54 protein-coding genes and 1 pseudogene (1 of these 55 only partly in view) are annotated in these 56,076 nt (G+C 67.2%); 23 read left to right on the top strand and 32 right to left on the bottom strand.

Going from position 1 to position 56,076, the window contains the following annotated elements; genetic code table 11:
- Nucleotides 1-888: the 5' portion of an MFS transporter gene (locus Rhe02_RS13665; RefSeq protein WP_203908559.1), read on the bottom strand. Its footprint begins 327 nt before the window's first position; 888 of the gene's 1,215 nt are visible here — the first part of the coding sequence; the start codon lies at nucleotides 886-888; its stop codon lies beyond the left edge, outside the window.
- Between the two features lie 65 nt (nucleotides 889-953).
- On the opposite strand from Rhe02_RS13665, the gene Rhe02_RS13660 reads away from it, so the two are divergent.
- Complete coding sequence (locus tag Rhe02_RS13660; protein ID WP_203908558.1) at nucleotides 954-1,934, top strand: DUF5937 family protein; 981 nt, start codon at nucleotides 954-956, stop codon at nucleotides 1,932-1,934.
- On the opposite strand, the gene Rhe02_RS13655 is transcribed toward Rhe02_RS13660, so the two are convergent.
- Nucleotides 1,906-2,460 carry an AAA family ATPase gene (locus tag Rhe02_RS13655; protein ID WP_203908557.1) on the bottom strand — a complete coding sequence of 185 codons (555 nt, stop codon included), beginning with the start codon at nucleotides 2,458-2,460 and terminating at the stop codon, nucleotides 1,906-1,908. The two genes, Rhe02_RS13660 and Rhe02_RS13655, sit on opposite strands and share 29 nt — an antisense overlap.
- Nucleotides 2,409-2,876, bottom strand: coding sequence for a carboxymuconolactone decarboxylase family protein (locus tag Rhe02_RS13650; RefSeq protein ID WP_203908556.1), 468 nt, complete (start codon nucleotides 2,874-2,876; stop codon nucleotides 2,409-2,411). Before Rhe02_RS13650 ends, Rhe02_RS13655 begins: the two co-directional genes overlap by 52 nt.
- A gap of 30 nt (nucleotides 2,877-2,906) precedes the next feature.
- Here Rhe02_RS13650 and Rhe02_RS13645 point away from each other — a divergent pair, with 30 nt between their 5' ends.
- Entirely contained in the window at nucleotides 2,907-3,473 is a 567-nt protein-coding gene (locus Rhe02_RS13645; RefSeq protein WP_203908555.1) for a GrpB family protein, read from the top strand.
- Here the strand turns inward: Rhe02_RS13645 and Rhe02_RS13640 are convergent.
- Both Rhe02_RS13640 and Rhe02_RS13635 read right to left on the bottom strand, forming a co-directional pair.
- The gene (locus tag Rhe02_RS13640; RefSeq protein WP_203908659.1) at nucleotides 3,412-4,041 is read right to left on the bottom strand and encodes a DsbA family protein; all 630 of its coding nucleotides are present in this window, start codon (nucleotides 4,039-4,041) and stop codon (nucleotides 3,412-3,414) included. The genes Rhe02_RS13645 and Rhe02_RS13640 overlap by 62 nt on opposite strands.
- 44 nt (nucleotides 4,042-4,085) lie before the next feature.
- Nucleotides 4,086-6,443, bottom strand: coding sequence for a beta-glucosidase H (locus tag Rhe02_RS13635; protein WP_239123775.1), 2,358 nt, complete (start codon nucleotides 6,441-6,443; stop codon nucleotides 4,086-4,088).
- Between the two features lie 15 nt (nucleotides 6,444-6,458).
- Between Rhe02_RS13635 and Rhe02_RS13630 the strand changes: the two genes are divergently transcribed.
- Nucleotides 6,459-7,202 (top strand): methylenetetrahydrofolate reductase, encoded by a 744-nt coding sequence (locus tag Rhe02_RS13630; protein ID WP_203908553.1) that lies wholly within the window; start codon nucleotides 6,459-6,461, stop codon nucleotides 7,200-7,202.
- A gap of 5 nt (nucleotides 7,203-7,207) precedes the next feature.
- Nucleotides 7,208-7,804 (top strand): GNAT family N-acetyltransferase, encoded by a 597-nt coding sequence (locus tag Rhe02_RS13625; RefSeq protein WP_203908552.1) that lies wholly within the window; start codon nucleotides 7,208-7,210, stop codon nucleotides 7,802-7,804.
- Here Rhe02_RS13625 and Rhe02_RS13620 read toward each other — a convergent pair.
- Nucleotides 7,777-8,430, bottom strand: a complete 654-nt coding sequence (locus Rhe02_RS13620; protein ID WP_239123773.1) for a ribonuclease FAU-1 family protein — start codon at nucleotides 8,428-8,430, stop codon at nucleotides 7,777-7,779. The two genes, Rhe02_RS13625 and Rhe02_RS13620, sit on opposite strands and share 28 nt — an antisense overlap.
- Nucleotides 8,431-8,524: 94 nt before the next feature.
- Here Rhe02_RS13620 and Rhe02_RS13615 point away from each other — a divergent pair, with 94 nt between their 5' ends.
- The 5 genes from Rhe02_RS13615 to Rhe02_RS13595 all read left to right on the top strand — a co-directional run bounded on the left by Rhe02_RS13615 (nucleotide 8,525) and on the right by Rhe02_RS13595 (nucleotide 12,247).
- The gene (locus tag Rhe02_RS13615; RefSeq protein WP_203908551.1) at nucleotides 8,525-10,027 is read left to right on the top strand and encodes an outer membrane protein assembly factor BamB family protein; all 1,503 of its coding nucleotides are present in this window, start codon (nucleotides 8,525-8,527) and stop codon (nucleotides 10,025-10,027) included.
- A 46-nt stretch (nucleotides 10,028-10,073) separates the two neighbouring features.
- Nucleotides 10,074-10,655, top strand: coding sequence for a dTDP-4-dehydrorhamnose 3,5-epimerase family protein (locus Rhe02_RS13610; RefSeq protein ID WP_203908550.1), 582 nt, complete (start codon nucleotides 10,074-10,076; stop codon nucleotides 10,653-10,655).
- Nucleotides 10,656-10,681: 26 nt separating this feature from the next.
- Nucleotides 10,682-11,086, top strand: a complete 405-nt coding sequence (locus Rhe02_RS13605) for a ribosomal maturation YjgA family protein (RefSeq protein WP_203908549.1) — start codon at nucleotides 10,682-10,684, stop codon at nucleotides 11,084-11,086.
- A 67-nt stretch (nucleotides 11,087-11,153) separates the two neighbouring features.
- Nucleotides 11,154-11,804: an NADPH-dependent F420 reductase gene (locus Rhe02_RS13600; RefSeq protein ID WP_203908548.1), complete on the top strand. Its 651-nt coding sequence runs from the start codon at nucleotides 11,154-11,156 to the stop codon at nucleotides 11,802-11,804.
- Complete coding sequence (locus tag Rhe02_RS13595; RefSeq protein WP_203908547.1) at nucleotides 11,801-12,247, top strand: GNAT family N-acetyltransferase; 447 nt, start codon at nucleotides 11,801-11,803, stop codon at nucleotides 12,245-12,247. The genes Rhe02_RS13600 and Rhe02_RS13595 overlap by 4 nt, the downstream gene beginning before the upstream one ends.
- Here Rhe02_RS13595 and Rhe02_RS13590 read toward each other — a convergent pair.
- The 12 genes from Rhe02_RS13590 to Rhe02_RS13535 form a co-directional block, all read right to left on the bottom strand.
- Nucleotides 12,214-13,203 (bottom strand): LacI family DNA-binding transcriptional regulator, encoded by a 990-nt coding sequence (locus Rhe02_RS13590; protein WP_203908546.1) that lies wholly within the window; start codon nucleotides 13,201-13,203, stop codon nucleotides 12,214-12,216. The two genes, Rhe02_RS13595 and Rhe02_RS13590, sit on opposite strands and share 34 nt — an antisense overlap.
- A gap of 9 nt (nucleotides 13,204-13,212) precedes the next feature.
- Nucleotides 13,213-14,880, bottom strand: a complete 1,668-nt coding sequence (locus tag Rhe02_RS13585) for a right-handed parallel beta-helix repeat-containing protein (protein WP_203908545.1) — start codon at nucleotides 14,878-14,880, stop codon at nucleotides 13,213-13,215.
- 3 nt (nucleotides 14,881-14,883) lie between these two features.
- Entirely contained in the window at nucleotides 14,884-15,624 is a 741-nt protein-coding gene (locus Rhe02_RS13580; protein WP_203908544.1) for an alpha/beta hydrolase, read from the bottom strand.
- 143 nt (nucleotides 15,625-15,767) lie between these two features.
- Nucleotides 15,768-19,151, bottom strand: coding sequence for a discoidin domain-containing protein (locus Rhe02_RS13575; RefSeq protein ID WP_239123771.1), 3,384 nt, complete (start codon nucleotides 19,149-19,151; stop codon nucleotides 15,768-15,770).
- Between the two features lie 47 nt (nucleotides 19,152-19,198).
- Nucleotides 19,199-20,758: a glycoside hydrolase family 13 protein gene (locus Rhe02_RS13570; RefSeq protein WP_203908543.1), complete on the bottom strand. Its 1,560-nt coding sequence runs from the start codon at nucleotides 20,756-20,758 to the stop codon at nucleotides 19,199-19,201.
- Between the two features lie 2 nt (nucleotides 20,759-20,760).
- A complete protein-coding gene (locus Rhe02_RS13565; protein ID WP_203908542.1) occupies nucleotides 20,761-21,651 on the bottom strand; it encodes a carbohydrate ABC transporter permease in 891 nt (296 codons plus the stop codon).
- Complete coding sequence (locus Rhe02_RS13560; RefSeq protein ID WP_203908541.1) at nucleotides 21,651-22,529, bottom strand: carbohydrate ABC transporter permease; 879 nt, start codon at nucleotides 22,527-22,529, stop codon at nucleotides 21,651-21,653. Before Rhe02_RS13560 ends, Rhe02_RS13565 begins: the two co-directional genes overlap by 1 nt.
- A gap of 56 nt (nucleotides 22,530-22,585) precedes the next feature.
- Nucleotides 22,586-23,932, bottom strand: coding sequence for an ABC transporter substrate-binding protein (locus Rhe02_RS13555; RefSeq protein ID WP_203908540.1), 1,347 nt, complete (start codon nucleotides 23,930-23,932; stop codon nucleotides 22,586-22,588).
- A 112-nt stretch (nucleotides 23,933-24,044) separates the two neighbouring features.
- Nucleotides 24,045-25,022, bottom strand: a complete 978-nt coding sequence (locus Rhe02_RS13550; protein ID WP_203908539.1) for a LacI family DNA-binding transcriptional regulator — start codon at nucleotides 25,020-25,022, stop codon at nucleotides 24,045-24,047.
- A gap of 49 nt (nucleotides 25,023-25,071) precedes the next feature.
- Nucleotides 25,072-25,776: a hydrogen peroxide-dependent heme synthase gene (gene hemQ, locus Rhe02_RS13545; protein WP_203908538.1), complete on the bottom strand. Its 705-nt coding sequence runs from the start codon at nucleotides 25,774-25,776 to the stop codon at nucleotides 25,072-25,074.
- Nucleotides 25,773-27,068: a protoporphyrinogen oxidase gene (gene hemG / locus Rhe02_RS13540; RefSeq protein WP_203908537.1), complete on the bottom strand. Its 1,296-nt coding sequence runs from the start codon at nucleotides 27,066-27,068 to the stop codon at nucleotides 25,773-25,775. Before hemG ends, hemQ begins: the two co-directional genes overlap by 4 nt.
- Before the next feature lie 214 nt (nucleotides 27,069-27,282).
- The gene (locus Rhe02_RS13535; RefSeq protein WP_203908536.1) at nucleotides 27,283-27,735 is read right to left on the bottom strand and encodes a MarR family winged helix-turn-helix transcriptional regulator; all 453 of its coding nucleotides are present in this window, start codon (nucleotides 27,733-27,735) and stop codon (nucleotides 27,283-27,285) included.
- A gap of 64 nt (nucleotides 27,736-27,799) precedes the next feature.
- Here Rhe02_RS13535 and Rhe02_RS13530 point away from each other — a divergent pair, with 64 nt between their 5' ends.
- From Rhe02_RS13530 to Rhe02_RS13520, 3 genes are all read left to right on the top strand, one after another.
- On the top strand, nucleotides 27,800-28,174 hold the full coding sequence (locus Rhe02_RS13530) for a VOC family protein (protein ID WP_203908535.1): 375 nt from the start codon (nucleotides 27,800-27,802) through the stop codon (nucleotides 28,172-28,174).
- Between the two features lie 62 nt (nucleotides 28,175-28,236).
- Nucleotides 28,237-28,779 carry a YbaK/EbsC family protein gene (locus Rhe02_RS13525; RefSeq protein ID WP_203908534.1) on the top strand — a complete coding sequence of 181 codons (543 nt, stop codon included), beginning with the start codon at nucleotides 28,237-28,239 and terminating at the stop codon, nucleotides 28,777-28,779.
- A gap of 1 nt (nucleotide 28,780) precedes the next feature.
- Nucleotides 28,781-29,479 carry an HAD family hydrolase gene (locus Rhe02_RS13520; protein WP_203908533.1) on the top strand — a complete coding sequence of 233 codons (699 nt, stop codon included), beginning with the start codon at nucleotides 28,781-28,783 and terminating at the stop codon, nucleotides 29,477-29,479.
- Here Rhe02_RS13520 and Rhe02_RS13515 read toward each other — a convergent pair.
- Both Rhe02_RS13515 and Rhe02_RS13510 read right to left on the bottom strand, forming a co-directional pair.
- Nucleotides 29,438-29,605, bottom strand: coding sequence for a hypothetical protein (locus tag Rhe02_RS13515; protein WP_203908532.1), 168 nt, complete (start codon nucleotides 29,603-29,605; stop codon nucleotides 29,438-29,440). The genes Rhe02_RS13520 and Rhe02_RS13515 overlap by 42 nt on opposite strands.
- A 58-nt stretch (nucleotides 29,606-29,663) precedes the next feature.
- Entirely contained in the window at nucleotides 29,664-33,227 is a 3,564-nt protein-coding gene (locus tag Rhe02_RS13510; protein WP_239123769.1) for a S8 family serine peptidase, read from the bottom strand.
- Between the two features lie 88 nt (nucleotides 33,228-33,315).
- Here Rhe02_RS13510 and Rhe02_RS50885 point away from each other — a divergent pair.
- From Rhe02_RS50885 to Rhe02_RS13500, 3 genes and pseudogenes are all read left to right on the top strand, one after another.
- Nucleotides 33,316-33,480 (top strand): annotated as a pseudogene (locus tag Rhe02_RS50885) (helix-turn-helix domain-containing protein); the annotation flags it as partial.
- Nucleotides 33,481-33,498: 18 nt separating this feature from the next.
- On the top strand, nucleotides 33,499-34,197 hold the full coding sequence (locus Rhe02_RS13505; protein WP_239123767.1) for a helix-turn-helix domain-containing protein: 699 nt from the start codon (nucleotides 33,499-33,501) through the stop codon (nucleotides 34,195-34,197).
- 9 nt (nucleotides 34,198-34,206) lie between these two features.
- Nucleotides 34,207-35,262, top strand: coding sequence for a hypothetical protein (locus Rhe02_RS13500; protein ID WP_203908530.1), 1,056 nt, complete (start codon nucleotides 34,207-34,209; stop codon nucleotides 35,260-35,262).
- On the opposite strand, the gene hemE is transcribed toward Rhe02_RS13500, so the two are convergent.
- Nucleotides 35,263-36,255 carry a uroporphyrinogen decarboxylase gene (gene hemE / locus Rhe02_RS13495; RefSeq protein WP_239123766.1) on the bottom strand — a complete coding sequence of 331 codons (993 nt, stop codon included), beginning with the start codon at nucleotides 36,253-36,255 and terminating at the stop codon, nucleotides 35,263-35,265.
- Between the two features lie 77 nt (nucleotides 36,256-36,332).
- Here hemE and Rhe02_RS13490 point away from each other — a divergent pair, with 77 nt between their 5' ends.
- From Rhe02_RS13490 to Rhe02_RS13480, 3 genes are read left to right on the top strand one after another with little or no spacing between them, the layout of a single operon-like run.
- On the top strand, nucleotides 36,333-36,890 hold the full coding sequence (locus Rhe02_RS13490) for a DUF3000 domain-containing protein (protein WP_203908528.1): 558 nt from the start codon (nucleotides 36,333-36,335) through the stop codon (nucleotides 36,888-36,890).
- Between the two features lie 27 nt (nucleotides 36,891-36,917).
- Nucleotides 36,918-38,135: a ribonuclease D gene (locus tag Rhe02_RS13485; RefSeq protein WP_203908527.1), complete on the top strand. Its 1,218-nt coding sequence runs from the start codon at nucleotides 36,918-36,920 to the stop codon at nucleotides 38,133-38,135.
- On the top strand, nucleotides 38,132-38,584 hold the full coding sequence (locus tag Rhe02_RS13480) for a cupin domain-containing protein (protein WP_203908526.1): 453 nt from the start codon (nucleotides 38,132-38,134) through the stop codon (nucleotides 38,582-38,584). Before Rhe02_RS13485 ends, Rhe02_RS13480 begins: the two co-directional genes overlap by 4 nt.
- On the opposite strand, the gene Rhe02_RS13475 is transcribed toward Rhe02_RS13480, so the two are convergent.
- Genes Rhe02_RS13475 through Rhe02_RS13425 form a run of 11 tightly spaced genes read right to left on the bottom strand, consistent with a single transcriptional unit; the run spans nucleotide 38,581 to nucleotide 48,833 of the window.
- Nucleotides 38,581-39,069, bottom strand: coding sequence for a hypothetical protein (locus Rhe02_RS13475; protein ID WP_203908525.1), 489 nt, complete (start codon nucleotides 39,067-39,069; stop codon nucleotides 38,581-38,583). The genes Rhe02_RS13480 and Rhe02_RS13475 overlap by 4 nt on opposite strands.
- On the bottom strand, nucleotides 39,036-39,509 hold the full coding sequence (locus Rhe02_RS13470; RefSeq protein ID WP_203908524.1) for an Rv1363c family protein: 474 nt from the start codon (nucleotides 39,507-39,509) through the stop codon (nucleotides 39,036-39,038). The genes Rhe02_RS13475 and Rhe02_RS13470 overlap by 34 nt, the downstream gene beginning before the upstream one ends.
- The gene (locus Rhe02_RS13465; RefSeq protein WP_203908523.1) at nucleotides 39,506-40,774 is read right to left on the bottom strand and encodes an MCE family protein; all 1,269 of its coding nucleotides are present in this window, start codon (nucleotides 40,772-40,774) and stop codon (nucleotides 39,506-39,508) included. The genes Rhe02_RS13470 and Rhe02_RS13465 overlap by 4 nt, the downstream gene beginning before the upstream one ends.
- A complete protein-coding gene (locus Rhe02_RS13460; protein ID WP_203908522.1) occupies nucleotides 40,771-41,988 on the bottom strand; it encodes an MCE family protein in 1,218 nt (405 codons plus the stop codon). The genes Rhe02_RS13465 and Rhe02_RS13460 overlap by 4 nt, the downstream gene beginning before the upstream one ends.
- Complete coding sequence (locus Rhe02_RS13455; RefSeq protein ID WP_203908521.1) at nucleotides 41,985-43,190, bottom strand: MCE family protein; 1,206 nt, start codon at nucleotides 43,188-43,190, stop codon at nucleotides 41,985-41,987. Before Rhe02_RS13455 ends, Rhe02_RS13460 begins: the two co-directional genes overlap by 4 nt.
- On the bottom strand, nucleotides 43,190-44,155 hold the full coding sequence (locus Rhe02_RS13450; protein WP_203908520.1) for an MCE family protein: 966 nt from the start codon (nucleotides 44,153-44,155) through the stop codon (nucleotides 43,190-43,192). The genes Rhe02_RS13455 and Rhe02_RS13450 overlap by 1 nt, the downstream gene beginning before the upstream one ends.
- Entirely contained in the window at nucleotides 44,152-45,156 is a 1,005-nt protein-coding gene (locus tag Rhe02_RS13445; RefSeq protein ID WP_203908519.1) for an MCE family protein, read from the bottom strand. Before Rhe02_RS13445 ends, Rhe02_RS13450 begins: the two co-directional genes overlap by 4 nt.
- Nucleotides 45,153-46,340: an MCE family protein gene (locus Rhe02_RS13440; protein ID WP_203908518.1), complete on the bottom strand. Its 1,188-nt coding sequence runs from the start codon at nucleotides 46,338-46,340 to the stop codon at nucleotides 45,153-45,155. The genes Rhe02_RS13445 and Rhe02_RS13440 overlap by 4 nt, the downstream gene beginning before the upstream one ends.
- A complete protein-coding gene (locus tag Rhe02_RS13435; RefSeq protein WP_203908517.1) occupies nucleotides 46,337-47,131 on the bottom strand; it encodes an MlaE family ABC transporter permease in 795 nt (264 codons plus the stop codon). The genes Rhe02_RS13440 and Rhe02_RS13435 overlap by 4 nt, the downstream gene beginning before the upstream one ends.
- Complete coding sequence (locus Rhe02_RS13430) at nucleotides 47,131-47,880, bottom strand: MlaE family ABC transporter permease (protein WP_203908516.1); 750 nt, start codon at nucleotides 47,878-47,880, stop codon at nucleotides 47,131-47,133. Before Rhe02_RS13430 ends, Rhe02_RS13435 begins: the two co-directional genes overlap by 1 nt.
- A complete protein-coding gene (locus Rhe02_RS13425) occupies nucleotides 47,877-48,833 on the bottom strand; it encodes an ABC transporter ATP-binding protein (RefSeq protein ID WP_275412614.1) in 957 nt (318 codons plus the stop codon). The genes Rhe02_RS13430 and Rhe02_RS13425 overlap by 4 nt, the downstream gene beginning before the upstream one ends.
- Before the next feature lie 38 nt (nucleotides 48,834-48,871).
- Between Rhe02_RS13425 and shbA the strand changes: the two genes are divergently transcribed.
- The 5 genes from shbA (at nucleotide 48,872) to Rhe02_RS13400 (ending at nucleotide 56,054) form a co-directional block, all read left to right on the top strand.
- A complete protein-coding gene (gene shbA / locus Rhe02_RS13420; protein WP_239123764.1) occupies nucleotides 48,872-49,456 on the top strand; it encodes an RNA polymerase sigma factor ShbA in 585 nt (194 codons plus the stop codon).
- Nucleotides 49,453-50,337, top strand: coding sequence for a serine/threonine-protein kinase (locus Rhe02_RS13415; RefSeq protein ID WP_203908515.1), 885 nt, complete (start codon nucleotides 49,453-49,455; stop codon nucleotides 50,335-50,337). The genes shbA and Rhe02_RS13415 overlap by 4 nt, the downstream gene beginning before the upstream one ends.
- Before the next feature lie 18 nt (nucleotides 50,338-50,355).
- Nucleotides 50,356-53,337, top strand: a complete 2,982-nt coding sequence (locus Rhe02_RS13410; protein WP_203908514.1) for an AfsR/SARP family transcriptional regulator — start codon at nucleotides 50,356-50,358, stop codon at nucleotides 53,335-53,337.
- A 70-nt stretch (nucleotides 53,338-53,407) separates the two neighbouring features.
- Complete coding sequence (locus Rhe02_RS13405; protein ID WP_203908513.1) at nucleotides 53,408-55,252, top strand: choice-of-anchor B family protein; 1,845 nt, start codon at nucleotides 53,408-53,410, stop codon at nucleotides 55,250-55,252.
- On the top strand, nucleotides 55,230-56,054 hold the full coding sequence (locus tag Rhe02_RS13400) for a DUF8832 domain-containing protein (RefSeq protein WP_203908512.1): 825 nt from the start codon (nucleotides 55,230-55,232) through the stop codon (nucleotides 56,052-56,054). The genes Rhe02_RS13405 and Rhe02_RS13400 overlap by 23 nt, the downstream gene beginning before the upstream one ends.
- Nucleotides 56,055-56,076: the final 22 nt, after the last annotated feature.

Genomic DNA, 56,076 nt, shown 5'->3' with positions numbered 1-56,076 from the left:
GCCAAGCAGCGCAATGAGTGGCGCCACCAGGCGGGTCCGCACCGTGGGCCGCACCAGCCGCCCGACCACGAGGTCTCCCGCGAGCATCCCGGCCGGGGCCGCGGCAAGCATCGCGCCGGTCATGCCCGGCGTGAAACCGCGGTGCGCGCAATAGGCGACGATCAGCGCCTGACCGCCCACGACGAAGGCGGGCGGCAGCCATTGCACCATCAGCAGCCGCCGGATCCCCCGGTCGCCGAACAGCTCGACGTTGGTGGACCAGCTCTGCGCGACAGCCGAACGCTTGTCAGCGCTGGGCGGCCGCTCGAAATTCGGCAACCGGATGGCGACGATGGACGCCGACACCAGCAGGCAAAGCGCGCTCAGCAGCAGGGCTCGGCGTGGGCCGGCGGCGGCAACGGCAAGCCCGCCCACGGCCATCCCGGCGATCTGCGCGGCCCCGGCGCTGATGGTGGCAAGCGACCGGCCGAGCACATAGGTGTCGCCCGTCAGCACCTCGGAGATCACTCGGTTGGCCGCTCCGGAGAAGATCGGCGCGAAGGCGGCGGCCAGCGCCACCAGGCCGAGCGTGAGCCAGATCGGCATGGCGAAAGCGGCAAGCAGCACCGCGACCGCGGCCTCGACAAGGAAACCGGTGACTATGAGCGGCCGGGGACGCCACCGGTCGGCCAGCGATCCGAGCAGCAGACCCCCGGCCACCTGCGGCATGAACCCGATACCGAAGGCGATGGCCGAGAGCAGGGTGGACTTGGTGGCCGCGAAGACCAGCAGGGAGAGCGCCACGATCCGCAAGGTGTTGGCGGCGATGGCAAGCGAGCGGCTCGCGAAAAGCACCCGGAACGCGGGCACCGCGAACACCTCTCGATAGGTGGCGGGTTTGTCGGCCATGGATACACCCTGCATCGGCTCGGCTGGGCACACCATTCCTACGGCTATAGCCGTAAGGTCAGGTCATGCTCCGGTTTGAGGTTGGCGCGGATGACCTGCTGCACAGCAGGTTCGCCCTCTCGCCGCTGTTTGAACTCGAGAATCTTTTGCGGGTACTGAGCGGGATGAGCTCGCATCGGCCGCCCTGGGCCGCCCGCCTCAAACCCGCCTTCGCCCGCCTGAGCCGCGACACCGATCTCGACGCGCTGCTGGCCCTGTTCTCCCCTCGCTATGGCCCCAATTTCGTGGTGCCACCGCCTCAGGGCCTGGCCCAGTCGATCGAAGACGATCTGGCCACGATGCGTGCCACTCCGCTCAAGGTAGCCCGCGCCGAGATCGCCGAGGCGCTCCGTCACCGGCCGGCCTCCGACGAGAAAGTGCTGCGCCTGCTGCGGGGACGGGACATCGTGGCCCGTCTCGCGGAGGTGCTTGAGCGGGCGTGGCACGAGTTGCTGGCCCCGGACTGGCCGCAGCTGCGGGCCATCTGCGAACGCGACGTCATCTACCGTTCCGGCGAGCTGAGCCGGGCCGGTTGGGCCGCCGCGCTTTCCGGGCTGCATCCGCAGGTTCGCTGGCGCGACGACGGCATCGAGATCTCCCGTTTTCAGCACGCCGAGCCGGTCCAGCTCGGTGGGGCCGGGTTGCTGTTCATCCCGTCGGTCTTCATCTGGCCGAAGCTGGCCGTGCACGCGGAGGACCCGTGGCCCAAGGCCATCGTCTACCCGGCGCGAGGCACGGCCTCGCTGTGGGAGCCAAGCTCGGCCGCGCCGGGTGCGCTCGCCGATCTGGTCGGCCGCTCCCGGGCCGCGCTGCTGCTGATGCTGGATGAGCCGGCGAGCACGACACAGCTGGCCCGCTCGGCCAACCTCGCCGTCGGCTCGGTCGGCGATCATCTGCGGGTGCTGGAACGCGCGGGTTTGCTGACCAGCGCTCGTTCCGGGCGCTCGGTGCTCTACCGGCGCACGGCACTGGGCGATGTCATCGCGGGGATTGAAGGTCCCGCATGATGCGCGCCACCGATTCCTCCATTGTGGACGATTCCGGGATGACCGCCTCCTGCGCGAAGGTAACCCGGTCGTCCTCCCTGTACCACGAACGCATCTTCGCCACGTCGAAGTGAGCCGACTCGGGGCGCGTCGCGTGCCGTCGCGCGGTCTCGGCGAATCCGATCTGGAAGTAGTAAAGGTGGGTGTCCCACAAGCGCGATCGCCACAGCGGCTCAAGCATCTCGCTGTAGCGGCCCCTGTCCAGGATGCCTTCAAGCACGACGTGATAACCGCTGTCCAAACAGTAGCGAGCCATTTGCGCAAGCAGTCCGGCCGTGGCCCGGTTGTCGCCGCCGCCGTCTTCGCGCAACACGGTCCGCCGCACGAAGTCCTGCTGCACCAAGGCCGCATTGGCGCCAAGCCGTTCCCTGAGCGCCACGGCGACCGTGCTCTTACCGGAGCCCGAGTTTCCCCGCAGCACAATGAGATGCGCGGTCACGGCCGGTGGGGCGGCATCGCGCCCGAGGCCACCCCGAGCCGGTTCCACGCGTTGATCACGGCGATCGCCATGACCAGAGCCGCGATCTGTTCGTGGGTAAAGACCTGCGCCACCCGGTTGTACAGATCGTCGGGCACGCCCGCCTCGGGGAGCCGGGTCATCGCCTCGGTCAGCTCGAGCGCGGCCCGCTCGCGCCGCGAGAACAGCTCGCCGCATTCGTGCCAGGCCGCCACCACGTCGAGGCGCGCCTGCCGCTCACCCAGCTCACGCGCCTCGTGCACGTGCATGTCGAGGCAGAAGGCGCAGCGGTTCAGCTGGGAGGCACGGACTTTGACCAACTCCACCAGCAGTGGCTCCAGACCGGCCTCGGCGCCGGTGCGGGACACCACGATGTGCCAGTCCGAAAGTGCCTGATAGGCCAGCGGCATCAGCTTTTTCATGCGCAGTCGCGGGGCGGACGTCATGGCCTGCGAGCATACGGCACCATGAAGGGCATGGAGGGAGCCCCCGATCGCCAAGATCCAATTAAGATCGTCGCTTACGACCCGCAGTGGCCGAGCCTTTTCGATCGGGAGCGGCACCGGGTGGAGGGGGTGCTGCTGCCCTGGCTCACCGCGCCGGTGGAGCACATCGGGAGCACGGCGGTGCCGGGGCTGGCCGCCAAACCGATCATCGACATGCTGGCCGTGGTGAGTGACTACGACGCGGTGAGCGCGGCCGTGCCGACCATGGTCGCGATCGGGTGGGCCCATGCCCCGGAGCCGAGCGACCCCGAAACGCGGACGCATTCCTTCTGCCATCCCGACCCGGCCTGGCGCACCCATCACCTGCATGTCGTCGAGCACAGCTCGGCCGGGTGGCGCACCTGGCTGGCCTTCCGTGACCACCTGCGCGCCAACCCGGCCGACGCCGAGGAATACGCCCGCCTCAAGCAGGAGCTGGCCGCCCGCGACGACCACGACCGCCCGGCTTACCGCGCCGGCAAGGCGCCCTTCATCACTAGCCGAATACAGCGGGTGGAAGTGCCTGCAATGCGGGAGCCGCCTGGAGCGGAGAGCTGAAGACGGGCTCGCGGGTGCGGCTGCGCTTGAGCTCGAAGAAGTCTTCCGTGCCGGCGACGAGAAGGACGCCGTCCCACAGCCTTCCGGCATCCTCGCCACGCGGCGCACGCGCGATGACCGGGCCGAAGAAGGCGATCTTCCGACCGTTGGGGCCGGGCACGTGGATGACGGGAGTGCCCACCTCCTGGCCGACCGGCTCCATCCCGCGGTCGTGGCTGACCCGCAGCGCCTCGTCGTAGTGGGTCGACTCCGCCGCGTCGGCCAGCTCGCCAGGCAGGCCGGCGTCGGCGAGCGCCGCTACGTAAAGGTCGTGGCCACGTGGCTGCTTGTCGTGGTGGATCCTCGTGCCCAGCGCGGTGTAGAGGTGGCGCAGCACGCCGGTGCCGTACTGCTGCTCGGCCGCGATCGCCACCCGAACCGGACCCCAGCTGGTGGCGGTCAAGGGCTGGGAATTGAGGATGGCAAGGCTCATCACATGAAAGCGAACCTCCACATCACGAGCCCGCTCCACCTCGAGCAGCCAGCGTGAGGTCAGCCAAGCCCAGGGGCAGAGCGGGTCAAACCACATGTCAGCAACAGTCACGCAGCCACCCTAAAAGGCTGATCATGTGATCACGGTGTGATGCTCACTACTCCATCGAGCCTGACCTCGGTCACAGATCGTCCTATGTGGACGCCGTAGTCGCCTTCGATGGTCTGCCATCCCTCATCTGACCAGCGCTGGAAGGACCGCTTTGGCAGCTGCACGGCCACATCCGCCGCCTCGCCGGGCTCCAGCGAGACACTGGCGAACCCGCCCAGCCAGCGCTGCCCCTTCCGGCTCAGGTAAACCTGGACCACCTCACGGCCGACCCGGTTACCGGTGTTGCGCAAGGTGACCGTCACCTGACGGCCTGAAACCGCAAGGTTCGAATACTCCCAAGACGTGTAGCCCAGACCATGGCCGAACGGGAAAAGCGCTTCAAACCCGGCGCGGTAGCCGATCGCCAGCTCCTCGCTGTAACGCAGAATCCCGTTCACCGGCTCCACCGGCAGCGCCTGATCGCCGTGGCGAGGCCAGGTGGTGGGCAGCCTGCCGCCCGGCTCCTGCTCGCCGAGCAGCACCGAGGCCAGGGCCGCGCCGCCTTCCTGGCCGGGGAACCAGCCCAGCAGCACCGCCGGCACGCTGTCGGCCCACGGCAACAGCACGGGCGAGCCGGAGTTCACCACCACCACCGTGCGCGGGTTGACCTGCAGCACCCGCTCGACCAGCTCGTTCTGCCGGCCCGGCAGGGTGAGGTTGGGACGATCGAAGCCCTCCGACTCCACATGCTCGGTGGTGCCCACCACCACGATCGCGACGTCGGCCTGCGCCGCGGCCGCCACCGCCGCCTCGAGCAGTTCATCGTCGCCGGGCCTGGGCTCCATGTGGCCCAGCTGGAACGAGGTCGCCGGGATGGGCAGCCCCTCGATCGTGTCGTGTACCAACCGCACCGTGACCGGCGAAGTGCCCAGGGTGACCCCGACCCGCTCCTCGGGCGGGAAGAGGAAGCTCGCCGGATCGCTCATGTCCGGCCAGATGGTGCCCGTCCACACCTGCTCGCCGTTGACCTCAAGCCGGAACGGGCCGGTGCCCCGCACCGAAAACGTATGCTCCCCAGCGCTTTGCGGGCGGAACAGGCCCTCGATGGTCACCACGGCGATGTCGGGCGCCGGAATGTCGCCGATCCAGCGCACGCTCGCGCTGACCAGCGGCTCGGTGAAAACCTGCGCGCCGTCGCGGTCGTGGCAGGTCACCTTCAGAGCGGACCAGCTCGCACCACCGGCCTTGGGCAGGGTGGCGCGCGCGTCGACGCCGATCGCGTAACTGATCTTCTGCCCGAGACGTTCCTGCAGCCCTTCCAGAAGCGAGACCACGCGCTTGGGCACCACCTCAGCGCTGCCCCCGCCCATGGCCCGGGTCTCGTCGGCGGCGATGCCCAGCACCGCTACCGACCCCAACTCGTTTCCGCGCAAGGGAAGCAGGCCGCCTTCGTTGCGGGCCAGCACAAACGAGCGCACGGCCACCTCATGGGCCACCTGGGCGCCGTCAAGCTCCACCGCCGATTGCGGCCGCTGACCTCCGAGCAGGCCCACCCGAGCGGCGAGGCGCAGCACCCGGCGTGCTTTTTCTTCAATCACTTTTTCGGGTACCAAACCAGCCTGCACCGCCTCCAAGAGCTGCCCCTCGGTCCACGGGTTGAGGGTGGCGGGCATGGCGATGTCCAGGCCCCCCAACGCGGCTGGCGCGGTCGACCGGGTGCCCAGCCAGTCGGAGACCACCACCCCGTCGAAGCCCCACTCCGCCTTGAGCAGACCGTTGATCAAACGATCGTGCTCGCTCATGGTGGTGCCGTTGACCGAGTTGTAGGCGGCCATCACCAGCCAGACCCCGGCCTGCACCGCCATCTCGAAGGGAAGCAGATACAGCTCCCGCAGCACGCGCTCGCTGACCTGAACGTTGACCGTCATCCGCTCGGTCTCGGAGTCGTTGGCCACAAAGTGTTTGGCGGTGGCGGCCACCCCCTGCTCCTGCACGCCGGTGAGGAAGCCGACCGCCATCACCCCGGTCAGCAGAGGATCTTCCGAGTAGCACTCGAAGTGGCGGCCGCCGCGCGGGCTGCGGTGCAGGTTTATCGTCGGCGCGAGCAGCACGTGCACGCCCTTGCGCCGCGCTTCCTGACCGAGCATCAGGCCGGCCTTGCGCGCCAGCTCCGGGTCCCAGCTGGCGGCCAGGGCGGTCGGGCTCGGCAGCGCCACCGACGGATCCTTCGGCCCCCAGGCGCGGCCCCGCACCCCGATCGGCCCGTCCGACATCACCAGCGCGGGCAGACCGATCTCCGGCAGCTCCGGCAGGCTCCACATGTCTTGTCCGGCAAGGAGTTGCACCCGGGCGGCAAGGTCTAGTTTGGACAGTGCTTCCTCAATGATTTTCGCCAGCTCGTCGGTCACGGCTACCATCCTCCTATGTTTGAGCTGGTTTGCGAGATCGAGCCCCCGACAAAGCCGGAGTTGCGCAAAGTGCGCCACCAGATCGGCGTGCTCTCCCAGGTCGCCAGCTCCTTCCTCATTCCGGACAACCACATCGGCCGGGCCACCGTGTCGAGCATCGCGGTCGCGCACGAGGTGGCCGCGATGGGCGGGCGCAGCATCGCCTGCCTCAACTCGCGCGACCGCAACCTGCTCGGCTTCCAGCGCGACATGCTGACCGCCGCCGCCTATGGCGTCAACGAGTTCCTTTTCGTCTACGGCGACAAGCCGATGGCCGGTGACCGCACCTCCGAGCTGACCGTGCGCGCGATGATCGAGGAGGCGCGCGGGCTCGACTTCGCCTCCGGCTTCCGCCTCGGCGTCACCTCGGGTCTGCGCAAGGTGCCGGCCTTCAAGAAGGCAGCCGACTTCGCCTTCGCCCAGATCTGCTTCTCCGTTCCCGACCTGCTGCGCTGGCGCGAGGCCAATCCGCTGTCGATCCCGGTCTACGCCGGGGTCATGGTGCTCGCCAGCTCCACCATGGCGCTGCGGCTCGCCGGCACCATTCCGGACATCTCCATCCCACAGTCGCTGATCGATCGGGTGGCGCAGGATCCGCGCGCGGGGGTCGACTTTGCCTGTTCCCAGATCGAGGAGATCCGCGCCAGCGGGGCTTTTGACGGCGTGCATCTGGTGCCCGTCTCCCGGTACAGGGAGATGGCGCTGCGTCTGGAAAACTGACGCCCATGTTGATCAGGCGGGAAACCCCGGCGGATATTCCGGCCATCTATGCCGTGACCAAGGCGGCCTTCAGCAAACCCGACCAGCCCGCACCCGTCGAGGCCGAGCTGGTCGACTGGCTACGCGCCGACGAGGGCTGGATCCCCGCCCTGTCCCTGGTCGCCGTGACCGGCGAAGACGTTGTCGGCCACGTCGTCTGCACCCGCGCCTGGATCACTCCCTCGGCCGCACCTTCCATCCCGGCCGCGGTTGCTGGCGCCGGTTCCGGGGCGGCCGACCGTGGCGAGCGCGGCTTGGTGAGCGAGAGCACGGCGCTGGGGCTTGGGCCGCTCAGCGTGCACCCCGACCATCAGCGGCGCGGGGTGGGCCTCGCGCTCATGCATTCCATCCTGGGCGCGGCCGACGCGCTCGGCGAGTCACTCGTCGCCCTGCTCGGCAACCCCGGCTACTACACCCGGTTCGGCTTCGGCCCCGCCTCCGGCCTGGGCATCGCCGCGCCGGATCCCCAGTGGGGCAACGCCTTCCAGGCCCGCCCGCTCAGCTCCTACGACGGCACCCAATCCGGGACGTTTCGCTATTCCGAGCCCTTCTCCAGGATCTGAGGCGGGAAGTCCCAAATCGCCGGAAACGTGCTCGGCGTCCAGCTCGGGTCGGGCATGAAGTCGACGTGGGTGCCGTCGAACGGGTAGGCGCCCTTTTCCGCCAGCGCGATCATCCGCTCCCCCTCGGCCCGGATCTCCACCGCTTCCTGCGAGGTCCAAAACAGAGGGTGGTCGGTGCGGTCGGCGAACTCGTCCTCGTCCTTCCACCGCCAGCTCAGGTCGGGGTGCACCCAGATGTCCAGCGCTTGATCGCGGATGTCTATCCCGCCCCGCCATCGCACGGCGGGCGCCTCGAGGTTCACGTACCAGCCGTCAAAGCTCGCGTCTTCGCCGAAGAACCACCAGATCGAGTGCGCCGCGCCGGGCGGGGTAAGGATCAGCACCCCGTGCCCGCGCCACCGCATCGGCTTCAGCATCGTCGGGATGGCCAGTTTCTCCCGGACCGGCAAGGCGCGAACCAGCTCGCCATCAAGGGTGGCCCGGCGCATCACCCCTGATCCGCCGCCCACCCAGATCATCAGCCCAAGGTGATCGTCGCTGATCACCCGGCCCGACTCCGCGGCCGCTATCCGGCCGTTGCGATGCACACATCGACGAACCACGGTCTGGCCCGGCTGAAAACGCATGAGTGGGACCCTATACCTTCGGTCAGCAATACGTGACCACTCCGTTACCCCTCCAGGGCTGCGAACGATTGCGATATGCCGTCACACTTTCACCGTGAGTCAGCCCATTTCCCGAAAGATCGCGCTCTTGAGCGTTGCCGCCGTGCTCCTGGCGGTGGCCGTGGCATGGGTCTGGCCCGGCGACAACACGGCTTTCTTCTCGTCGCCCGCCATCTCCGCGCCCACCGCCGCGCCCAAAGAGACCCCTTTCCAAGGGTGGTGGGATGCGCGCCGGCAGGGCGAACCCTACGGCACCCAGGTGCAGGGCATCATCACCTTCCGCGGCAACCCGACCCGCACCTTCTACGGCACCGGGCCGATCCCGCGCACCGCCCCGCAGGAGCTGTGGCGCTTCCCCAAGTCGGGTGGCCTGTGCGCGATCTCCGTCGACGACCAGGGCCCGCGCGAGTGGTGCGGCACCGGCTTCACCGGTCAGCCCGCCGTCTTCGAACGCGAAGGCAAAACCTGGATGGTCGTCGGCGCCTACGACCGGGCGCTGCACTTCCTCGACACCAAGACCGGTGAACGGATCATCGACGACTTCCCCACCGGGGACATCATCAAGGGCACCGTCACCATCGACCCGGACGGGTTCCCGCTGGTCTACACCGGATCGCGCGACAACTACTTCCGGGTCGTCGCCTTCGACCGCGGCAAGCAGCCCAAGGAGCTGTGGAAGATCTCCGCCGACGCCGTCTCGCCCACCATGTGGAACGACGACTGGGACGCCTCCCCGCTAGTGCTCGACGATTTCCTCTTCGAAGGCGGCGAGAACGGCCAGTTCCACATCATCAAGCTCAACCGGGGCTACGACTCCAACGGCAAGGTCACCGTCAACCCGAAACTGGTCTTCAACACCCCCGGCTGGGACGACCAGCTCCTCAAGGACATCAAGGACCGCAACGTTTCCATCGAGAACGCGGTCACCGTCGTCGGCAACATCGTCTACTTCTCCAACTCGGGCGGCCTGATCCAGGGCTGGGACATCAGCGGCCTCAAGGACGGTAAGAAACCCGACAGGGTTTTCCGCTTCTGGACAGGCGACGACAGCGACGGCTCCATCGTCGCCGACGAACAGGGCTTCCTCTATGTGGGCGCCGAGTACGAGCGGGGCAACGAGACCTCCAAGCGCAACGGGCAGATGATGAAACTCGACCCGCGCAAACCCGACAACCCGCTGGTCTGGAAGGTCGACGACCTCAACAAATCCGGCGGCAAGGGCGGCATCTACGACTCGCCCGCCCTCTACAAGGACCTCATCATCTGGGGGACCAACAAGGGCGATGTCATCGCCGTCGACCGCGCCACGGGCGTGGTCCGCTGGCGCATCCCGCTGTCCCGCGTGCACATGTCGCCCGTCGTCGTCGACGGCGTCATGGTGGTCGGCGACTGCACCGGCATCCTCAACGCCTACGACATCGCCGACACCAACGCCCAGCCCAAGCAGCTGTGGTCCATCAAACCCGGCGCGTGCATCGAGTCGACGCCGGCCGTGTGGAAGGGCAACCTTTACTTCGGTACCAGAGGCGGTGCCATCCACGCCCTGGGCCTGCGCTGACCATGTCATAAACTCGCGCAGACACGGCCGAGCTAAGGAGCAACAGGTGACCACTGCCTTGACCACCGTTTCCGTCACGCCCATGATCGCGGAGAAGACCGCGATCGACGGGCTCTGGCTGATCCAGATGAAGGAAGTCAAGGACGGCCGAGGCATCATCCGTGAGTTCTACCGTGAGTCCGCCTTCGTCGAGGCAGGGCTGCCCTCGCTCGGCCCATGGCTGCAGATGAACGTGACCGAGTCCAGCCGTGGTGTCGTGCGCGGGCTGCACGGCGAGGACATGCACAAGCTGGTGGCGATCATCGAGGGCGAAGCCTTCGGCACCTACGTCGACGCCCGCCCCGCCTCGCCCACCTACGGCGCCGTGGTGACCGCCCAGCTCACCAAGGGCAAGCAGGTCCTCGTGCCCAAGGGCGTGTGCAACGGCTTCCAGTCGGTCAGCGACCAGCCCAGCCAATACCTCTACTGCTTCGACGCCGAGTGGGTCCCCGGCATGGCCGGCACCTCCCTGCACCCGCTGTCGGACCAGCTCGGCATCGCCTGGCCCATCCCCGTCGACCGCACAGACACCGACCTCATCTCCGAAAAAGATCTCTCCGCTCCAGAGCGCCTCCCGCGCCGCGGCTGATCCCTCCGCCGATGTGGGTGAGACCGGTGTGGGTGCGGTGGTGGGCGCTGGTCTCGATTGCGGTGACGTTGGCCGTCGCTTTTGCGATCCGGGCTTGGGCCGATGGTGACCTCGAACAGTTTTCCGGCACAGCCCTTTACGGGTCGGCTGTTTACGGGGCAGTCGTGTTCCTGTGGCCGCGTCTGCGGCCGCTGGCCGTCGGCGCGATCGCGATCGGCTTCTGCGAGCTGGTCGAGATCGCGCAGCTGACGGGCGTTCCGGCCGCGCTTTCGCAACGCAGCTACCTGGCGCGGCTCGCGTTTGGAATTCAGTTCGATCCGGTGGATCTGGCCTGGTACCCGGTGGGGATAGTGCCGCTGGTGGCCGTGCACTGGCTACTGCGACGGGCGTGTCAGGACCAGAGCCAGCCGTTGGCCAGATCTGCGTCGTAGTCAACATGGTGCAACCCGAGCGCCAGCCGTCGGGCTCGGCCGGACGGACGCCGATAGGGTGGGGGGTATGCGGATTGGCGTTTTGGGGACGGGTGCGGCCGGGCGTGCGCTGGCGGCGCGGTTTGCCGAGGTTGGGCATGACGTCGCGCTCGGAACGCGGGAGGTCGACGCGACCCGGGCCAAGGAGGAAGCCTGGTATGACGGGCATCCGGAGGTCCGGCTGGCGACCCAGGCCGAGGCCGCCGCACACGGTGAGATCGTCGTCAATGTCTGCTCGGGAGCGGGAACGCTTGCGGCACTTGCGAACGCGGGCGCGTCCAACCTGGCCGGCAAGGTGCTTGTCGACGTGTCGAATCCGCTCGACTTTTCGCAGGGCTTCCCGCCCACGCTGTTCGTCAAGGACACCGATTCGCTGGCCGAGCGGGTGCAGCGCGAGTTTCCCGAGACCCGGGTGGTCAAGGCGCTGAACATGGTGGCCAACGAGGTGATGACCCATCCGCTTGACCTGGCCGGCGGGGATCACACGCTGCTCATCTCGGGCAACGACGAGCAGGCCAAGAGTGTCGCAAGTGGACTTCTGCGCGAGCTGGGCTGGGCGGACATCTTCGATCTCGGCGACCTGAGCAATGCGCGCGGGCAGGAGATGTGGATGGCGCTCTGGACGCGGCTGTACCGCAAGATCGGGCACGTCAACTTCAACATCAAGCTGGTTCGATGATTTTCCATGCGGCGGGCTTCGCCGAGCTGGACACCTGGACCCTTTACGCCCTGCTGAAGCTGCGGACCGACGTGTTCGTGGTGGAACAGAGGTGCGCCTATCCGGAGCTTGACGGCCGCGATGCCGAGCCCGGGACAAGACATCTGTGGTTTGAATCCAATCGCGTGCCGATCGCCTATCTGCGTCTGCTGAGCGACGTGGAGGAGGGCGCGCCGGTGGTGCGGATCGGCCGGGTGGCGACCGTCAAGGAGGCCCGCGGCCAGGGGCTAGCCGGCAAGCTGCTGGTGGCGGCGCTCGCCGCGGCGGGCAACACGACCTGCGTGCTCGACGCGCAAACCGAAGTCGCCGAGTTCTACGGCAAGTACGGCTTCAAGCAGACCGGGCCGGAGTTCGTGGAGGACGGCATCCCTCACGTGCCGATGCGGCGCGACATCGGCGGGTGAGTCGAGGCCCGCACCACGAGCTCGGTGTCGAAAAGGTATTCGTCCTTGGCCACGTCGCCGCCGTCGATCTGGGTGACGAGCAGCGCGACCGCGGTCTGGGCCATGTCGCCGATGGGCTGGCGCACCGTGGTCAGCGGTGGATCTGTACAGGCCATGAACATGGAGTCGTCGTAGCCGATCACGGACACGTCGTTGGGCACGTGCAGCCCCATCCGGCGGGCGCCGCGCACCGCGCCGAGGGCCATGATGTCGGAGGCGCAGATCAGCGCGGTCACCCCCTGCTTGTAGAGGCGGGTGGCGGCGGCCTGAGCGCCTTCCATGGAGTAAAGCGAGCGGGCGACGGGAAGGTCGGGGAACTCGGCCGCTTTGCGCATCGACGGCACGTGGTCGATCGGGCCGAGCAGCAGCCCGATGGCGGTGTGCCCGAGCGAGATGAGGTGGCTGTGGGCCTGGCGCACGGCGATCCGGTCGTCGGCGGAGACCACAGGAAAGCCAAGCCCGTCGATGGCCGCGTTGACGAGGACCACGGGCAGCCCGCGCTCCTTCAGCCGCACATAGTGCTCATGGTCGGCGTCGGCCTGCGCGTAGTTGCCACCGGCGAAGATCACTCCGGAGACCTGCTGTTCGAGCAGAATGTCCACGTAAGCGGACTCGGAGACGCCGTCTTCGGTGCGCGTGCACAGGACTGGCGTGAAGCCGCGCTGCGCCAGGGCCCCGGCGACCACCTCCGCGAAGGCGGGGAAGATCGGGTTCTGCAGCTCGGGCAGCACCAGCCCGACCAGCCGAGCGCGCTCTCCGCGCAGCTTGACCGGCCGCTCGTAGCCCAAGACATCGAGCGCGGTCAGCACCGCGGTGCGGGTCGCCTCGGATATGCCGGGTTTGCCGTTGAGCACGCGGCTCACGGTGGCTTCGCTCACCCCGACGTACTTGGCTACCTCGGCCAGTCTCCTTGTCACCCGGACAGCTTAGATCCCTGCGCACTTGGGAGTGTCCAAGCCTTCGCTGTTCGTGACCGTTAGGACGAAGGGAAGGAGATCGGCGCACAGGTAGACCCCACCGGCGACCCGGCTGTTGTCGATCTTCGCCGAGCCGGTTGACTGGATCTGCACGCCGACCGTGCCCGGCCGCTCGATGATCAAGCGATCGACGCTCACGCCCTCGATCCGCTGGGCGAAAAGGTGCAGGCCGGAGTACGAGCTGTCGATGAGCCGATTGCCGGTGAGCTCGACGACGCCGGTGATGGGCGAGTCCTTGCCGAAGAGGAAGATCGCCCCCACGTCCGCTTGAATCCCGGGGAACTTCGATCCACCTCGCAACACTGTGTTGTCCGACGCCTTTGTGGTACCAGACAAAGCCACCGTGCCGCTGAATCTGTTCGCGATCTGGATGCCTGCGCCTTCGAGCAGCACGTCGGCCACGACGTTGCCGGTGACCGCGTTGTCGTGCCCGCCGTAGATGCCGATGCCGTTGGCGAGCATGGGCAACTGCACGGTGTTGTTGCGAAAAACGTTGTGGTGGTTGGGGTTCTGGTCCGACCACATGGCCATCCCGTCGTCGCCGGTGTTGCGCACCACGTTGTGTTCGACGATCGCGTTGCTGATGCCCTGGTGCAGGTTGAGCCCGTCCGCGGTGGTGTCGAAGATCCGGTTTCCGCGCACGGTCAGCCCGTCGAAAGGCCCATCGAGCCACATTCCGACCTTGGTGTGCTGGATGAACAACCGTTCCACGGTCGAGCCGTTGCCGGGTGCGCCGCCGACGCCGTTGAGCTGAGCCTTGTCGTCGCGTTCGGCGACCTCGCCGATGATGGCGAAGTCGGTGAGGTGGATGTTGCCGTCTTTGCGGGCGTAGACGCCGACGCCGGGCCCGGTCAGGGTGCTGTGCCACATCCCGGCTCCGCGCAGCTTCGCGTTGGCGAACTCCAGGTGCCGGGTCACTTTGAAGGTGCCCGCCGGGATCCAGGCGTCCCTGCTCTGCGCGAGGGCGGCGTCGATCGCGTCCGAGGAGTCTTTGCCGCCGGTGGGATCGGCCCCGAAGTCCACAATGGACTTCGAGCCGGCCGGCTGCTCCAGTGGCGCCGCAACCTCTTCGAAGTCGGCGAGGTCGATGGTGCAAGCACAGTTCAGGCTCACCTTGGTGCCGGCCGCGAGGCTGACCCCGAGCAGCGCCCGGGCGTGGTCGTAGAAGTGGTGCGCTGAGCCGTCTGAAGGATTGTTGGTGAACGGAAAGCCGCCGTAGTACCACGAATATTTGGAGGTCAGCGGTAGCTCTTTCACGGTTTCGCCACCGGCCGACACCCGTAGCGAGCTCTGGGTGCCGTCGGGGACGCTGGCTCTCACCGTGACGGCGTTGGCCGACTGCACCAGCGTGAAGCTGACATGGTCGGAGGCAGCGGCTAGCGTCACCGCCATCCGGCCCGAGGACTCCCCGGCCAGGGTCTTGGCGGCACGGGTCGGCCCGATCAGGGTGCCCTGGAAGTCCGCGGCTTCGGCCTCATATTCCACAAAGGACACTGCGGCTCCGCGTCCCGCGACCGCGAAAGCCAGCTCAGCCTTTGGCGGCGCGGTCGGCTCGGCCGGGGTCGGGCTGCAGGCGGCGACCAAGGCCAGCGCAATCCAGGCGGCGACGCGTTTCACTGCTTATCCCTTCGCATACGTCTTGAGAAAGCCGGTGATCTCCAGGCCGGGCTCGTTGTCCACGCCCGGCATGAGCATTGCCACCCCGTGCTGGCTGCCGTAGGTGATCTTCAAGCGGCGATCCTTGCTGCCCTTGCTCAGGTCGTAGAGCTCCTTCGCGGCATCGACGAAGCTGGTGTCGAACTCCGCGCAGATATAGAGAACCGGCACCGCGAGTGCGGGCGCGGCCTCGCGCGCGTTCATCCCGGCGAACGCGGCCGGGGCGGAAAGGCTGATCACGCCGTCGACCGGCGGAGCGATCCTGGCGCCCGCGGTCACCACGGCCGTGCCGCCGCGGGAAGCGCCCATCAGAAAGACTTGGGTGACGCCCTGCCCTCGTAGGTAGGTGACCGCGTCGGCGACGTCCTGGTCGCCCAGATGGCCGGTGAAAGAAGAGGATCCGGCCCCGTTGAAGTCGAAGGCCAGCGCGCGGTAGCCACGCTCAGCCAGGGATCTCGCATAGGGCAGCCATTCGCACAGGGACCCCGGTGCCTGGTGGGCAAGGACCACGGCCGCCTTGCCGTCGCCGATGACAACGCCGGCCAGGCCATCGTTCTCCCCGAAGCGCACCTGCTTCCCGCCCGGCTGTACGAGCCCCTCACAGGCGGAGCCGCCCGGCTTCAAAGCCGGTGGCGCGGCCGGGGTCTTCGACGAGCAAGCTGTCAAAGCGATCGTGGCCGCCAGGGTCAGGCAAAGTGCGCGCATTGCTGAACTGGGTCTCCCGTCTGAGAGTGTTGCCGCCCTTGCCCTGCGCCTTCGGCGTCAGGCCCGCTCAGCCCGCGCTTTGGGGCGCAGGGCAAGGGTGGGGCGTGGACACCGGGCTCGGCGTTGCCCGGTGTCCACTCGTGTTACGAGGCGTAAACCTCGAATTCGGAGAGCTGGCCGGCGGGCCAGCCGGTGTTGCCGGTGAAGTTGATCCTTACGTAGCGCTGGCTGGAAGCGGTGAAGGTGATGGTCACCGTGTTGGCGCTGGACGGGTTGAAGACCCTCCCAGCCGATCCGGACAGCGTGGTGAACGAGGAGTTGTTGGTGGAGCCCAGCACCGACAGGGTCTGCGTGCGAGTCCCCCACGCGGGCGGGAGCTTGAGCACCACCCGGCCGACGCTCTGGTTGCTGCCGAGATCAACGGTGATCCACTGTGGCCACGCGTTGTTGACGCTTTCCCAGTAGCTGCTGGCGTTCCCGTCGACCGCGTTGGCCGAGCCGTAGACGTCGGCGTGGCCGCTTTCGAAGGTGGGCCGGCCCAGCGCCAGGTTGCTGTTGCTGGCCACCCCGTTGCCGGACAGGTTGACGGGGTGCGGGCTGCCCGGCGCGTTGCTGGTGAAGCTCACCGAGCCGGAGCGGGTTCCCGTACCGGTCGGCGTGAAGGTCACGCTGATCGTGCACGAGGCGCCGGCGGCCAGCGTCGCTCCACACGTGGTGGTGCGCGCGAATTCGCCGGTCACATTGACCGCGCCCAGGTTGGCCACGGCGTTGCCGGAGTTCGAGACCGTGACCGTCTGCGCCGCGCTGGTCGTGTTGACCGTCTGGTTACCGAACGCCACGCTGCTCGACGAGAGCCCGATCACGGGGCCGGTCGGCGGGGTTCCGCCGCCGTAGACCTCGAACTCTGCCACCTGCGCGGCGGGCCAGCCCGTGTTGCCGGTGAAGGTGAGCCGGACATAGCGACGGCTCGTCGAGGTGAAGTTGATGGTCACACTGTTTCCGGTGGCCGGGTTGAAGGTGTAACCGGCGGATCCGACGATCTGCGAATAGCTGCTGTTGTCGGTCGAGCCGAGCACCGACAGGGTTTGCGTGCGGGCGGCCCATGCGGCCGGGGGCGGCAGCTTGAGCACCACCCGGTTGATGTTGTAGGCCGCACCGAGATCGACGGTAAGAGACTGCGGCCATGAGTTGTTGACGCTTTCCCAGTAGGTGTTCGGGTCACCGTCGACCGCGTTGCCGGGCGCGTAGGGACCGTTCTGGCTCGTTGCCGAGGCTGGCTTGCCCGCGGCCAGGTTGCCGTTGGGGTCGAACCCGGTACCGGTGAGGTTGACGACGTGCGGGTTGCCCTGGGCGTTGCTGCCGATCGACAGCTGCCCCGAACGTGTTCCCGAGGCGGTCGGCGTGAAGGTCACGCTCACCGAGCAGTTCGCGCCCGGGTTGAGGGTGGCCCCACAGGTGGTCGTACGGGCGAAGTCGCCACTGGTCGCGATGCCGGAGATGGCCACCGCGGTGGAACTCGGGTTGGAGACGGTGACGTTCTGCGCCGCGCTTGTGGTGCCAACGGTTTGCGTGCCGTAGATCAGCTGGCTTGTCGACAGCTGGAGCTGCCCGGCCGGTGGGCCGGTGGTCGGCGGTGAAGTCGGCGGGACAGGCGTTCCCCAATTCGGCTCGTGCCACGGCCCGCAATAAGGAGTCGAGTCGAACCAGCCGGAGTTGCCCGCACCCTGGGTGATCACGAATCCGGAGCCGACACAGTTGTGAATGAGGTTGTCCGGCGCCTGGGCGATGTTGGTGGCCACCACGTTGGTGAAGGTGGCCGCGCCGGGTGCTTGGATCTGCAGCGCATAGGTTCCCGCGCCATCTATCCGCACGTTGGTGAAGTTGACCGTCCGCGTCTGCCCCTCGATCCACATCAGCGCCGCGTAGGAGCTGTCATAGATGTCGGTGTTGGTCACGTTGATAGTGGCGTTGATGGGCTCGTTGAGGCCGCTGAACCAGATCGCGCCCACCCCGAACTGCCAGTTGAAGTCACTGTTTCCGTTGCGTACCAAGGTATTTCGCGCCACGTTGGTGACACCTTGGACAGCCGTGGCACCGTTCACCCCCGGATACCGGTTGGCGACGTGGATGCCGCCACCGTTGGTGAGCGAGTCGGCCGTGACGTTGTCGGTGATCTGAATGTCCCGCCCGCCATAGGTGACGATGTTGTTGGCGAGGATCACCTGGACGACGGTGTTGTGGTCAAAGGAGTTGGCGACGTTCGGCACGCTCTGCGCCCACATCGCCAGGCCATCGTCGCCGGTGTTGCGCACAAAGGTGTTGGTGACCCGCGAGTTGGTGACACCCCAGTGGAAGTTCACGCCGTCGGCGATCTGGTCCACAATCTTCGAGTCTCGGATGACGAAGTTGTTCATAGGCCCATCCATCCAGGCCCCGACCTTCGTATTCTCCATCCAGACCCGCTCGACCACGGAGTCGGTCATGGCGCCACCCATGGCGTTGACCTGATCGTTGTCCTCACGCTCACGGATGTCACCGATGATGGCGAAGTCTTTGACGGTCACGTTGCGGGACGGGCCGCCGGCCTCGTGCGGGCGAACCCCGCCGCCATAGCCGCCCCCGCTGACATACTTGCCGTAGACGCCGACCGCGCGCGAGCGGTCGGTCGGGTGACGCCCCACCAGCTCGCTGTACCACATTCCCGCACCCTGCAACGTCACCTGGTCCACGACGACGTGGTCCCAGAGCGTGTATCTGCCCTGTGGAATGTAGACCGGCCTGGCCTGCGCCCGGCCCGCGTCGACGGCGGCCTGGAACTTGGCGGTCTGGTCGGCCGCGCCACCGCTCGGGTCGGCACCGAAGTCGGCGACGACGTCGATCGCGTTGGTGGGCTTGCCAATCGGTCCGGCGACATTCTCGAAGTCGGCCAGATCGATGGTGAAGCTGGGCGACTGGGCGGTCGAGCTCACCTGCAGGCGGATCTTCGTCCCCGCCGCGTAGGTTGAACCCAGCAAGGTGCGCGCCTCGTCATAGAAGTGATGCGGGTTGGTGTCGCCCGGGTTGTTGTTGAACGGATATCCCCCGTAGTACCAACCGAATTTCGAGGTGACCGGCACGCTCTTGAGGAAGGTGGTGCCCACCCGCACGTCGATCGTGGCATCGCGACCGGCACCCCCATTGCCGTCCGGAATGCTGTACCGGAACACCATCGCGTTCGCGGGCGCCGAAAGCGTGAATTCCACGAACTCGCCGACGGCGTCGAGCGTGATGGCTTGCCGCCCCGAGGCTTCGGAAGCGAGCGTGGTGTAACGGCGGTCGGGGCCGACCAGGGTGCCGTTGTTGGCGGCGTACTCAGCCTCTTGTTCGGTGAACGCCACGGCGGCGCCGCGATTCGGGATGCCCCAATAGGAGCGGGCCGGAACCCCGGTGGCCGCCGTGGCCGGTTGGGAAATGGCCAATGCTGCCATGGTTGCCGCCGCGCCGAGGGCACCGGCGAGGGCGGCAGCCAATTTCTTACTTCGTTGCATGAGCACAACCCTTCTAGGGGACGTAAGAGCCGTGCCTGGCAAAGTATTTAAGCCAGAAGCCAGGCCGCTGTGTCGGGTTGGAGCGCGTTGCTCGCCAGCGGGCGGCTGGTGAGCAACAGGGTCTCGTGCGGTGGAAGCGGAACATCCTCCTTGGACAGATTGACGATGCAGACGTGCCGTCCGCGGGTGAAGGTGAGCACCTCAGGCTGCGACTGGGACCACGCGAACGGTTCGTCGCAGAACTGGCGGCGCAGGCGAAGCGCCGTCCGGTAGAGCTCGAGCATCGATTGCGGATCGCCCTTCTGGGCCTCCATCGTGTAAGCCTTCCAGGCCGGCGGTTGCGGCAGCCACGGCTTGGCGGCCGCGTCCTCCGGGCTGAACCCGAAAGGCGGCTGGCTTCCCGACCACGGAATCGGGACGCGGCAGCCGTCGCGGCCCGGGTCCACGTTGCCGGAACGGTGCCACATCGGGTCCTGCCGCAGCTCGCTCGGGATGTCTTCGACCTCCCAAAGACCTAGCTCCTCACCCTGGTACAGGTAGGCGGAACCGGGCAGCGCCAGGGCCAGCATGATGGCAGCGCGGGCGCGCACCGTGCCCAGCTCGAGGTCGGTCGGGATGTCGTGCGCCTTGGCCAGGAACGCGAACGAGGTGTCCTCGCGGCCGTAGCGGGTCACGTGCCGGGTAACGTCGTGATTGGACAGAACCCAGGTGGCGGGAGCGCCCACCGGCTCGTGATTGTGCAGCGTCTCGTTGATGACCGAGCGGAGCTTCTCGCCATCCCAAGGGCTGCAGAGGAAATCGAGGTTGAAGGCGGTGTGCAGCTCGTCCGGGCGCAAATAGTTGGCGAAGCGAACCGGATCCAGGTTCCACACCTCGCCGATCAGCGCCCGGTCGCCGTATTCCTCTGCTATACGCCGCCAGGCCCGGTAGATCTCGTGCACCTCGTCCTGGTCGATGAAAGGGTGCGGCTTGCCCTCCTCGACCTCGGGCAGGGCCGGGTCCTTGGCGAGCATCGCGGCCGAGTCGATGCGGATGCCGTCGGCGCCGCGCTCGAACCAGAAGCGCAAAACCGCTTCAAACTCGGCTTTGACGTCCGGGTGCTCCCAGTTCAGGTCGGGCTGGGTGGAGTCAAACAAATGCAAATACCATTGTCCGTCGGGTACCTGGGTCCACGTGCCGCCGTTGAAAGGCGAAACCCAGTTCGTCAGCGGGGCATCGCGGAACCAGAAGCGTTCCCGCTCCGGCGATCCGGGCCCGGCCGCAAGGGCCTCGGCGAACCAGGGGTGCTGGTCTGAGACGTGGTTGGGCACGACATCGACAATGATGCGGATCCCCAACGCGTGAGCCTCGTCGATGAGTTGCTCAGCCTCTTGAAGCGTGCCGAAGAGGGGATCGATCGCTCGGTAGTCCGAGACGTCGTACCCGCCGTCGGCCTGTGGCGACGCGTACCAGGGGTTGAACCAGATCGCGTCGATCCCAAGCTGCTTGAGATACGGCAGTCTGCTTCGGACACCCGCCAGATCGCCGACACCGTCACCGTTGCCGTCGGCGAAGCTTCGCGGGTACACCTGGTAAATGGCTGCAGAACGCCACCATTGGTTAGGCATGGTCAACCTTTCATCGAACCGGCCGACAGGCCGCGGAGAATGCTGCGCTGGAACACCAGGAAGACGAGAATCATCGGGATACTGGCGATGACCAGTCCCGCCAGCAGCTGGGTGAAGGGCACCACCCCACTGGTCGCCGCCAGCCTGGTCAGAGCCACGCTGAGGTTTTGCACCTCAGGGTCTTGCAATACGAGCAACGGCCAGAGGTAGTCCTTCCACGCGCCGATGATCGACAGGATCGAGATGACCGCCAGCACCGGGCGCGACAGCGGAAGCACCACGCTCCACAGCATCCGGAACTTGCCCGCGCCGTCCATGGCCGCCGCGTCGAGGATGTCCTGCGGGATCTGGTCGAAGAAGCGCTTGAGCACGTAGATGTTGAAGGCGTTGGCCGCACCCGGCAGCCACAGCGCCCACGGCGTGTTGATCAGGTTCCAGCCCAGGATCGGCACATCGGTCACCGTCAGGTAGGCCGGCACCAGCAGCGCCGTCATCGGCAGCATGAGCGTGGCCAGCATTCCGGCCAGCACCAGCTTGCCCAGCACCGGCCGCAGCCTCGACAGCGCGTAGGCGGCGGTCACGTCGATGAGGACCTGGAAGAACCAGACGCCGACCGAGTAGTAGAGGGTGTTGAGGAAGTAGTGCCCGATCCGCAGGTTCTTCCACGCCGTCAGGTAGGTCTCGGGATGGAAGCTCTGCGGGATGATCGTCGGCTGCGGCGAGAAGATCTCCTGGTTGTCCTTGAGCGCACCCGTGATCATCCAGTAGAGCGGGAAGAGGAAGATCAGCGAGAACAGCACTATAAGAACGGTCAGAGCCGTGAAGTAGAGGCCACGGTGACGCCGGAAAAACACAGGCGAGACCAGACTGCGCACGTCGTCATTACTGCTCATCACGCCTCATCTCGGGTAAGTCGCAGGTACAGCGCCGAGAAGACGCCGAGCACTATGAACAGCAGCACGCTCATCGCTGCCGCCATGCCGAAGTCGTAGTTCACCGCGAAGGCGTACCGGTAGATGAGCACCATCACCGTGATGGTGTCGGTGTTGGTGACCCCGGTGAGCTGGAACGGCTCGATGAACACCTGCATCGTGGCCACGATCTGCAACAGCAGCAGCACCAGCAGGATAAAGCGCATCTGCGGGATGGTGACGTGGCGCAGCCGCTGCCAAATGCTCGCCCCCTCCATCTCGGCGGCCTCGTAGAGCTCGCCCGGGATGTTCTGCAACGCGGCCAGGTACATGATGAGAGCACCGCCCATGTTGGCCCAGGTGGACACGAGCACGAGTGAAAGCATTGCGGTGGAGGATGATTGGTGCCATTGCAGGGTGGGCAGGTGCACGCCCTTGAGGATCGCGTTGAACAGACCGTTGCCCGGGTCGTAGAAGTATTTCCAGAGCAGCACCACCACGATCGGTGGCAGCATCACGGGCAGGTACACCGCGACCCGGAAGAAACCCTTCGCGTGCCTGACTTCGTTGATGAGAACAGCGAGCGCGAAAGGCACCACATAGCCGAGAAGCAACGCGATCCCGGTGAACACCAGGGTGTTCTTCCACGCCGTCCAGAACAGAGGATCGTCGAAGATGGCCTTGAAGTTGGCCAGGCCCACCCACTCCGGGTCGGTCACAAAGTTCACTTGCTGGAAGCTGAGGATGACCCCGCGAACCAGCGGGTACCACGAAAACAGAGCGAAGACCGCGATGCCCGCCGCCATGAACCCATAGGCGGTGAGATTGTCGCGAACCCGGGTCGCCAAGCTCTTGCCCATACCGACTCCTATGTGGACTCGGGCCGCCGGCGAACCGGCGGCCCGTTGCGCCATGTTTACTTGACGGTCGCGAGGATCGAGTTGACCTGCTTCTCAGCGTCGTTGAGAAGCGCCTCGATGTTGGCGGCCTTGTCGGTGAGCACCTTGGCCATCACGGTGTCGAGCACCGCGTAGACAGCCTGAGCGTTCGGCGGTTCCACCTTCAGCGGGACGGGGTTGGCCACGAACATCTTGTAGTTGTCCGCGGGCACGTTGCCGTACTGCTTGCGGGCGGCTTCGGTCTTCGTCTTGGCGTCGCCGGCACCCCACAGGTTCGGCTCGGGCAGACCCACGACCTCTTTGTTCTCAGAGGCGGTCTTGTGGGCCTTCTCGATCCGGTCCGGGTTGGCGAACTTGAAGGTCAGCCACTTCAGGCCGGCCCGGATCTTCTCCGGGGTCGCCTTCGCGTTGATCATGTAGCCAGCGCCACCGGCCAGGGTGTTCTTGCCACCCGGGATCGGGGCCAGGCCGTACTCCTCCACCTTGCCGCTGTAGGAGTTCTTCATCGGGATGATGCTGTCCGGCGCGCCGACGTTCATGCCGAGCTTGCCACTGGCCATCATCTGAACGAGGTCGACCCACTCCAGGAGCTGCTTCTCGCCCATCGAGTTGTCGGTCCAGCGCATGTCGTAAAGGTCCTGTAGGAGGGCCTTTCCGGTGGCGTTGTTGAAGTCGGCCTTCCAGGTGTCGCCGTCCTTCTTCGCGACGTCGCCGCCACGGGAGTACATCTCGGCGGTGAAGTGCCAGCCACCGGTGTTGTTCTTGCTGTACTCGCCGTATCCGACGGTGCCGTTGCCCAGCGCCGAGATCGCCTTGGCCGCGGTGCGGACCTCGGCCCAGGTTGTCGGCGGCTTGTCCGGGTCGAGACCGGCGGCCTTGAACAGGTTGCGGTTGTACATCAGGCCGAGCGTGTACTGCTCGGTCGGCACGCCGTAGACCTTGCCGTCAGGGCCGCTGAAGATCTTCAGCAGATCGGGGCGGAGCTGGGCGAAGGCCGGGAATTCTTTGGTGTATGCGGAAATATCGGCAACCTGCTTCTTGGCGATCAGGTTGGCCGGGTCGGTGAACCATACGTGGAAGACGTCCTCGAGCTGCCCACCGGCAAGCCGGGCGGGGAACGTCTGGGCGTCCATCGTGCCCTCTTTGGCGTCAATCTTGATGTTCGGGTTCGCGGCTTCGAATTCCTTGACGTCGTCGAGGAAGGTCTTGCGCTGCGCAGCGTTCGTCTCCGGCGGGAGACCGTTGACCGTGATGGTCACCGGGCCCTTGGGCGCCTCAGGCTCCTCGCTGCAAGCCGCGGTAACCGTCGCGAGGCTTGCGGCCAGCACGACGCCGAGCGCCCTGCTGAACGTCCGTCTGTCCATTGCTCGAAGTCCTCTCGGTTTCAGGGACGTCACCTCGACGTTTCACGCGGGCGACGTTGCGGAGAAGACTAAGACCAGAGTTCGCAAGAAGTCTAGATGTCGTTGCAAAAACTTAATGCGCCGATGCAGTACTCCCACGAACTACCAGTTCAGGATCGAAAAGAAGCTCGTCGGCAACGACCGGGCTCCCGGCAATTTCGGCTACCAACAGGGCGACCGCGGCCTGCCCCATCGCCTCGATCGGCTGGCGGATGGTGGTCAGCGGCGGATCCGTGCAAGTCATGACGCTCGAGTCGTCGTAGCCGACGATCGATATGTCGGAGGGGACCTTGAGCCCGGCCCTTCTCGCACCGCGCACGGCGCCCAGTGCAAGCACGTCGCTGGCGCAGATCAGGCCGGTCGCGCCGCGGTCGACGAGCCGCGCGGCGGCGCTGTGGCCACCCTCCATCGAGAAGATCGTGCGTTCGACCAGCTGCGGATCGCCCTTGAAGGCATCGAGTTTGCGCTGCGAGGGCTGGTGATCGCGAGGGCCGAGAATGAGCCCGATGCGCTCGTGCCCGAGCGAAGTCAGATGCCCGTAAGCCTGCTCCACCGCGACCGAGTCGTCGGCCGAGACGCGCGGGAAGCCGAGCCCCTCTATCGAGGCGTTCACCAAGATCGCGGGTAGCCCGCGCTGCAACAGCCGGCGATAGTGATCATGATCGGCGTCCGCTTGCGCGTAGTTGCCACCCGCGAAAATCACTCCGGACACATGCTGATCTAGCAGCATGTCCACGTAGTCCGCCTCGGCCACGCCATCGGTGGTGCGGGTGCACAGAACCGGCGTGAAACCCTTCTTCGACAACGCTCCCGCGACCACTTCGGCGAACGCGGGAAAGATCGGGTTTTGCAGCTCAGGCAGGACCAGTCCGACCAGCCGGGCCCGCTCACCGCGCAGCTTGACCGGCCTCTCGTAGCCCAGCACATCCAGGGCCGTCAGCACGGCATTGCGGGTGGTGTCGGAGATCCCGGGACGGCCGTTGAGCACCCTGCTCACGGTCGCCTCGCTGACCCCGACGTACTTGGCAACTTCGGCCAGTCGACGCGTCATGCGTGCAAGCATAAGGCACGAACGTGCAAATAGCTTGCACGGATTTGCGCTATGGGAGCGCGGTCACGATCTCCAACACCGACCTCCTGCGGCCCGTATAGAAGGGCACCTCTTCCCTGACGTGCCGGCGCGCGGTGGAAGCTCGAAGATCACGCATGAGATCCACAATGCGGTGCAGCTCATCGGCCTCGAACGCGAGCATCCACTCGTAGTCACCCAGCGCGAAGCTCGCCACTGTGTTTGCCCTCACATCGGGGTAGCCGCGCGCCATTTTGCCGTGCTCGGCGAGCATTTCGCGCCGCTCCTCGTCGGGCAGCAGGTACCACTCGTAGGAGCGGACGAACGGGTAGACGCAGATGTACTGCTTCGCCTCTTCACCGGCCAGGAACGCAGGGATGTGGCTCTTGTTGAACTCGGCCGGCCGGTGCAGCGCCGCCTGCGACCAGACCGGCGCCAGGCACTTGCCAAGGCTGGTGCGCCGGAAGAGCCCGTAGGCGTCCTGCAGCGCGTCGGCCGACCCGGAGTGCCACCAGATCATCACATCGGCGTCGGCGCGCAACCCGGCGACGTCATAGATCCCACGGACCGTCACGTCCTTCTCCGCCAGCTGAGCGAAGAGCGACTCGACCTCGTCCGCGGTGTCCTCCCGCATCGCGGGGGCGGGCTTGTCCGCGCGGAACACCGACCACATGGTGTACCGGATCGTCTCGTTGAGCTCCCGGAGACGGGCGGCGTTGCTCTGCTGTTCGGTCATAGGCCCCATTTTCGCATCAATGTCTGCGCGGCCGCGCGGCCGGAGGAGACACATGCAGGAATCCCGATGCCGTCATAGGCCGCGCCCGCCAGCGCGATGGGGCTGTCTTCAAGCGAGGCCCGCACCGCGGCCACCCGTGCCAGGTGACCGGGCGCGTACTGGGGCAGGCCGCCACCCCACCGGTCAACGCTGACCTGCACCGGCTCGGGCAGATCACCGAGCACCTGGCGCAGATCGGTTCGCGCCGTCCGGGCGAGGTCGTCGTCGCCGCGCTGCAGCACCTCCGGCGACTGTGCCCGGCCCAGGCTCGCCCGGATCAACACGCTCCCCCCGCGCAGATGCTCCCACTTGCTCGTGAAGAAGGTGGCCGCTTTGATCTGCAGGCCTTCGTTTTCTGGTACCAGGAAACCGGAAAGCTCAGGCAGGGAAACCTTAGGGAAGCGGAGGGTGACCAGGCCTACGCTGGCATAGTCGACCTCCACGGCACCGAGCTCCGGCAGCAGCCGCCGCGCCTTGCCGCCCGGCACCGCGAGCACCACCCCGTCCGCGTCCACTTCGGACAGATCGCGGACCACCGCTTCCGTCTTCACCGTGACACCAAGCTCGACGAGCCGGTTCACCAGCGCCTCCACCAGCCGCGACAACCCGCCCACGACGGTGCCGAAAACCGGCCCACCCGAATGCGCTTTGCTCGCCGAGATCGCCCGGCCCACCGCGGCGGACAACGTGTTTTCGGTCTGCAGCAACCGATGCAGGCCCGGCATGGTCGCGGCCACGGAAAGCCCGTCGGCGCGGCCGGCGTAAACACCGCCCAGCAACGGATCCACCAGTTTGGCCACCACGTCGTCGCCCATGCGCTCGCGCACCACCTCACCGACGGCCGCGTCTTCCCCTTGCGCAAGAACAGGTTTCCCTTGATCGACATCGTGCCCCGCGCGCTGGGCGATGCCCCCCAGATCGGTGTCCGGGCCGGGGATGCCGAGCATTGTCCCGCCTGGCAACGCTTTCAGCGCCCCGTCAAGGTAAAGCCCGGCCCCGAACCCGGTCGGGTGAACGATATCCGCGCCAAGCCCAACCTCTTGCGCCAGCACCACCGCGGCGCTCGGCCCGCCCGCGGGCGCGCGCATCAAGAAGTTCTCCGCGCCCGCCTCCCGCCCGTCCACGGTGCGCAGCTTGCCGCCCAGCCACCGCGAGCCCTCGAGCACCGTCACCCGCGCCCCGGCCTGAGCCGCCTCCAGCGCAGCCGAAAGCCCCGCTATCCCGCCCCCCACGACCACCACACTCCTACGCACCCCACCACCCTAACCACCCCCACCCCGCCCGCCCCGCCCGCGCGCTGCGGGCGGGGCGGGCGGCGGCATGGCTGTCGCGCCACAGCCCTCGCCCGCGCTGTGGGCGGGCAGGGCGGGTTTGTCGCGGCGAAGCCGCGGGGGTGACCAAGCACGGAGGTGGCGTTGCCGCCCGGGAGGTGCGGCGAAGGACCACGACGTGGCGGCGCAATAAGGTTCAAAGGCGGGAGGCGATGATGTCGGCAGCGCGGCGGAGGGTGTCCAGGTCGTCCTGGGAGAGGCCTTTGAGCAGGGCGGCCACTGCTCGGACCCGGTCGGCGCGGCCCTGCTCCAGCAGGAGGCGGCCGGCCTCGGTGGCTTCGACGTGGACCAGGCGGCGGTCGGTGTCGTCGCGGCTGCGTTTGGCCAGGCCGGATTCTTCAAGCGCGGCAACCAGTTTGGTGATCGCCGCGGGGGTCACCCGCTCCTGGTTGGCCAGGCGGCTCATGGTTTGCGGGCCGCCGAAGACCAGGACGGCGAGCAGGGAGGCGCGCGGGCCGTCGAGGTCCATGCCGACGTCTGCCCTGGCCGCACGGCGCAGCAGGCGCAGCGCGGCCGAGTGCAGCACGTTTGCCGTTCGATGGCGGGCATCCCTGGGTACGCCTTGCGGCGGTGGAGGCAGTTGACTCACCCCGGGTCACCTCCTTTACGATGGTAAAAGATTTTCTGGAGTAAACCATATTCTGGAGGAAGTCATGGCGCTCGGGCCACTGGGGCAGATCCATCTCACCGTTACCGATCTCGACCGGTCGGTGGCTTTCTACCGCGACGTGCTGGGGATCCCGCTCATGTTCGTCGTGCCGGGCCAGCCGATGGCCTTCTTCATGAGCGGCGAGGTGCGCCTTTACCTGGGCAAGCCCGAGTCGCCGGAGTTCGTCACCCGCTCGATGCTCTACTTCTGGGTGGAGGATATCGACGCTGAATTCAAACGCCTTTCCGCCGCGGGTGTCCAGATGGCCGATGAGCCGCATGTCGTTCATCGCGATGACTCCATCGAGCTGTGGATGTCTGCCTTCCACGACCCTGACGGCCACCACCTGGTTCTCATGCAGGAGCGACCTCTGCCATGACCCTGTTCATACCGTCGTGATACCCCCGAAGCCGGGTCCGCTAACTGCAATATGATCGAGGGATGCAAAGTCCACTGGGGAACTTTCCCGAAGCCTGGCGCGCCGTTGACCGTCCCGATCTGGTGGCTCCACCCGTCCTCGAAGCCCTGACCATATGGTCGGCCGGCGAGGAGGTCCTGGTCGTGGACACCGATCCCGAGCTGGCCGACACGGCCAACTTCTGCGCCGCCTACGATGTCGCGCCGCAGGCGAGCGCCAACTGCGTGGTCGTCGCGGGCAAACGTGGCGGGGCCGTGACCATGGCCGCGTGCCTTGTTTTGGCCAGCACCCGCGCCGACGTGAACGGCCTGGTGCGAAAGCAGCTCGACGTGCGCAAAGCTTCGTTCGCGCCGGTGGAAACCGCGGTGGCGGAGACCGCGATGGAATACGGCGGGATCACCCCGATCGGGCTGCCGGCCGGCTGGCCGCTGCTGATCGACGCGGCGGTCGCCGACACGGCACACGTCATCATCGGCAGCGGGCGGCGCAGGGCCAAACTCCTGGTGCCAGGCAAGCATCTTGGCACGCTGCCCCGGGCGCAGATCCTGGCCGACCTGGGCATCTGAGATGCCGACGACCCACATTCTGTTCGACTTCTTCGGAACCCTGGTCGAGTACGACTCCGCCAACGGGGTGACCAGCTATCCCAAAACACGCGAGCTGCTTGCCCGCTGGGGCGTCGAGCTGACCGACGAGGAGCTACTCAGCCAGTGGCGGGAACACTGGATGGGCTTTGAAGTGCGAAGCCAGATCGATCATCGAGAGTTCTCGATGGTCGAGGCGGCCGGCCCGTTTCTCACCATCCTGCTGGGGCGCATGCCCGGAAGCGACGAGGTCGACGAGTTCGTCGCGGTCTACATCGAGGAATGGAACGGCGGCGTCTATCACATCGACGGCATGGCCGACTGGCTCACCGAGCTGGCACGCAACTACCGGCTGGTGATTGTCTCCAATACCCATGAGGCCGATCTGGTACCAGGACATCTGCGCCGCATGGGCATAGCTGGCCTGTTCGACCTGGTCGTCCTGTCGGTGCAGGTGGGATGGCGCAAGCCCCATCCGGAGATCTACACCGCCGCGATGGATCGGCTACGCCTCAAACCCGAAAACGCGGTGTTCGTCGGCGACAACTATCTGGCCGACTACGTCGGGCCGAGTCAGGCCGGCATCCGCGCCTACGTGATCGATCCACTCCGGATCATGGACGTGCCGCCCGAGCATCGCCTAGGAAGCGTCTTTGAGGTGGCCGAACGGATCCTCGGCTGAATAGTCGCGAGCCGGGTCGGTCTCCACCAGCTGCACCAGCTCGTCGGGCCGCACCCGCTCCGGCAGCTCGCCGAAGCGCGCGTGGCGCAGGAAGGCAAGCTCGTCGTCGGTGAACTCCTCGGGCATGCCCCCAGTATGAGGGGCGGCCCCGGGAACCGGGACCGCCCCACATTTCTTTCACGGACTAGGCGAAGGCCCGGCCCGCAGCGTTGGCCGCCAGATCAGGGCGATGCGTCACGCGCAGCGAACTGATCAGTGGCTTGTTGAAACCGGTGTGGGTGATGAACCTGATGTTCATCACGCCGTCGGTCACGGTGGCCGTGAACGTCCGGCTCATGGCCTTGTAGTTACCGCCGGTCTCAAGGTTGATGTCCAGGTTCGGGATCACCTCGACACCTTCGATCATGACATCGAAGATGCGCTTGTTCGGCTTGGTGTTGGTCAGCTCGGCAAAGTCGAGCTGCACCGTGTAGGTGCCGTTGGCCAAACCGTCGCAGCGGTACTCGTACATGTTCTGGCGAGCGTTGGCCAGGCGAGCCGGGTCATCAGTCCCGGTGATCGCGTGGCCGGTGCTGACCACTGTGGTGCTGCCGAGGTAGCCGCAACCGGCGCCCGCGACAAAGGCCTTGTCCTTGGTCCAGGTGTCGCCCTGCGGGTCGACGTGGGTGTTGTTGCTACCCGAGTCGATCGCCTGCTGGAAGCCCGGAACGATCAGCCTCACCGGAATGAGCAGCTCAGGGTTGCGGCCGCTCTGCGAGGTGACCTTCAGGACTCCATTGTGGACACTTCCGGCCGGAAGCCCGTTGGCGTCAACCGTCACCGTGATCCGGGTGGAAGCCCCTGGTGCCAGCGAACCCGACGCGATCGACGCGCCGAGCCACGGAACGTCCGGCGACTCGGCAACCGAAACCGGTGTGGCAAGGCCACCCGTGTTGGTCACCGTGATCTGGCGGACCCGGGACTGCCCGGCCGGTACCACAACCTCCAGCGCCGCAGGCGTTGCGGTGACCCGCGCCGTCTTCAGGCTGGTGTTCAGAACCGCCACGTCGGCCGACTCGAGCGCGAAGCTCACCGTCGTCGTCTCGTAGCTGGCCTTGGTGATGGTGGCCGTCCGGTCCCCGGCGGGGATCTGGGCAAGGTAGGTGCCGTCGGCCGCGGTGGTCGCCGTGCCGCCCTCGTCGAAGGCGACGGTGGCGCCCGCGACGGGCAGGCCGTCGTTGGCGTCGGTGACCGTGCCACGGACCACGCCGTGCTTGGTGGTGCGGAAGGCGATCGCCGTCGAACCCGTCGCGAGCACCGAGGTGTTCAGCGAGTACTGGAAGGCGTCGGTTCCTGTCGCGTTCTCCAGACCGATGGTCGCGCTGCTGCCGGACTCGAAGCTAGTCCCCTCGACGTCCTTGTAGCGGTAGACAACGCTGCCGTCTTCGGAGATTTCAGCCGCGAACGAGAGACGCTGCGCAGTGTCGAAGAAACTGCGGATGTTGCGCCATTCGATCACGAACTTGCGGTGGGGTGCGGTGCCGACCACACCGGTGTAGACACCGGCTGGGGCATCGACGAACCAGTCGTCCCACAGCGGGTAGAGCGCGCCGTTGGGAAGGCCGGTGGACGGAATGGCCACGTTGGTCTGCGTCGCAGAGGCTGCGGCGAAGGCCACGCTGCCATTCGTGGTAACGGTGGCGCTGGTGTAGTTGACACCGTAGAGCGGAACAGCGAACGGCAGGGTGATAGCCAGCTGAACGTCGTCACCTGTCAAAGGAAGCAGGTTGGACACGTCTGGATAGGTGCCGGTCGCGGTGCCACAGGCGTAGCCGAAGCTGTCCGTGCGCTCAGGGAGAGCGACGTCGACTGTGACATTTCCGTTGAGGTTGACCGTCTGCGTGACAGAGTCAGCGCAGCGCAGCGGCGAGCTTACCGCCAGCTCGTAGGTGCCCTGGGGCGCCGTGATGCTGTAGAAGCCGGCCGCGTTGGTGACGGCCGACAGCGGCGTGGTGAGCAGCTGCACCGTTGCCCCAACGACGGGTGCTCCGGCGCTGGTGACGGTTCCGCTGATCGTGGCGTTGGCCGCGGAGGCCAGGTCAAGATTCAGCGTGGCGGTCGCACCTTCGGTGACCGTCACATTGCCGGTCGCCGTGGTGAAACCGAACTTCGAGGCGGTCACCACGTAGTCCCCGACGCTGAGCACCGGGAACGAGTAGGTGCCGTCTGCGGCGCTGGTCGTGGTGCGGCTGATTGGCCCGTCCGCAACCACGGTGGCACCGGCCAGCGGAGACCCGCCGCTGGTGATGACGCCGCTAAGCGCACCGAGCGCACCGCGCGGGGCGGCACTCACGGCAGCGAAGGCGTCCAAACGTCCCTCACCGAAGACGTTGTTGTCGGCCGCTGTTCCACCACAGGTGGTGTCGTTGACATCAATGGCGGTGGTGTCAAGAAGTGCCCGAGTCGCCTCGATGTCACCCCTGACCGCAGGCGATGCGGACCAGATGAGCGCCACCGTCGCCGCAGTGTGCGGTGATGCCATCGAGGTTCCGTTCAACGTGGTGTACCCGCCGCCCGGGATCGATGAACGCACGTTCACACCAGGAGCCGCGATGTTCGGCTTGACGTCGCCGTTGAGGCCGGGGCCGCGGCTGGAGAACGAGGCGATCACGTTGTTGATGTCGAACGCGCCAGACGCGTAACTGTTGGTGTACATACCGGGCGAGCCGGACGAGTTACACGACGGGCCGCTGTTGCCGTTCGAGAAGGCGGGGAAAATCCCGGCCGCGTTCCACGCGTCCACAATGGCCTGGTAGAACGGGTCGAAACCGCCGCCACCCCAAGAGTTGTTCACCACGTCGGGCGCAAGGTCCGGACGCGGGTTGTTACCGTTCAGATCGGTCGGAGCGATGATCCACTGACCCGACGAGAGAAGTGCGAAGTCGGAACAGCTGTTGGTCTCGCAACCCTTGGCAGCGATGAAGCGTGCGTTCGGAGCGACACCGATCTGATTGCCTGCACCATCGTCACCGACCATGGTTCCCATGGTGTGAGTGCCGTGGCCGTTGTTGTCGCAAGGAGCGGCGGTTGGGCAGACTTCGGAGGGATCGAACCAGTTGTAGTTGTGGTCGAAAACTCCTCCGCCCAGGTTTCCGCGGTACTTCGCCACGAGCGCGGGGTGGTCGAACTGCGTGCCCGTGTCGACGTTGGCCACGACGATTCCCTCGCCGCGGAACCCTAGCTCACTCCACACCCGTGGCGCGTTGATGCGATCAACGCCCCACTCCACCATGTTCGGGGACACGCTGGCGGTGCCGGGTGTGACGTCGGGCAGCTTGTAGGTCTTGAGCTCTTCGATGGTCGCGACCTCGGCGCGCTCGGCCAGTGTATCGATGAGCTTGGAGCTACCCGTGACCTTGATGCGGTTAGCGATCCAGAAGGACTGGTAGTCAGCGCCCGTGTTGTCGAGCAGATTACGGACGCCAGCCTGCGATGTTGTCGCAGTGTCCAGCAAAAGCCGCCTCACCTCGGCGCCCTTTTCGGCCTTCGTGGTCTTGGCCGCGGCCGCACTGAGTGGTGCCTTCGCGTTGAAGGTCACCCAGAACGTGATTTTGTCGCTAGCGGATGCGGCAGCGCGCACCGCCGCCGACACCTTTTCCTCCCCCGTGGAAGGCGCTGCAGCCGCATAGGTAGGGCTGCCGGCCATGGTGGCCGCCAACACTCCTATTAGGACAGCACTCCACCGGGAGCGAGTCGCAAGAACAGTCATGGGCCGACACTGCCGGTTACCGATCCATCGCAAAAGATATTGATCGTGGCACATATGTGACGTGGCACGATTGTGTCATAGTGATTGGATGTTCGAGGCACTGGGGCTCAGCCGAACAGAGGAGCAGGTCTACCTGCGGCTTCTCCGTCACGGTCCGGCCTCGCTCGCGACGCTTGCCGCAGCCACCGCTCTGACCAGGCGCAACTTAAAGGGGGCAATCGAACGTCTAAATGCGCTTGGCCTGGTGTCGTCATTGCGACAGGAACGTTTAATGGCCGTTCCGCTCGAGATCGGCGTCGATCACCTGATCCAGCAACGACGACACGATCTCGAGGTGATCCGCCACTCTGCGCTGCGGCTCGGCCTGGAATTACAGGCCGCTTCGGACACCGCGACCTCCGGTCAGATCACCGTGCTGACCAGTCCACACGAGGTTTCCCTTGCCCTGCCTCAGCTTTGCCAGGTCGCCGAGCAGGAGCTGCGCATCCTGGTCCGCTCCCCCGCCGACGGCTACCCAATTCCCGAAGCGGCGCAAGGTGTTTCGCGCAAGGTAGCACTCGATCTTTCGCTCGCCGAGCTGTCGGTGAAGGGCGATGCCGAGGTGCGGCTGGCCCGCGACCTGCCCACCAACCTCGCGATCGCCGATCGGGAGATGGCCCTGCTCCCGCTGGAACAAAACGCGCTTATCGTGCGGCGTGGCAACCTGTTCGACGCCCTTGAGGCGCTCTTCGAGGCGGTCTGGGCTCGGGGCACCCCGCTGGCCCAGGAGCCGAACGACACCATCGACATGCAGGACAGGGAGTTGCTTTCCCTGCTGGTGGCCGGGCTCACCGACGATGCGGCCGGGGCTCGGCTCAACATGAGCCGCCGCACGGTCGCGCGCCGGGTGCAGCGGCTGATGATGGTCACCGGGGCCCACTCCCGACTCCAGTTAGGATGGTGGGCCAGGGAACGCGACTGGCTGTCCTAGGAGGACCCTGTGCCAACTGAGTGGCGTCGTGATCTGGTCACGGCCTTGATCGGGCTTTGGATCGTCGTAGGCGTCCACTTCGACGGCTGGGCACATGTGCACGTGCTCAACCTCATCGACGATTTCTTCACGCCCTGGCACGCCTCGTTCTATTCCGGGCTGGCCGCCTTCGCGGCGTGGCTCGGCATCATCGCGCTGCGGATCCGCCGCCCCGGAGATACAGCATTTCAAACATTTCAAAGGCTGCCTCTCGGGTACCGGGGAGGCGCCATCGGCGTCGCCATCTTCGCCGCATCGGGCGCCATCGACCTGCTCTGGCACGAGCTGATCGGCATCGAGGCCTCCATCGACGCGCTGCTGAGCCCGCCGCATCTCGGTCTGATGACCGGCGTTCTGCTGATGGGGACGAGCGCCTGGCGCTCACAGCGGGCCCTGTCGGCCACGGCCACCATCCCCGAGCTCGTCTCGCTCACCTCGGCCGTGATGGCTGCCGGGTTCTTCCTCAACCCGCTTTCGCCGTTTCGCTGGGCGGCCCCGGCCACCGGCTTCCAGCCCTACGACGACGACTACGTCGTGGTGATGTGGCTGGGCGGCGTGCTGGTGAGCACCGGCCTGCTGCTGATCCCGACCCTGTGGCAGGTGCGCGACGGCCGCCACCGGGTGGGCACGCTGACCACCCTCACCGTGGCCGTCGGCCTCGGCACCGCGATCGCGATGTCGGAGCACTGGAAGATGAGTGTGCTCATCCCCGGCGTCATCGCCGCCGGGATAGGCGCGCTGGCCGGTGACCTGATAATCGCCCAGGTCCCCTGGCGCGACTGGCGTTACGGCCTGCCGATCGTCGCCGGCCTCAGCGCGTTTCTGATTTGGACCTTCCAGCTCATCGCCTACGCGACGACCGCCGGAGTGCTCTGGCCCGAATCCCTGTGGGGTGGCTCGCTGCTGTTCGCGGCCGGCACCGGCGCCGCCCTCGGCTCACTGCTATGGCGCCCGTCGCGCCATCTGTCCTCGCCCCCGCAGGCGGCTGAGCCCGCCTACGCCGAAGCTCCGCGATCAACTCCTTGATCACAGGGAGTGGACCAGCTCCACGACGCGGGTGAGGACGGCGGGATCGGTCTCGGGCATGACACCGTGCCCGAGGTTGAAGATGTGACCCGGCGCGGAGCGGCCCTCGGCGACGATCCGGCGGACCTCCCGCTCCACCACCTCCCACGGCGCGAAGAGCACGCTCGGATCGAGGTTGCCCTGCACCGCGCGGCCGCCGACCAGAGCGGCCGCGGTGTCTAGCGGGGTGCGCCAGTCGACGCCGACCACATCGGCCCCGGCTTCGCCCATCGCGGTGAGCAACTGGGCGGTGCCCACGCCGAAGTGGATGCGCGGCACCTTGATCCTTTCCAGGACGAACGAGGAGTGCGGCATCACGTAGGTGCGATAGTCGGCCTCGGACAGCGCGCCCGCCCACGAGTCGAACAGCTGGATCACCGAGGCCCCCGCCGCGATCTGCACCTGCAGGAAGGTCAGCGTGATCTCGGCGAGCCGGGCGCACAGGGCATGCCAGAGCTCGGGCTGCCCGTACATCAGGGCCTTGGTCTTCTCGTGATGCTTCGACGGCCCGCCCTCGACGAGGTAACTGGCGAGGGTGAACGGCGCCCCGGCGAAGCCGATCAGCGGCACCTCGCCCAGCTCCTTGGTCAGCAGCCGGACCGCTTCGTCCACAAACGACACCTGCTCGGGCGCGAGCGCCGGTGGCAGGTCGGCCTCGGTGCGGAAGGGCTCCGCGATCACCGGGCCTACCCCACCCACGATGTCGAGATCCACCCCGGCCGCGACCAGCGGAACCACGATGTCGCTGAAGAGGATCGCGGCGTCCACGCCGTGCCTTCTCACCGGCTGCATCGTGATCTCGCAGACCAGTTCCGGCCGCCGGCACGACTCCAGCATCGGCACCCCGGCGCGGACCTGCCGATATTCGGGAAGCGAACGTCCCGCCTGCCGCATGAACCACACCGGCACGTGCTCAACGCGCTCGCCCCGGCTGGCTTTCAATAGCTCACCCATCCCAGTCATCCTCACACAAACGCGGCTCGGCGCGCCGTGGAGGGTGATAGGGGGAAATAGAGCCTACTGTGATGTGTATGGCGCTCACGACCGTACTGCCTGAGACCTTCACGCGCGCCGTCAGCGCAATGCGTGAGGTCCACCCGCGCCAGGAGATCGCGCTGGAAGAGGTGCCACCGCCGACCAAGCTGGCACCGTACTCCTTCGCCATGGGCGGCAGCGTTCTGCGCCACGGCGAAGAGGTCACCACCGGCAGGCTCATCCTGCTGCACGACCCCGCCGGGCATGAGGCGTGGGAAGGCGACACCCGCCTGGTCTGCTATGTGCAGGCGGAGGTCGAGGCCGACATGGCCGGCGATCCCCTGCTCCCCCAGGTCGGCTGGGCCTGGCTGGTCGACGCGCTCGACTCGCTGACCTCGGGTTACCGGGCCATCGGGGGAACCGTCACGCTGACCACCTCGAGCAAGTTCGGCGGGCTGCACGGGCCCACCACGACCGATCTTGAGCTGCGGGCTTCGTGGACTCCACTGCGGGTACCGGTAAATGATCATTTAGAGGCATGGTGTTCGCTGCTCGCGTCCACCGCGGGGCTACCGCCCGTCGGCGTCGCCTCGCTTCCCCTGCGCCGCACCTGACAACATCATGGCGTTACGGTGTAGTTCATGACCCTGCTCACCGCCCCCGCCGAGGGAACGCCCGCCCCGGCGGTCACCCCGGCGCAGCTTCGCGAGGTGGTGACCCGTTTTGCCGCCGGAACTGGCCCGGTGGCGGTTGATGCCGAGCGCGCCTCTGGATTCCGTTACAGCCAGCGCGCCTATTTGGTGCAGCTGCGCCGGCAGGGCAGCGGCACCGCCCTGATCGACCCGGTGCCCTTGGGCGATCTCTCCGCGCTCGACGAAGCGCTCGCCGACGCCGAATGGGTGCTGCACGCCGCCAGCCAGGACCTGCCCTGCCTCGCCGAGCTGGGGCTGCGCCCGAAACGGTTGTTCGACACCGAGCTTGCCGCGCGTCTGGCCGGCCTGGAACGGGTCGGCCTCGCCGCGCTCACCGAGCAGCTGCTCGGCTTCGCCTTGGAAAAACACCACTCCGCGGCCGACTGGTCCACGCGGCCACTGCCCCAGGAGTGGCTCACCTACGCCGCGCTCGATGTGGAGCTGCTGGTGCCGTTGCGCGATGCGCTCGCCGAACAGCTCGAGGAACAGGGCAAGAGCGAGTGGGCCGCCGAGGAGTTCGCCGCGCTCGCCCGCAATGGGGCCCGGCCGCCGCGAGCCAAGGCCGATCCCTGGCGCAGAACCTCTGGCCTGCATCGGGTGCGCGGCGCTCGCGCCCAGGCTCGGGTCCGGGCGCTCTGGTATGCCCGCGACACCATCGCCCAGCGCCGCGACACCGCCCCGGGCCGGGTGCTCTCCGATGCAGCCATCGTGGCCGCGGCGGAGATGGATCCGAAGACCGAGCGCGAGTTGTTGCTGCTGCCCGGCTTCGGCGGCCGGTCGGTGCGCCGGCTCGCCACCCAATGGCTCGACGCGCTGACCGAGGCGCGCGGGTTGCCCGACGACGCCCTGCCGGTCGCCCCACAGTTCGAGGGCCCACCGCCGGCCCACCGCTGGGCCGACAAGGATCCGGTCGCGGCGGAGCGGCTGGCCCGCTGCCGGGAGGTCGTCACCAAGACCGCCGAGGAGCACACCCTCCCGCCGGAGAACCTGATCACGCCGGAGTTCATCCGGCGGCTGGCCTGGGAGCCGCCCTCCCCGATCGACGTGCAGACCGTCACCGACTTTCTCACCGGCTACGGCGCCCGCCAATGGCAGTGTGATCTGCTCGCCGAGGAGCTGAGCCACGCGCTGGCCGCCGCCCCGGCCGCGCCGGAGACCCAGCCATGACCGCGATCATCCATCCCGAGCCGCTGGAACGGCTGCAGGTCGGGCCCAGCCAGCTGCTGATCCGGTTGCGCAGCGAGGACACCGGCGGAGAACTGTCCATAGTGGAGTTCGACCTGCCGGCCGGGGCGATGGGCGCCATGCCGCACATCCACCACGGCCACACCGAGGACTTCGTCATCATGGCCGGTGAGGTCACCTTCGACGTGCTGGCCGAGGGGCAGCTCGGCGCTGCGGTGATAGGCGTGGGCGGCACCGTCTCGGTCCCGCCCGGGGTGGCACACGGCTTCCGCAACGACTCCGCCGGGCCGGCGAAGGTGATCGGGCTGTTCCGGCCGGGTGGCTACGAGCGGTACTTCCGCGACGTGCACGAGATGGTGATGGCCGGGCACACCCCCACCGCCGAGGATCTCGCCGATCTGCGCGGCAGGTACAACACGACGAGCCTCTAGATGGCCTGGGCGCCGGTGACCTTCCATTGGCCGCCGACCCGGGTCATCGTCAGCACCACGCGGTTCTGGTCCACCTTCTCGCCGGTGATATTGACATTTCGCCGGTACTGGTTGAGGTAGACGAGCACCTCCGCGTGATCTGAGCCCGACGAGATGATGCCCACCGACCCGGCCTGTGCCGTGACCACCGCCTGCTCCTTGATGGCCGCGTCCTTGAGCGCGGCGGTCGTCTGGGCGTACTCGTCGGCGAACGATCCCGCCGCGAAGGAGCGCCCGCCGGAGACGCTGGCGTCGAAGCTTCGGTAGTCGTAGGAGAACAGGGCCACGGCCGCGGCCGGGGCGACCGCCAGACACTCCCCAGCCGCGGCCTGCTCGCGACCCATCCGGCCGCTGTCGTAAAGCGCCACCGCACCGAGCGCGGCCATCACGACAACCCCGATGAGCAATGCCCTCACCCCACGAAGAGCAGCTTGGAAACGCGCCACCGGTCACTCCCCTCCTCTAGCACCAGGTCAAGCTGGATGCGGTAATGCGCCACCCGGCCCTCAGGCGACTTGACGTTCTTCACTGTCGCGTCGACCGCCACCAGCGCCACCGCCGAGTCGGCGTCCGCGTTCACCAGAGCCGCCCGCAGCACGTTGCCGCCGGACTGCACCTTGTTCTCCAGCACCGCCGCCCGCACGGTCGGCATGCCGCGCTGGTATTCATCACCGAACTCTCCGGTCGCGCCGAGCGCCACACGGGACAGATCCTGATCGACGGTGGCCGCATTGATGGAGACGAAATCCACCGCGAACTGGCGAGCGGCCGCGAGCGCGGCCGCTGCCGCGGCGCTGCGCTGCCTTGCCTGGAACCAGGTGTAGCCCGCGTATCCGGAAGCGATCGAGATCACGACGAGCAGCGCGGCGACAATGCGCACTTTCATGGCAACAACAGCACCTTCCATGATTGGGCTCCGGCGGAGGCGGCCTGGCCGCCCGTGCCGCCGAACCAGATGGGTAGCCCGTCCGGTCCGATGACGAGCCCGGTGACCGGGTCGTAGGTGGCCACCGGCACGACGGGGCTCGTACCGGTGGCCGTATCCGTGGACGGCCCCGGCCCAAGGGAGGAGCCTTGGGCCAGGGGTGCAGGTGTTGGGCCCGCGCCCGCCCGCGGAGCATTGGAGGAGCTGCGCACGCCGGATCCTTGGCCCAGCTCCGAGCCGGAGCAACGGTAGGGCTGCCCGCTGCGGTAGTAGTTGCATGCCGGTGGGTCGCTGACGTTCAGCGCCAGTCCGAGATGGGCGGTCCCGTCGCCGGGGGCGACGGTGAAGGCGCCCGACACCACCGCCGGGTAGACGACGAGCAGCTGCTCGATGCCGGCGAGATGCCGCAAGCCGATGCCGTTGACGGTGATGAGGTTGCCCAGCAGCGGGGCCAGCGAGGGTTCCACATCCCGAAGCAGCCCAAGCAGTTCCGTCGCGGCGGGCGGCCCATTGGCCAGCAGCTGCCGCAGATCCGGGTCGGCCTCGCGCACCGACTTGGTGAGCTGAGCCAGAGCGGAGGCGAATCGGCGGATGTTCGCCCCGCTGTCGATCTGGGTCTGCAGCACGGTCGCGGAGTCCGCGATGAGCGCCGAGGTCTCGGGCAGCCGCTTGGACGCCTCTTCGAGAAGGGCGCTGTTGGCGTCGAGGATCAGGCGCAGCGCCGCCTCATTGCCCTCGAACGCGGTGCCCAGCTCGTCGATGACCACCGCCAGCTCGCCGACGTCGACCGAGGAGACCAGTGCGTCCAGATTGGACAGCAGCGTCTCGATCGGCAGCGGAAGGCCCGTCCGGTCGGCTGGGATCACCTCTCCTGGCTGGAGAAATGGTCCGTGCTCGGTCTCCGGGCGCAGGTCGACATACTGTTCCCCGACCGCCGAGCGGTGTGCCACCACCGCCCGCAGCTCACGCGGCACCTGAACCCCACCGTCCAGGTGCAGCGCAACCCTCACCCCGGCCTCGTGCAGCGCCACCGAGCGCACCCTGCCCACCGGGACACCGCGATAGTTCACCGACGCGCCCTCGAAGATCCCGCCGCTGTGCGTGAAGTCGGCGTAGACCAGGTAACGCCCGGTGAACTGGTCACCCAGGCCCACATATCGCACCGCCACGTAGCCGATCCCGAGCAGCCCCGCGAGCGCGAAGACAAGCAGCCGCAACCGGATCATGCCGGCTCCCCTCCGATCAGCAGCGCCGAGAGACCGCCGCGCATCCCGGCCACCTCGCCGGTCATCGGGTCAGACCTGCCCAGCCGCACCCCGGGCAGGATCGGTGGCAGCCCCGGCAAAGAAGGCAGCAGCCCGGACGGCAGCACGGTGGGCAACGGCAACGGGGGCAGGCTCGGCAACGGCAGTGGGGGCAGGCTCGGCAACGGCAACGTGGGCAGCTGTGGCAGCGGCAGCTGAGGCAGCGCGGGCAGTGGCGCCCCGCCCGCCGACGCCATCAGATTGGCCAGGATCGAAGCCGCGTCAAGGTCGAGCGTCGCGTGCAGGCGGACGAAGTCACCCGTGATCGCCTTCTGCGCGTTGGGCGGGAACGGGAAGGTCAAAGCAAAGTCGATGCCCTTGGGCAACGCGTCGCCCGCCGCGACGAGATTATCGAGGATCGGCTGCAGCGCCTTGAGCGAGGCGACGGTGTCCTTCGCGCTGGCGTCGATGACCCTTACCCCCACCTCGCTCAGATCGCGCAACGCGACCAGCGCGTCGGTGAGCTGCTCGCGTTGCTGCGCCAGCACGGTCAGGCCCGGCGCCAGCGCGTCGAGCGCGTTGCCGATGACCTCGGTCTGCGTGGCGAGCCCGGCGGCGAGGCGGTCGAGCGCTTCTATCGTCTTGACGATCTCGGCCTTCTGCGCATCGAGGCCGGTGATGAACCGGTCGAGCTCGTGCAGGGCCCCCTTGGCGTCGCCTTCGCGACCGGTCAGCGCCTTGACGACCTCCTGGTTGATCGTCTTGAGCTGGGCCAGGCCGCCACCGTTGAGGAGAAGTCCAAGCGCCGCAAGGACTTCTTCCACTTCGGCGCCCTGCCGGGTGCGGTCCAGGCCGATCAGGTCGCCGTTGCCAAGCTTGCCCTGGCCGGCCTGGCCGGCCTGGCCCGCCGGCGCGGCGAGGGCCACGAACTTCTCGCCCAGCAGGCTGGACTGCCGGATCGCCGCCGTCGCGTTGTCGGGCAGGTCGACCCCCTCGCTGAGTTTCATCCGCACCACCGCCACGAAACCCCTGAGCGTGATTTCCTCGACGCTGCCGACCGTGACGTCGTTGACTTTGACCGCCGCCATCGGTACCAGATCGAGCACATCGGTGAACTCCGCGGTGACCGAATAGGACCGTTGGGTCGCCTCACAACCGGTGAGGAGAAGCAGAAGCAGTACCAGGGCCCGTCTCATGGCAGCAGTCCGCAGGCGACGGGCAGCTGTGCCGCCGGAACGGTTTCGGCGAGCAGCTGGCAGACGAACCGGGCCGGGTCATACGGGCCCAGGGCGTTGTCCCGGGTGTCGGTCGTGCCAGAAGCCGGGTTGTAGGCCAGGTTCAGGTTCGACAACGCCAGCGGCGCCACGTCCAGGACTTCGATCAGGGCGCGTTGCTGGCGAACGAGGATGCCGGTCAGATCGGCCAGCGCGGCCACATTGGCCTTCAGCTCAGCCCGATTCGCCTGGACGAAGGTGGTGATCTCCCGCAGCGCCCGGGCCAGATCCTGTACGGCCGCGCCGAGCTCATCGCCCTCGGCCGCCAGCTGCTCGGAGACCTGTGCCATGCGGCCGTTGAACTCGCGCACCGCGACGTCGCTTCGAGCCAGCATCGTGGTGAACTCCTGCAGGTTCGCCACGGTACCGAACAAATCCTGACGCCCCTCAGAAAGAGTGGTCATCGCCTTGGCGAGGCTGTCGAGAGTCTCGTTCAGGCTCTCGCCGTTGCCCTTCAGGTTCTCCGCGCCGACCCGCACCAACTCCGACAGAGCACCCTCGGCATTGGCGCCGTTGGGCCCGAGCGCGACATTGAGCTTGTCCAGCGCGGCGTAGATCTCGTCCAGCTCGATCGGCACCGCGGTGCGGCCGACGGGCAGCTGAGCCTTGTCCGGCAACACTTCCCCCCGGTCGTAGGCGGGGGCGAGCTGGATGTAGCGATCGCTGACCACGCTCGGCGCGACGATCAGCGCGCCGGCATCGATGGGCACCGGGATCGTCGCGTCGTAGCTCAGCTCCACCCGCACCGTGCGCCCCTGCGGCACCACCCGGGTCACCTTGCCGATGCGCACGCCGAGCACCCTCACGTCGGAGCCCTCATGGATGCCCACCGCGCTGGGAAAAATCGCCGTGACCGTCTTGGCCGGCCGCTGCGGCCACAGCGCCACCGCCGTCACCCCGAGCACCGCGACCAACGGCAGCGCCACAAACGTTCGCCACCTGAAGACACGCCGCCGTTTCTGTTCCGGCTCCTTGGCTGGGACAGGGGTCTGCTCTACGACCGATCCGAGGCTGGCCCGCCAGGCGCGGACCCCGTCGGCCGGATCCTCGCCCAAGCCGCTGCCCGGCTTCCTGCGCGGTAGCGGCGCTGGCTCGGTGCCCACGACATCCGGATACTCCTCCATCAGTTGCCTCCTGTCCGGACCGTGGGAGTGAGGCCCTGCACCAGACCATCCACATAGGAATCGAACCAGCGGCCGTTGCCGACCACATTGGCGAAAGCGTTGACAAAGGGGGCGAGGCTGGTCAGGGTCGCCTCAAGGTTGCTCCGATTGCGTTGCAGCACACCGACCACGGCCCGCAGCTTCTGCAGGGCGGGCTTGAGCGTCTGGCTGTTCTCGGTGATCAGCCCCGAGATCTGGTCCGCTAGCTCAGAAGTGGCGGTGAGCAGGGTGTGGATCGCGTCGCGCCTCCGCTGCACCTCGGCGAGGAGCAGGTTGGCGTCGGTGAGCAGCTTGCGGAACTCCTCGTCGCGCTCGGCCAGCACGCCGGTGACGTTGCGGGCGTGGGCGAGCAGCTCGCGAAGCTGCCCATCGCGCTGCGCCACGGTTTTGGACAGGCGCGACAGCCCGTCCAGGGAGGCCTTGACCGCGGCCGGGGTGTCATCGAAGGTCTCGGTGAGCACGGTGAACGCCTGGGCCAGCTGGGCGGTGTCGATCTGGTCAAGCGTCCCGGCGAGCCCCTGCACGGCCTCGATGACGTCGAACGGCGACGAGGTCCGCTCAAGCGGGATCTCCTCGGTCAGCGAACCCGTCCCCTGCGGGTGCAACGCCAGGTACTTCTGCCCGAGGACGGTTTTGATGCGGATAGTCGCACCTGTTTGGGGGCCGAGCGCCACATCGCTTACGCGGAAGGACACACGCACGTAGGCACCACCGGCGCCGCGCGCGAGCGAGACCGCGGTCACCTTGCCCACCTTGACTCCGGCGACGCGCACCTCGTTGCCCTCGGCCAGCCCGCTGGCGTCGCGGAACGCCGCGGTGTGGGTGTCCCCGCCGCCGATCAGCGGTAGGTCATCGATCCGGAAGGCCGCTACCAGAAGCAGCGCCGCCACGGCCACACCGATCAGGCCGACTCGTGCGGGCTTCACGAGCTGCACTTCGCATTCGTGCCGTGGAAGGTGACCGGGTTGAGTTCGCGCCCGTCGGGCGCGATCACGCGACCGTCGAAGTCGCACAGGTAGAAGTTGAACCACGAGCCGTAGGAGGCTGTCCGGGTCAGCGCCCGCAGCCTTTCGGGCGCGTTCGCGAGCGTCGACTCGATCGCGGCCGTATTGGCCTGCAGCGTGCCGGTCAGGGTGTTCAGGGCGGAGATGTCGGCGGCCAGCGCGGGCCGGGCGTCGTGCAGCAACCCGGTCGTCGCCTGGGCCAGACCGCCGATGTTGGCGATGGCGTCGCCGATGGCCTCCCTGTCCGCGGCGAGACCGGAGACGAAGAGCTGCAACTGTTTCACGGTCTCGTTGAGCTGGGCGTCGCGCTGGTCCAGCACGCCGAGCACCTGATTGAGGTTGGTGATCACGCGGCCGATCAGCTCGTCGCGATCGGCCAGGGTGGTGGTCAGCGAGGCGGTGCGCTCCAGCAGATGGGTCACCGTGCCGCCCTCGCCCTGCAGCAGCTTGATGATTTCGTAGGCGAACCCGTTGACGTCCTGCGGTGACAGGCCGGTGAACAACGGCCGGAACCCGTTGAACACCACGGTCAGGTCCAGCGCCGGCGTGGTCTGGCCCAGCGGAATCAACCCGTTGGGGCGCAGGCGTTCCGCAGTGGGGCCTTCGCTCAGCGCGAGGTAGCGCTGCCCGACCAGATTGCGATATCGAATCTTCGCCTTGGTCGAAGCGGTCAGCGGCACTGCGGGGTCGACAGTGAATTCGAGCTCTGCGGTGGCACCGTCGACCAGGCGGATGTCGGTGACCTCACCCACCTTGACTCCGGCGATGCGCACGTCGTCGCCAGCGAGCACCCCGGCGACGTCGGTGAAGCGGGCGCGATAGGCGGTGCCCCCGCCGCTGAAAGCGCCCAGCGTCTGCGCCAGCGCGCCGGTGGCAAGCACCGTCACGACGGCGAAAACGACGAGTTTGAGGAGAGATTTCACGACGCGTTCACCACCGTTCCGCGCAGCAGCGGCCCCCACAGCAGGGTGGCCAGATCGGGCACCTGGTCCGGGGTGGTGCCGCTGTTGACCGCCAGCAAACCCTTCAGCAGCTGGCGTTCCACGCCGTAGTCGTAGCCGTCGTTGAGCTCGACCCCGGGCGCTGGCACATGCACGTTTCCGGGCAGCCCATGGCAGTCCGGGCCGTTGTGCGCGCCGTAGACCGGCTCGTCGCGGCCCTTGACGAACTTCCCGTTGTCTTTGGTCACCTCGAGGGTGATGTGCATCCGGCCGGTGGCGAAGACCTTCTCCACCCGGGGCTGCAGGGTCACCAATCCCTTGAGCAGGCAAGGATATTCTGGCGCGTAGGCAGCCAGCAGCTCGAGCACGGGCCGGCTCACCTGGCCCAGCTGGATGATCCTCGCCTCATGCGTGGTGAGGACGCGGTCGGCGCCCTGGGCCAGATCAGTGGTACTGATGAGGAAACGGCTCAGCTGGTCGCGCTGCTGACTCACCGTGGTCGCGGTGACGGTGACATTGCGCAGCACCTCCAGCAGATCGGGCAGCGCGCCGTGGTAGAAGTCGAGCACCGCGCTGAGGCGTCGCACATCCGCTTCGATCGTCGGCATCTGCTCGTTGAGCGCGGCCAGATAGCCGTTGGCCACAGCGAGGTCGTTGCCGAGCCGGTTGCCGCGGCCGTCAAGCGCATAGGCCAGCGCTCCCAGCGTCGCGGCGAGTTTGTCCGGCTTGATGGCTTGTAGCAGGGGAAGGGCCTGGTCGAGGATCCGCTCCAGCTCGACCGCGTTCTCCGAACGGTCCTGGCCAATGGTGACGCCCGCTCTCAGCGCGGGTCCGCTGCCCGCACCGACCAGCTCCACATAGCGCTCGCCGAACAGCGTTTTCGGGAGCAGGCGCGCGCTGACGTCGGCCGGGATGTGGCCGATGAGCGCGGGGTCGAGGGCCAGCCGCAACGTTGCCGTCGAACCGTTGGCACTAATGGATCGCACGTCTCCGACGATGACGCCGCGATACTTGACGTCCGCGCCCTGGGACAGCTGCATTCCGGCGTGGGTGGTCTGCAGGGTCACCCAGCTCACAGAGGTAAAAGCCTTGCGGTAGACCAGAACACTGGTCGCCAGCAGGCCCGCCAGCAGCGCGACGAAGGCCGCTCCGAGTAGGCGTCTCATCCGGCGATCCGCACTGTCGTGGTGGCGCCCCAGATGGCGAGGGAGAGGAAGAAGTCCACGATGTTCACGCTGACGATGGCGGCGCGCACCGCGCGTCCCACCGCCACGCCGACCCCGGCCGGGCCGCCGGTGGCGTGAAAGCCGTAGTAGCAGTGGATTCCGATCACGATCACGCTGAAGACGAGCACCTTGGCGAAGGACCAGAGCACATCGGCCGGTGGCAGGAACAGGTCGAAGTAGTAGTCGTAGGTGCCTGGCGATTGTCCGAAGTAGATGGTGGCGATGCCCCGGGTGGCCAGGTAACTGGCGAGCAGACCCAGCACGTAGAGCGGGATGACCGCGATGAAGCCGGCGATCACGCGGGTGGTGACCAGGAACGGGACAGAGGGCACCGCCATCACCTCAAGCGCATCCACCTCCTCCGAGATGCGCATCGCGCCAAGTTGCGCGGTGAAGCCGCAACCCACCGTCGCTGACAGCGCGAGCGCGGCAACGAGAGGGGAGATCTCCCGGGTGTTGAAGTAGGCGGAGATGAAGCCGGTGAAGGCGCTGCTGCCGATCTGGTTGAGGGCTTGATATCCCTGCAGGCCTACCTCGGTACCCGTAAAGAAGGTCATAAAGCAAATGACGCCAACAGTTCCGCCCACTACGGCCAGACCGCCCCGGCCGAAACTGATCTCCGCAAGCAGCCGCGCCACTTCGCGTTTGTAACGGCTCACGGTGCGCGGGGTCCAGGCGGCCACCCGGCCGTAGAAGGCGAGCTGCCCGCCAAGTGTGTCGAGGAAACGCATCACGACCCCTTCTGCGGAACGACCTGGAAGTAGATCGCGGTCATCACGAAGTTGAGCGCGAACAGCAGCATGAAGGTGACGACGACCGACTGGTTCACCGCGTCGCCGACACCCTTGGGGCCGCCCTTGGCATTCAGCCCCAGATAGGTGGCGACCAACGCGGCCACCAGACCGAAGACGAGCGCCTTGATCTCGCCGGAGATGAGATCTGGCAACTGCCCCAGCGCCTGGAAGCTCGCCAGATAGGCGCCCGGGGTGCCGCCCTGCATGACGACGTTGAACAGGTAGCCGCCCGAGACTCCAACTACGCTCACGATGCCGTTGAGTAGGACGGCTACCAGCATGGAGGCGGCGACCCGGGGGACCACAAGACGCGAGACGGGATCGATGCCGAGAACGCGCATGGCGTCCAGCTCCTCGCGTATCTTGCGGGCCCCCAGGTCGGCGCAGATCGCCGAGCCCCCAGCCCCGGCGATGATGAGAGCGGTGACAATCGGTCCCGCTTCACGGACAACTGCTAGCACCGACGCGGCTCCGGTGAATGATTGCGCGCCAAGCTGCCGGACGAGCGAACCCAGTTGCAGCGCAATGACCGCGCCGAACGGGATGGACACCAAAGCCGCCGGCGCGATGGACACCGACGAGATGAACCAGGCCTGCTGCACGAACTCGCGCAATTGCCAGGGCCGCCGGAACATGGCGCGCAACGCGTGCCCGCAGTAGATGAGGAACTCGCCGATCAGGGTCATTGGAACGACCCCTCGGGCGGTGTCACACCATTTTCCCGGCACCATTGTCCGGGTACCCGTTCCGCGCGCCTGGCCCGAAAGTCAGAAGGGCGAAGCTGCAGCGGGATGGCGGGCAGCGGGGGCAGCCGAACCCCGGTCGCCGCCTCGGCGGCCAGCGAGTCCGCGTCCTTCTCCTCGGTCATGCCGATCGGCCCGATGCGTTGCGCGTTGAGGAACTGGCGCACCACCGGCTCTTTGCTCGACAGCAGCATCTCGCGCGGCCCGAACATGGCGAGGTGACCGTGGTAGATCAGGCCGATGTTGTCGGGAACGGTTCGCGCGGTGTTGATGTCGTGCGTGACGATCAGGAACGTGGCGTCGAGCTGCTGGTTCAGGTCGACGATGAGCTGGTTGAGATAGGCGGTGCGCACCGGGTCCAGGCCCGAGTCGGGCTCGTCGAACAGAACGATCTGCGGCTCGAGCACCAGAGCGCGGGCGAGCCCGGCCCGTTTGCGCATGCCGCCGGAGATCTCGCCGGGCAGCTTGGACTCGGCCCCGATAAGGCCCACCATGTCTAGCTTTTCCGACACGATGCCTTTGATCTGGGTTTCCGATTTGCGGGTGTGCTCGCGAAGCGGGAACGCCACGTTGTCGTAGATGTTCATCGAGCCGAACAGGGCGCCGTCCTGGAACAGCACGCCGAAAAGCTTGCGGATCTCGTACAGGTCGCGTTCCTTGAGCTTGGTCAGATCGCTTTGCGCGATCCAGACCGAGCCGCGATCCGGTCGCAATAAGCCGACCAATGTCTTGAGAAATACGGATTTGCCGGTCCCGGACGGGCCGAGCAGAACCGAGATTTCGCCCGCGGGCAGGGTGAGGCTCACGTCCGACCAGACGTTGACGTGGCCGAATGACTTGGTCAGCCCCTCAACCCGAACCTCGACTCCCATGTTCGGGTAATCGGCGTAGCCCACTTTGGTGTTACAAACTATTTTCGGGTTAACCTGCTGCAGTGACTTGGTCGGAGACGGAGCTTGTGGACCGCGCTGTGCGCGGCGAGCCCGACGCCATGGCCGCGTTACTCGGCAACGTCCAGCCCGGGGTCATCAAATATTGCCGGGCGCGGCTGGGCAAGACAGGTGGCGCTTTCACCACCGCCGACGATGTCTCGCAAGAGGTCTGTGTCGCACTGTTGAAGGCGCTTCCCCGCTATAGGCACCAGGGTGTGCCATTTTCGGCGTTTGTTTATGGAATCGCCGCCCGCAAGGTAACGGACGCACAGCGCGCCGCGATGAAACTAGCGGTGCCCGCGGCCGAAGCCACCTTCGAGCGGCCCGACGCCGCCCCGGGGCCGGAACAGCAGGCGGTCAGCGCCGATCAGGCCAAGCTGCTCAACCAACTGCTCGATCACCTGCCGGAGACCCAGCGCGAGATAGTGGTGCTGCGGGTCGCGGTCGGGCTCAGCGCCGACGAGGTGGGCAGCGTGCTCAACATGACCTCGGTGGCGGTGCGGGTGGCGCAGTCCCGGGCGCTGGCCAAGCTGCGCAACCTGGCAGCCGGAATTTTCGACGAGCCTATGGAGAGGAGGGCGGTATGACCATAGACAACGATGACGCCCTGCTCGACGCGCTCGGCCGGGGCGAGCCGGCTCCCGAAGGCGACGTGGTGGCCAATCTGCTGGCGGCCTGGCAATCCGAAATCTCCGATATCGACCCCGCCGTCCTGCGCCCCGCCACGCCGACAGCGCCTCAGCCGCGCCGCCGCAACCGCTCAGCCGCCGACATAGCCGACCTCCGCCAAAGCCCGGGTCCGCTCGACCCGGTCGGCAACGAACTTGAGCCAGAGCAGACCGCCGAGCCCGACGCGACCGCAGACCCGGGCCGACGCGCGGCCGGTGGCTCAAGGCGCACCGCCCCGGGCGCAACGGTGAGGCCGCCCGGCGCGGGCGGGCCTCAGCGAGGGCCAAGGCGGGGGCCCCGACCATTGATCGTGGCGATCGCGGCCGCCTTGCTCGCTTTCGGTGGGGTGGCCGGCGCCTCGGCAACGGCCGAGCCGGGCAGCCCGCTGTGGCCGATCGCCAAACTGGTCTGGAGCGACAAGGCCGACTCGAAGGTCGCCGAGAAGGAGGCGCAGCGACTGCTGGGCGAAGCCCGGCAAGCGCTGGCCGACAACCGGGCCCAGGTGGCGATCGATCTCGTGGGCTCGGCCGGGAAAGCCATCGCCCGCGTCACCACCCCAGCGATGAAACAGCGGCTGCAGGAGGAGGCGGACGAGATCCTGGCGCAAGCCCTGAAGCTGGGCGGCGTGACGCTTCCGCAGCCAGGACAGACCGGGCAGCCGACCATCGCGCCGCCACCGGGTCAGACCCTCGCCCCGTCGACCGGGGCTTCCCCTACGCCGAGTAAGACCGGACTGCTGCCACCGATCCTGCCCAGCATTCTGCCAACTCTGCTGCCCAGCCTGCCCCTCCTTGGCTGAGCCCCCTATCCTGGGCACGTGTTGATCGAGTTCAGCGTCCTCGGACCTCTGACGCTCAACGCTGACACCACACCGATCTCGGTTCCCGCCCTCATGCAGCGCAGGCTGCTCGCCCTGTTCCTTTCCCAGGGCGGCAGCCCACTATCGATCGATGTCATCGCGGACGCGCTGTGGGACAACGACCCGCCCCGCACGGCCCGCAAGACCCTGCTCATCTACATCCATCGCCTGCGCCGCCTGCTCGGTGAGGACATCATTTCGCTCGGCACCTCCGGGTACCGGATGCGGATCCTCCCGGCCGACTCGCAAACCTTCATCGAGCTGGCCGCCGAGGTCGTGTCGGCCCAGCAGGGCGGCGACCCCGTCCGCGCCTACGCCGTGGCCGAGCGCGCCCTTGCCCTGTGGCGCGGCCCGGCCTACGCCGACACCCGGGACGTGGCCATGATCGAGGCCGAGGCTGTCCGGCTGGAAGAGCTGAAGCTGACCGTCTTCGAGGAGCAGATGCAAGCCGGCCTCGACCTTGGCCGCCATGCGGAACTGGTCGGCCTGCTGACCACCGCCGTGGCCGAGAACCCTTACCGGGAAAGGCTGAGCGGGCAGCTCCTGCTCGCCCTCTACCGCGGCGGCCGGCAGGTCGAGGCGTGGGAGGTCTACCGGCAGACCTCGCGGCGTCTCGCCGAGGAGCTCGGCGTCGACCCGACGCCCGAGCTGCAGCGGCTGTGGCAGCAGGTGCTGCGGGCCGACCCGGCGCTGGCCGCGCCGCAGCAGAAGAGCCAGCCCACCGGGCCGAACCTGCTTCCCCGCGACATTCCCGACTTCACCGGCCGCGAGCAGGATCTGTCCTGGCTCAACGAGGTGGCCAAGGTCCCGGCCGCCACCGCGGTCATCAGCACCATCGCCGGAATCGCGGGCATGGGCAAGACCGCGCTCGCGGTGCATTGGGCCCATCGCAACATCGACCTTTACCCGGACGGGCAGCTCTATCTCAATCTGCGTGGCTACAGCCCGGGAACACCGGTCAGCTCGCTGGAGGCGCTGGGTCAGCTGCTGCGCTCGGTCGGGCTCCCCCACGACGTGGTCCCGCAACGCGAGGACGAAGCGGCCGCGCTCTACCGGTCCACCCTGGCCGGCAAGCGGATGCTGATCCTGCTCGACAACGCCTCCTCGGTCGACCAGGTGCGGCCGCTGCTTCCGGGCGGGGCGGACAACATGGTCCTCATCACCAGCCGGGACAGGCTGGGCGGGCTGATCGCCCGGGACGGTTCCCGCCGGCTGGACATCGGCGGGCTGAGCCCCGGCGAGGCCCGGCGTCTGCTGGTCCAGATCCTTGGCGCGGCCCGGGTCGACGCCGAGCCGGAGGCGGCCGCCGAGCTTGCCCGCGCCTGCGGGCATCTGCCGCTGGCGCTGCGCATCGCCGCCGCCAACCTGGCCGACCGTCCACATCAGAGCATCGCCGAGTTCAGCAAGTCGCTGCTCGGCAGCGATCGCCTCGGCGGTCTTGAGGTGGACGGAGACCCGCACAGCGCGGTGCGGGCGGTCTTCGCGCTGAGCCTGCGCGATCTGGACGCCGAGTCGGCCACCCTGTTCCGCCGCATCGGGCTGCTGCCGGTCGCCGACGCGGGCGCCTGGGTCGCCCAGGCTCTGCTCGGGGTGGCCGCTGACCGTGCGTTGGCGAGCTTGGCCGAGGCGTCGCTCATCACCACCCGCGAAACCGGCGACGGGTTGCGGTACCACGTCCACGACCTCATGCAGCTCTACGCCCGTGAGCAGGCCGCCGAGCCCGATCTGGCCGCCCTGCGCGGAGCCTACGAAACGTTGCTGTGGCACACCATCGCCGCCGACGAGCGGCTCACGGTACGCAGCTTCCCCTCGCCGCAATGGCCGGTGCGGTGGCCCGAGCCCGGCCCGCGGCCGGAGCCCGCCGATCCCTCGCGCTGGTTCTCCACCGAGCGAACCTTCCTGATCCGCGCGGCGCAGGACGCCGCCGACCGCGGCTGGGCCGGCCTCGCCTGGCGGATCCTGGCCACGATGATGAACTTCGCCACCCACGAGCGCTACACCCAGGAGTGGACGCGGGCCGCCGAATACGTCTACGCCGGGCTCGACGCCCGCGGCGAGGGCGCGGCCGCTCTGCTGCTCGGGCTGGGCACCATGCAGCAGAGCCGGGGCAACCCGTTGCCGGCCCGCCCGCTGCTGCGGCAGGCGCGGCTCAATTTTGTCCAATGTGGAGACACCCGCCGGGCCGCCACCGCGGCCATCCATCTGAGCATGGTCTACCGCCGGCTGGGCCGGGCCCGCCTCGCCGAGGCCTCGGTGAACTGGGCGATCTCCCACCTGGACAGCGCTGAACCGGTGGCGCAGCTGGGCCGGGCCTATCTGGCTCTGGGCAACCTCCGCCTGGAGATCGACCCGGATCCGGAGGCGGCGGTGACCGCCTTCGGCAAAGCGCTGACGGTCATGCGCGCCACCGGCGACCGTTCCGGCGAGGCGAATGTGCTGGCCTGCCTGGGCCAGGCGCGGCGCGCACAGGGCCGGCTCGCCGAGATGATTGTCCACTTTGAACACGCGGCCACCATCATGGCCGAGGTCAACGACCCGGTCGGGCTCTGCATGATCGAAGGCGGCCTGGCTCGGGCGAGGCTCACCGCCGGCGAGCTCGAGCTGGCCCGCGTGCACGCGGAGCGCGCCCTTGGCTGGGCCCAGAACTCGCACAACCTCCAGGGAATGAAGGAGGCGCTGACGGTGCTGGGCGGCATCGCCCTCGATGAGGGCAACCTGGCCGGGGCGCTGGATCGCCTACAGGAAGCCGTCTCGGTGGCGCGGCGGATGGCGGCCCCAGCCTCGCTTGCGCATTCCCTCTTCCCGCTCGCCAAGACGCATGCCGCGCTCGGCGATCTGAACGCCGCCCGAGCCGCCGCACAAGAGGCCCAAACCCTCTACTCCTCGATCAACCGCCCGGAACACGCTGAAATCGCCGCGTGGCTTGAACAACTGTCCTGATCGGCCTGTTGCACCACTAAATATCGGCATGTAACGATGGGCTCCTCTCCATTGAAGGGAGTCCCAAACCATGCGGCGAACCTTGCGAACAGCTGGAATCGTGGCTGGACTACTCGCCCTGACCCTGGGCGCCACCACGGCATCGTGGGCCCACGATCCCTACTCCGCCGAGGGCAAAGAAGAACTCCGCAAGATTATGGCGGACCATGAGCCCGCCGTCCGAATCGGTGACGGCCTCACCATCCAAGCGGCGACACCCTGTGTCAGCGGAATGGCCGGGCAGTACCCGTGTAAGAACATCGATCTGCTGGCCGCCATGCCGCTTTCCACCATCGGCGGTGGCAACGGCAACAGCATGTGGGGCTGGACGGACTCCACGACCGGCAAGGAGTACATCATCTTCGGCCGGACCACCGGTGCCTCGTTCATCGATGTCAGCGTGCCCACCGCTCCCGTATACCTTGGAAATCTTCCGAGTTTCAACGGGACGTCGAGTTCCTGGCGCGACATCAAGGTCTACGCGAACCATGCGTATATCGGGGCGGACTCGATCAGTACCCACGGAATGCAGGTTTTTGATCTGACCAGACTCCGTGGCGTCACCACACCGCAGACCTTCACCGCCGACGCCCGCTACACCGGCTTCGGCAACTCGCACACCCTGTCGGTCAACGAGCAGACCGGCTTCATCTACGCGGTGGGCACCAACACCTGCAGCGGCGGCGTGCACATGGTCAACGTGCAGAGCCCGAAGAACCCGGTCAATGCCGGCTGCGTCAGCAATGACGGCTATGTCCACGAGAACCAGTGCGTGGTCTACCACGGGCCGGACACGACCTACACGGGTCACGAGATCTGCTTCAACTACAACACCGACACACTGACCATTGTGGACATCACCAACAAGTCCGCTCCGGTTCAGCTGTCGCGCACCAGCTACGTCGGTGTCGGCTACACCCACCAGGGCTGGCTGACCGGCGACCACGCGCGCCTGCTCATGGACGACGAGCTCGACTCGGACACCCCCGGCACGAAGACCTTCATCTGGAACGTCTCCGACCTCAACGCCCCGGTCAACACCAGCATGTGGATCAACCCGAACATCACGGCCACCGACCACAACCTCTACATCATCGGTGACCGCACCTACCAAGCCTCCTACCGGGCGGGGCTGCGGATCCTGGACAGCTCAGGCATCGCGTCGAACCAGCTGCAGGAGATCGCCTACTTCGACATTTACCCGGCGTCGAACACCACTGGCTTCAACGGCGCGTGGAACAACTACCCCTTCTTCGCCAGCGGCACGATCGCCATCAGCGGCATCGAACAAGGTCTGTTCCTGGTGAAGCACAACCCGACCAGCCAGCCCCCGCCCACCACGGTCTACAGCGACACCTTCGAGACCGCGACCGGCTGGACCACCAACCCGAACGGCACCGACAACGCGACCACCGGCGCCTGGGAACGCGGCGACCCGGAGGCGACCACCTCCAGCGGCGCCAAGCAGCTGGGCACCACGGTCAGCGGCGTCAACGACCTCGTGACGGGCCGGCTCGCCGGATCGGCCGCGGGCGACTTCGACATCGACGGCGGGACCACCAGCATCCAGTCCCCCGCCATCACGCTGCCGGCCACCGGCACGTTGAACGTCTCCCTGTCCTGGTACCTCGCCCACGGCAGCAACGCTTCCAGCGCTGACTTCTTCCGGGTAAGCATTGTCCACAATGGAGGGACAACGCAGTTGTTCAACCAGGCGGGCGCCGCGAGCAACCGCAACGGCGCTTGGGCCACCGGCACCTGGAACATCTCGGCCTACGCCGGGCAGTCCGTGCGGATCCTCATTCAGGCGGCCGACGCATCGGGCGCAAGCCTGGTCGAGGCTGGCGTGGACAATGTCACGATCACTCAGCAATAGCAGGTTGGCGTACCTGGTCATCGGGTGCGTCTTCCTGGTCACCGCGGCCTACGTGCTGACCGTCCTACCCGGACGGTCAGCACCACCTTCCGAGCCGGCCGCGACGCCCTCGCCATACGTGCACAGCGATGGGCTTTCGGACAGCTTTGAGGGGTACCTGATCCGCCCGGCCGCCGTCCCCACCGCGCGCGGCAAGGACATCCCGTTCGCCTTCCACATCCTGCGACCCGACGGACAGATCCTGTCCGACTACGAGACCGTGCAGGAACGGATGCTCCACCTGTACCTGGTACGCGACGACATGAGCGGTTTCCAGCATCTGCACCCGACCCTGTCCGCCGGGCAGTGGTCGACGCAGGTCACCATCGACGACGGCGGCCCGTACCGGTTCTACGCCGAGTTCACCCCGAAGGGCCGCAGCGTGCTCGGACATCCGATCGTGCTCGGGGTACCTTTCGTGATCGCCGGGGACACCAAGCTCGCCCCGATGCCGGCGCCCGCCTCCGCCAGCGCGGCCGGCCCCTACACCGTCACCCGCCTCGACGGCACCGCTCACCTCATCGCGGGCCGCCCGGCCCTGCTGCGATTCGCGGTGGACGCGCAGTTGGAGCCCTACCTGGGAGCGCTGGCGCACATGTCCGCCTTCGAGGTGCGCACCCAGGCCCTCACCCACCTGCATCCGATCCCCAGCGAGCTGGCCTTCCACACCCAGTTCGCCAACCGCGGGGAGTACCGGCTCTTCATGGACTTCCAGGTGGCCGGGGCGCTGCACCGCGCCGCTTTTACGATCTTCGTCAGTTAATACTGGCGCTGTAATTCTGGCG

Source organism: Rhizocola hellebori (assembly GCF_016862955.1).
GTDB lineage: Bacteria > Actinomycetota > Actinomycetes > Mycobacteriales > Micromonosporaceae > Rhizocola > Rhizocola hellebori.
The sequence above is the reverse complement of the archived record's forward strand: the minus strand, read 5'-3'. Positions and strand labels throughout refer to the sequence as shown.

Bases quoted from the DNA above. Each gene is read 5' to 3' on its own strand.
- Rhe02_RS13660 (WP_203908558.1), top strand. From the start codon at position 954: ATGCTCCGGTTTGAGGTTGGCGCGGATGACCTGCTGCACAGCAGGTTC.
- Rhe02_RS13650 (WP_203908556.1), bottom strand. From the start codon at position 2,876: ATGACGTCCGCCCCGCGACTGCGCATGAAAAAGCTGATGCCGCTGGCC.
- Rhe02_RS13645 (WP_203908555.1), top strand. From the start codon at position 2,907: ATGGAGGGAGCCCCCGATCGCCAAGATCCAATTAAGATCGTCGCTTAC.
- Rhe02_RS13640 (WP_203908659.1), bottom strand. From the start codon at position 4,041: ATGTGGTTTGACCCGCTCTGCCCCTGGGCTTGGCTGACCTCACGCTGG.
- Rhe02_RS13630 (WP_203908553.1), top strand. From the start codon at position 6,459: ATGTTTGAGCTGGTTTGCGAGATCGAGCCCCCGACAAAGCCGGAGTTG.
- Rhe02_RS13625 (WP_203908552.1), top strand. From the start codon at position 7,208: ATGTTGATCAGGCGGGAAACCCCGGCGGATATTCCGGCCATCTATGCC.
- Rhe02_RS13620 (WP_239123773.1), bottom strand. From the start codon at position 8,430: ATGCGTTTTCAGCCGGGCCAGACCGTGGTTCGTCGATGTGTGCATCGC.
- Rhe02_RS13600 (WP_203908548.1), top strand. From the start codon at position 11,154: ATGCGGATTGGCGTTTTGGGGACGGGTGCGGCCGGGCGTGCGCTGGCG.
- Rhe02_RS13595 (WP_203908547.1), top strand. From the start codon at position 11,801: ATGATTTTCCATGCGGCGGGCTTCGCCGAGCTGGACACCTGGACCCTT.
- Rhe02_RS13580 (WP_203908544.1), bottom strand. From the start codon at position 15,624: ATGCGCGCACTTTGCCTGACCCTGGCGGCCACGATCGCTTTGACAGCT.
- Rhe02_RS13575 (WP_239123771.1), bottom strand. From the start codon at position 19,151: ATGCAACGAAGTAAGAAATTGGCTGCCGCCCTCGCCGGTGCCCTCGGC.
- Rhe02_RS13570 (WP_203908543.1), bottom strand. From the start codon at position 20,758: ATGCCTAACCAATGGTGGCGTTCTGCAGCCATTTACCAGGTGTACCCG.
- Rhe02_RS13565 (WP_203908542.1), bottom strand. From the start codon at position 21,651: ATGAGCAGTAATGACGACGTGCGCAGTCTGGTCTCGCCTGTGTTTTTC.
- Rhe02_RS13560 (WP_203908541.1), bottom strand. From the start codon at position 22,529: ATGGGCAAGAGCTTGGCGACCCGGGTTCGCGACAATCTCACCGCCTAT.
- Rhe02_RS13555 (WP_203908540.1), bottom strand. From the start codon at position 23,932: ATGGACAGACGGACGTTCAGCAGGGCGCTCGGCGTCGTGCTGGCCGCA.
- Rhe02_RS13550 (WP_203908539.1), bottom strand. From the start codon at position 25,022: ATGACGCGTCGACTGGCCGAAGTTGCCAAGTACGTCGGGGTCAGCGAG.
- hemQ (WP_203908538.1), bottom strand. From the start codon at position 25,776: ATGACCGAACAGCAGAGCAACGCCGCCCGTCTCCGGGAGCTCAACGAG.
- Rhe02_RS13530 (WP_203908535.1), top strand. From the start codon at position 27,800: ATGGCGCTCGGGCCACTGGGGCAGATCCATCTCACCGTTACCGATCTC.
- Rhe02_RS13525 (WP_203908534.1), top strand. From the start codon at position 28,237: ATGCAAAGTCCACTGGGGAACTTTCCCGAAGCCTGGCGCGCCGTTGAC.
- Rhe02_RS13520 (WP_203908533.1), top strand. From the start codon at position 28,781: ATGCCGACGACCCACATTCTGTTCGACTTCTTCGGAACCCTGGTCGAG.
- Rhe02_RS13515 (WP_203908532.1), bottom strand. From the start codon at position 29,605: ATGCCCGAGGAGTTCACCGACGACGAGCTTGCCTTCCTGCGCCACGCG.
- Rhe02_RS13510 (WP_239123769.1), bottom strand. From the start codon at position 33,227: ATGACTGTTCTTGCGACTCGCTCCCGGTGGAGTGCTGTCCTAATAGGA.
- Rhe02_RS13505 (WP_239123767.1), top strand. From the start codon at position 33,499: ATGGCCGTTCCGCTCGAGATCGGCGTCGATCACCTGATCCAGCAACGA.
- hemE (WP_239123766.1), bottom strand. From the start codon at position 36,255: ATGGGTGAGCTATTGAAAGCCAGCCGGGGCGAGCGCGTTGAGCACGTG.
- Rhe02_RS13490 (WP_203908528.1), top strand. From the start codon at position 36,333: ATGGCGCTCACGACCGTACTGCCTGAGACCTTCACGCGCGCCGTCAGC.
- Rhe02_RS13485 (WP_203908527.1), top strand. From the start codon at position 36,918: ATGACCCTGCTCACCGCCCCCGCCGAGGGAACGCCCGCCCCGGCGGTC.
- Rhe02_RS13480 (WP_203908526.1), top strand. From the start codon at position 38,132: ATGACCGCGATCATCCATCCCGAGCCGCTGGAACGGCTGCAGGTCGGG.
- Rhe02_RS13470 (WP_203908524.1), bottom strand. From the start codon at position 39,509: ATGAAAGTGCGCATTGTCGCCGCGCTGCTCGTCGTGATCTCGATCGCT.
- Rhe02_RS13465 (WP_203908523.1), bottom strand. From the start codon at position 40,774: ATGATCCGGTTGCGGCTGCTTGTCTTCGCGCTCGCGGGGCTGCTCGGG.
- Rhe02_RS13460 (WP_203908522.1), bottom strand. From the start codon at position 41,988: ATGAGACGGGCCCTGGTACTGCTTCTGCTTCTCCTCACCGGTTGTGAG.
- Rhe02_RS13455 (WP_203908521.1), bottom strand. From the start codon at position 43,190: ATGGAGGAGTATCCGGATGTCGTGGGCACCGAGCCAGCGCCGCTACCG.
- Rhe02_RS13440 (WP_203908518.1), bottom strand. From the start codon at position 46,340: ATGAGACGCCTACTCGGAGCGGCCTTCGTCGCGCTGCTGGCGGGCCTG.
- Rhe02_RS13435 (WP_203908517.1), bottom strand. From the start codon at position 47,131: ATGCGTTTCCTCGACACACTTGGCGGGCAGCTCGCCTTCTACGGCCGG.
- Rhe02_RS13430 (WP_203908516.1), bottom strand. From the start codon at position 47,880: ATGACCCTGATCGGCGAGTTCCTCATCTACTGCGGGCACGCGTTGCGC.
- Rhe02_RS13415 (WP_203908515.1), top strand. From the start codon at position 49,453: ATGACCATAGACAACGATGACGCCCTGCTCGACGCGCTCGGCCGGGGC.
- Rhe02_RS13405 (WP_203908513.1), top strand. From the start codon at position 53,408: ATGCGGCGAACCTTGCGAACAGCTGGAATCGTGGCTGGACTACTCGCC.
- Rhe02_RS13400 (WP_203908512.1), top strand. From the start codon at position 55,230: ATGTCACGATCACTCAGCAATAGCAGGTTGGCGTACCTGGTCATCGGG.